Annotated in this window: 36 protein-coding genes and 1 tRNA gene; 5 read left to right on the top strand and 32 right to left on the bottom strand. The window is 28.1% G+C overall.

What is annotated here, in order from left to right; genetic code table 4:
• Positions 1–32: 32 nt before the first annotated feature.
• The 8 genes from VBM91_RS01810 to VBM91_RS01775 all read right to left on the bottom strand — a co-directional run bounded on the left by VBM91_RS01810 (position 33) and on the right by VBM91_RS01775 (position 17,032).
• Positions 33–2,141, bottom strand: coding sequence for a C1 family peptidase (locus VBM91_RS01810; RefSeq protein WP_323189091.1), 2,109 nt, complete (start codon positions 2,139–2,141; stop codon positions 33–35).
• A 447-nt stretch (positions 2,142–2,588) separates the two neighbouring features.
• Positions 2,589–3,692 carry a variable surface lipoprotein gene (locus VBM91_RS01805; protein WP_323189090.1) on the bottom strand — a complete coding sequence of 368 codons (1,104 nt, stop codon included), beginning with the start codon at positions 3,690–3,692 and terminating at the stop codon, positions 2,589–2,591.
• 45 nt (positions 3,693–3,737) lie between these two features.
• Positions 3,738–5,063, bottom strand: a complete 1,326-nt coding sequence (locus tag VBM91_RS01800) for an ABC transporter ATP-binding protein (protein WP_323189089.1) — start codon at positions 5,061–5,063, stop codon at positions 3,738–3,740.
• A gap of 3 nt (positions 5,064–5,066) precedes the next feature.
• Entirely contained in the window at positions 5,067–6,317 is a 1,251-nt protein-coding gene (locus VBM91_RS01795) for an ABC transporter ATP-binding protein (protein WP_323189088.1), read from the bottom strand.
• Positions 6,318–6,326: 9 nt separating this feature from the next.
• A complete protein-coding gene (locus tag VBM91_RS01790) occupies positions 6,327–7,385 on the bottom strand; it encodes an ABC transporter permease (RefSeq protein WP_323189087.1) in 1,059 nt (352 codons plus the stop codon).
• A complete protein-coding gene (locus VBM91_RS01785; RefSeq protein WP_323177572.1) occupies positions 7,385–8,434 on the bottom strand; it encodes an ABC transporter permease in 1,050 nt (349 codons plus the stop codon). Before VBM91_RS01785 ends, VBM91_RS01790 begins: the two co-directional genes overlap by 1 nt.
• Positions 8,434–11,490, bottom strand: coding sequence for a hypothetical protein (locus VBM91_RS01780; protein ID WP_323189086.1), 3,057 nt, complete (start codon positions 11,488–11,490; stop codon positions 8,434–8,436). Before VBM91_RS01780 ends, VBM91_RS01785 begins: the two co-directional genes overlap by 1 nt.
• Before the next feature lie 13 nt (positions 11,491–11,503).
• Positions 11,504–17,032 carry a PDxFFG protein gene (locus VBM91_RS01775; RefSeq protein ID WP_323189085.1) on the bottom strand — a complete coding sequence of 1,843 codons (5,529 nt, stop codon included), beginning with the start codon at positions 17,030–17,032 and terminating at the stop codon, positions 11,504–11,506.
• A 163-nt stretch (positions 17,033–17,195) separates the two neighbouring features.
• Between VBM91_RS01775 and VBM91_RS01770 the strand changes: the two genes are divergently transcribed.
• Positions 17,196–19,454, top strand: a complete 2,259-nt coding sequence (locus tag VBM91_RS01770; protein WP_323189084.1) for a hypothetical protein — start codon at positions 17,196–17,198, stop codon at positions 19,452–19,454.
• 45 nt (positions 19,455–19,499) lie between these two features.
• On the opposite strand, the gene VBM91_RS01765 is transcribed toward VBM91_RS01770, so the two are convergent.
• From VBM91_RS01765 to dcm_N, 12 genes are all read right to left on the bottom strand, one after another.
• Positions 19,500–22,772, bottom strand: a complete 3,273-nt coding sequence (locus VBM91_RS01765; RefSeq protein WP_323189083.1) for a hypothetical protein — start codon at positions 22,770–22,772, stop codon at positions 19,500–19,502.
• Positions 22,773–22,917: 145 nt separating this feature from the next.
• Positions 22,918–23,799 carry a translation elongation factor Ts gene (tsf, locus tag VBM91_RS01760; protein ID WP_323177577.1) on the bottom strand — a complete coding sequence of 294 codons (882 nt, stop codon included), beginning with the start codon at positions 23,797–23,799 and terminating at the stop codon, positions 22,918–22,920.
• Between the two features lie 33 nt (positions 23,800–23,832).
• Positions 23,833–24,654, bottom strand: coding sequence for a 30S ribosomal protein S2 (gene rpsB / locus VBM91_RS01755; protein ID WP_323176468.1), 822 nt, complete (start codon positions 24,652–24,654; stop codon positions 23,833–23,835).
• Positions 24,655–24,895: 241 nt separating this feature from the next.
• A complete protein-coding gene (locus VBM91_RS01750; protein ID WP_323189082.1) occupies positions 24,896–35,341 on the bottom strand; it encodes an SGNH/GDSL hydrolase family protein in 10,446 nt (3,481 codons plus the stop codon).
• Positions 35,342–35,511: 170 nt separating this feature from the next.
• Positions 35,512–36,768, bottom strand: coding sequence for a hypothetical protein (locus VBM91_RS01745; protein ID WP_323188592.1), 1,257 nt, complete (start codon positions 36,766–36,768; stop codon positions 35,512–35,514).
• A 4-nt stretch (positions 36,769–36,772) separates the two neighbouring features.
• The gene (locus tag VBM91_RS01740) at positions 36,773–37,240 is read right to left on the bottom strand and encodes a hypothetical protein (protein WP_323188593.1); all 468 of its coding nucleotides are present in this window, start codon (positions 37,238–37,240) and stop codon (positions 36,773–36,775) included.
• A gap of 112 nt (positions 37,241–37,352) precedes the next feature.
• The gene (thiI, locus tag VBM91_RS01735) at positions 37,353–38,489 is read right to left on the bottom strand and encodes a tRNA uracil 4-sulfurtransferase ThiI (protein ID WP_323188594.1); all 1,137 of its coding nucleotides are present in this window, start codon (positions 38,487–38,489) and stop codon (positions 37,353–37,355) included.
• On the bottom strand, positions 38,479–40,068 hold the full coding sequence (locus tag VBM91_RS01730; RefSeq protein ID WP_323188595.1) for a hypothetical protein: 1,590 nt from the start codon (positions 40,066–40,068) through the stop codon (positions 38,479–38,481). Before VBM91_RS01730 ends, thiI begins: the two co-directional genes overlap by 11 nt.
• Before the next feature lie 148 nt (positions 40,069–40,216).
• Complete coding sequence (locus VBM91_RS01725; RefSeq protein ID WP_323188596.1) at positions 40,217–41,305, bottom strand: M42 family peptidase; 1,089 nt, start codon at positions 41,303–41,305, stop codon at positions 40,217–40,219.
• A gap of 66 nt (positions 41,306–41,371) precedes the next feature.
• Positions 41,372–42,622: an MAG4270 family putative restriction endonuclease gene (locus tag VBM91_RS01720; RefSeq protein ID WP_323189081.1), complete on the bottom strand. Its 1,251-nt coding sequence runs from the start codon at positions 42,620–42,622 to the stop codon at positions 41,372–41,374.
• Positions 42,623–42,627: 5 nt separating this feature from the next.
• A complete protein-coding gene (dcm, locus tag VBM91_RS01715; RefSeq protein ID WP_323189080.1) occupies positions 42,628–43,467 on the bottom strand; it encodes a DNA (cytosine-5-)-methyltransferase in 840 nt (279 codons plus the stop codon).
• Positions 43,418–43,816 (bottom strand): DNA (cytosine-5-)-methyltransferase N-terminal subunit, encoded by a 399-nt coding sequence (gene dcm_N / locus VBM91_RS01710; protein WP_323189079.1) that lies wholly within the window; start codon positions 43,814–43,816, stop codon positions 43,418–43,420. Before dcm_N ends, dcm begins: the two co-directional genes overlap by 50 nt.
• Positions 43,817–43,923: 107 nt before the next feature.
• On the opposite strand from dcm_N, the gene VBM91_RS01705 reads away from it, so the two are divergent.
• The 4 genes from VBM91_RS01705 to recU all read left to right on the top strand — a co-directional run bounded on the left by VBM91_RS01705 (position 43,924) and on the right by recU (position 46,473).
• Positions 43,924–44,014, top strand: a tRNA-Ser gene (locus tag VBM91_RS01705).
• A gap of 86 nt (positions 44,015–44,100) precedes the next feature.
• Positions 44,101–44,610 carry an MAG0490 family ComEA-like DNA-binding protein gene (locus tag VBM91_RS01700; protein WP_323188599.1) on the top strand — a complete coding sequence of 170 codons (510 nt, stop codon included), beginning with the start codon at positions 44,101–44,103 and terminating at the stop codon, positions 44,608–44,610.
• A gap of 278 nt (positions 44,611–44,888) precedes the next feature.
• The gene (locus VBM91_RS01695) at positions 44,889–45,998 is read left to right on the top strand and encodes a ComEC/Rec2 family competence protein (RefSeq protein WP_323189078.1); all 1,110 of its coding nucleotides are present in this window, start codon (positions 44,889–44,891) and stop codon (positions 45,996–45,998) included.
• Entirely contained in the window at positions 45,979–46,473 is a 495-nt protein-coding gene (gene recU / locus VBM91_RS01690; protein WP_323189077.1) for a Holliday junction resolvase RecU, read from the top strand. Before VBM91_RS01695 ends, recU begins: the two co-directional genes overlap by 20 nt.
• Here the strand turns inward: recU and VBM91_RS01685 are convergent.
• The 12 genes from VBM91_RS01685 to VBM91_RS01630 all read right to left on the bottom strand — a co-directional run bounded on the left by VBM91_RS01685 (position 46,470) and on the right by VBM91_RS01630 (position 57,588).
• Positions 46,470–46,766, bottom strand: coding sequence for an HU family DNA-binding protein (locus VBM91_RS01685; RefSeq protein ID WP_257089537.1), 297 nt, complete (start codon positions 46,764–46,766; stop codon positions 46,470–46,472). The two genes, recU and VBM91_RS01685, sit on opposite strands and share 4 nt — an antisense overlap.
• An 84-nt stretch (positions 46,767–46,850) precedes the next feature.
• Positions 46,851–47,684 carry a GNAT family N-acetyltransferase gene (locus tag VBM91_RS01680; RefSeq protein ID WP_323188602.1) on the bottom strand — a complete coding sequence of 278 codons (834 nt, stop codon included), beginning with the start codon at positions 47,682–47,684 and terminating at the stop codon, positions 46,851–46,853.
• Between the two features lie 46 nt (positions 47,685–47,730).
• Entirely contained in the window at positions 47,731–48,660 is a 930-nt protein-coding gene (locus tag VBM91_RS01675; protein WP_323189076.1) for a YhjD/YihY/BrkB family envelope integrity protein, read from the bottom strand.
• Positions 48,661–48,799: 139 nt separating this feature from the next.
• Entirely contained in the window at positions 48,800–50,230 is a 1,431-nt protein-coding gene (gatB, locus tag VBM91_RS01670) for an Asp-tRNA(Asn)/Glu-tRNA(Gln) amidotransferase subunit GatB (protein WP_323189075.1), read from the bottom strand.
• Positions 50,223–51,551 (bottom strand): amidase family protein, encoded by a 1,329-nt coding sequence (locus VBM91_RS01665; protein ID WP_323189074.1) that lies wholly within the window; start codon positions 51,549–51,551, stop codon positions 50,223–50,225. The genes gatB and VBM91_RS01665 overlap by 8 nt, the downstream gene beginning before the upstream one ends.
• A complete protein-coding gene (locus VBM91_RS01660; RefSeq protein ID WP_323176483.1) occupies positions 51,551–51,853 on the bottom strand; it encodes a glutamyl-tRNA amidotransferase in 303 nt (100 codons plus the stop codon). Before VBM91_RS01660 ends, VBM91_RS01665 begins: the two co-directional genes overlap by 1 nt.
• A gap of 2 nt (positions 51,854–51,855) precedes the next feature.
• Complete coding sequence (locus tag VBM91_RS01655; protein WP_323188606.1) at positions 51,856–52,734, bottom strand: RluA family pseudouridine synthase; 879 nt, start codon at positions 52,732–52,734, stop codon at positions 51,856–51,858.
• A 593-nt stretch (positions 52,735–53,327) separates the two neighbouring features.
• On the bottom strand, positions 53,328–53,900 hold the full coding sequence (gene scpB, locus VBM91_RS01650) for an SMC-Scp complex subunit ScpB (protein WP_257089513.1): 573 nt from the start codon (positions 53,898–53,900) through the stop codon (positions 53,328–53,330).
• Positions 53,890–54,660 (bottom strand): segregation/condensation protein A, encoded by a 771-nt coding sequence (locus VBM91_RS01645; RefSeq protein ID WP_323188607.1) that lies wholly within the window; start codon positions 54,658–54,660, stop codon positions 53,890–53,892. Before VBM91_RS01645 ends, scpB begins: the two co-directional genes overlap by 11 nt.
• Positions 54,650–55,423 (bottom strand): lysophospholipid acyltransferase family protein, encoded by a 774-nt coding sequence (locus VBM91_RS01640; protein WP_323188608.1) that lies wholly within the window; start codon positions 55,421–55,423, stop codon positions 54,650–54,652. The genes VBM91_RS01645 and VBM91_RS01640 overlap by 11 nt, the downstream gene beginning before the upstream one ends.
• Positions 55,410–55,736, bottom strand: coding sequence for a 4'-phosphopantetheinyl transferase superfamily protein (locus VBM91_RS01635; RefSeq protein WP_257089508.1), 327 nt, complete (start codon positions 55,734–55,736; stop codon positions 55,410–55,412). The genes VBM91_RS01640 and VBM91_RS01635 overlap by 14 nt, the downstream gene beginning before the upstream one ends.
• 55 nt (positions 55,737–55,791) lie before the next feature.
• A complete protein-coding gene (locus VBM91_RS01630; protein WP_323188609.1) occupies positions 55,792–57,588 on the bottom strand; it encodes a hypothetical protein in 1,797 nt (598 codons plus the stop codon).
• Between the last annotated feature and the right edge of the window lie 83 nt (positions 57,589–57,671).

Raw genomic sequence — 57,671 nt, 5'->3', positions numbered from 1 at the left:
AAACTTTTAAAAGCAGAAAAAAAAGAGTTAAATTATTTTTTAACTCTTTTTTTCATTAATTTAACAATAAAGAAAGTTGCTATACCAAAAGTTATAATTCCAGTTGTAACACCTAAAATACTTCATAAAACAACATGTGTTTTATTGGTTTTAGATTTTTCAGATTCTATCGAAACATCTTCTGATTCTTTTTCATTATCAGAATTATTCTTTTCTATAGTTGAATTTTCATTAGTAGTTGGATTTTCATTTATTGCATCTTTATTTTCTGTTTCAGAATCTTCCGTTGTAGGTTTGTTATTATCTTGAGATGCTGAATCCGTTCCTGTTTCAGAGCTTGAATTAGTTTCATCTTCTGATGAACTTTCATCAGTTATATTTTCATTTTTAGTAGTATCTTCAGCTACTGGCGAACTATTGTCTTCAACATTAGATGCATCAGATTCTTTTGAAATCGGATTATTTTCTTCTGAACTTGAACCTGTTTCAGATTCATCAGTTTTTGGAGAACTTGTTTCTTCTTCTCTTGAAATATCGCTATCTGATGACTCTTCTATATTAGTGCCTGTATCTGTTTCTACTTCACCTTCAGAGCTTTCTGATTCACTTTCACTGTCATCGCTTCTAGGTGGATTATTTTCCGTATCTGATTCACTAGGATTATTATTTGCATTATTTTCAGAACTGTCATCTAATTCTTTATTTTCTTCATCAAGTACTGTGCTTTTATTTAATTCGCTAATTGGCACTTCAAGAGTATGAGCCTTAATTCCAAATACAACAAAACTTTTTTTGCTATTTACTCATTGATTATTATATTTATAAAAACTCAAAATATCTCTAGTTTCATAGCTTGCCACCAAATCTACGTTTTTTTCATCTTTATTAGTTACATCAACAATGATTGAAAAATATTGATCTTTCTTTAAAATAATTTCTTCATTTAAATCAATTGTATAAAATCCTTTATCACCAGAATTTGGAATTTGTACTTCTTGAGTTAATCTTAGTTCACCGTCTTCAGGATTAGACATTGAAGAATTTTTAACATAAATTTTGATTTCAGCAGTAATGTTTGAACCTTTAAGCGCAAAATTAATTGACTTTAATTTTTCTACAATTTCATCATTTGCTTTTTTAACTGGAAAAATATTCGCCATTGTTCTTTCATTAGAGGTCAAAGTTGCAAATAAAGAAAATGAATTTTTTGTATCATAATAGTAAGTATTTTGATATGCATTATTATTTTCTACTTCAACTGCCATTACTTCGTGAATTAAATCTAATGAATCGTATGAAAGCATAAAGTAGCCCTGAGCATGCATGTTTTTAGTTCCTCAACTATTTTTAATAATAAAACCACCTTTTTGTTTCGGTGTTTCAGGTCCGAAATTAGATGCATAATAATCATCGTCTCAGCCTACAATAACTGAAGCATGATTTCTGATATGTCTTTCTTCAGGTGATTTAGTTATAATAATTGAATTTGGTTCGTTGTATCAAACGGTGTCAGGATGAAAATTCATTTCATTAAAAGCATAAGCAACTCCCACAGAACCGTATTTGGCAATCGCTAATTTAATATCATCAACAGTATGATTAATTTTTACAGCTTTTTTAATTTTGGCAATTGTAGGGTTATCAAAATTAGGAAACTCAGTTTGATTAGTTTGAGCAATTGGGGATGTATTTCTCATCAAACCATTAAATGCGTGAGATAAATAATTTCCTGTACCTAAAATTCCTTTTCATTCTTTAGCATCGGGATTTAAATTTAACTTATCTGCATTATGATTTCAACTATTACTTATGTAATCGATTGCATGTTCATCAATATCTAAAGAATTTTTAGTGTAATTCCCTATATTATTTTTTAAAATATTGGTTTCTAAAATTGAAGCAATTGTATATGCTCAACAAAGGCCTTCATGACCTTGATTCTTAACATCAGTAACTAAATTGTGTTTTCTTGCATCAAAAAAAGGCATTCTTGCAATTTCTTCTGCACTTTTAGTTTGAAAAAGTTCTAATTTTGGTGCGTCAGAATCAGCTGATGTGGCTATGCTTATCACACTAAAAGGTATCAATAAACTTGGACTAACTAATAAACTAGTTAATATTTTTTTATTTTTTAATCTCATATATTAATTTTAAATAAAAAATTAATATTTTTGTAAAGTATTTTAATGAAAGTCAAATTGTTGAAACAAATATCGCTTATTTTATAAGCTTTTAATTGTTAATTTAAGATATTCAAAAAAATATTTTGCTGATTTTTTAGTTATATATATAAGTCACTAAAAATGCTAATTTTTATAAAAAACTCTTTAAAAATCAACTTTTTCAGAATTTAATAAACTAAAGAATATAAAAACCAGAGATTATTATTTTTAATTATCTCTGGTTATCCAATGTTTCCTACTTTATAGCATAAATTGGAAAAAGGGTACAAAGCTTTCTTATTTGTTCAATTTCTAATTTTCAAGTATATTTAATCACACATAACTTAAGTGCATTGAATAAACTTTGATGTGCTTTTTTGTAATAAAAAAGTAGCATAAGCTACTTAATTTTGACTTTTAAACTTACTACACAGCATTTTTCATTTGCTCTGCTTTAGGTAAGATAGCATAATATGAATATTTGTGTGCTGGATCTTGGAACAATTTAACTGTTGAATCCTCCTTTGTACCCTCTAACTCAATTAAGTACTCTTCATAAATGTTACCTGTGATAATTAATTTATCAATGATTAACATTAATTTACTAATTGAATATCTAGTAGGTGCATAAGCTGCATCGTGGTTGAAGAATTCGTAAACTTTCTTACCATCTGATTTAACAATTAATCTAAAGAAAGTGTCTAGAACCTTTTGTCTAAGTTTAATCATTTTTTGATATGTTTGGAAATCACTTACAGAAAATTCAATATTATTAGGTAATTCCGGTGCATCCGCTTTGTAGTTTTTAATTGGATATGTTCTTTTTCCATCAACTAGTGGTCCTAATGTATGAACTTCATATGTGTTTTCTTCAAATTGTTTAGCTGTATCAACTATTGTGTAAGCAACTTCTTGACTTTCAGGAAGTGTGAATCATTTACCGAATCTTGTAGCTGCATCTGTATACATAGCTGGTTTAGGATCTTTTTGAACTTCTTGACCAGCTAATGCATTTTTAGCATCATTGTAGGCCGCTTTAAGTGCCTCAACATCAAAGTTTAATGCAGTTCCATTATTTGAAAAATCTAAGTAATTTACAAGATTATTAACATTATTGTAAGCAGTATCGAATGCATCTTTTCTAGCTTGCTGATCGTCATTTGCATATTTGTAGCTAGCTTTAACATCTGAATAATCTGCAACAGCTTCTTTTAAACTTGGAACTAATTCATTTAAGTAATTAGCATTTGTTTGAATGTTTTTAAGTTGTTCTTGGTTTTCTGATGCTTGGATTAATTCTTTAATCTTAGTTCTTTGCTCCTCTGTTAAGTTTGAATATGATGATTCAACTTGAGAAATAGCAATTGCTTTGCTTTGCTCGAATGTAATTTCAGGATTTGGATTTGTTTTATTATTCCCCGGATTCGGTTGTGGGTTGTTTGTATTATTGCAAGAAAGAGCAACGATTGGTAATGACATTGAAACTAATGAAAAACTACCAAATAAAATTCTTTTATTAATTTTTTTCATATAGCCTCCTTTCTATTTTGTTTTATTAGGTTATTTGAATTTAAATTAATATTTATTATTTTTTCAATCTTGAACTTCTTTAGGTGTAGCTAACACAAAGTGATTATCATTGATTTTAATTCATTCAGGTTGATAATCTTCTGTGTAATTATGCATTGCAGGATTATATTCATATCCTAGCAAGCTACCTTTATCAGAATCGATTGATGGAACCGACTCAAGTAATGATTTTGTATATGGATGAAGTGAGTGTTTCATAATTTCTTCAGTTGTACCAACTTCAAGTAATCTACCTTTATTCATAACAGCAATTCTATCTGAAATATATTCAACCATACGTAAGTCATGGGCAATGAAGACAATTGTAAGATTATATTTTTCTTTAAGTTCATTAAAGATGTTTACAACTTGCGCTTGGATAGAAACGTCAAGTGCTGAAATTGGTTCGTCGGCAATAAGTAATGTAGGTCTAAGCACAACAGCTCTAGAAATCCCGATACGTTGTTGTTGTCCTCCTGAGAATTCAAGTGGATAACGTTTTAAAACTGATTCATCAAGCCCTACACTCTTAAGAATGTCTTTAACTAAAATTGTTTTACATTCATTTTCAGTTAATTTATTTAATTCATCACGTTTTGCTTTGTATTCAGCTAATTTATCAGCAACTTCTGATAAACCTCAAGTTTCATTGATTGTTTTTTCAAAGTCTACATATAAAGCATCATATGCAACGTTCTCATTGATTGAAATTTTGTGATCTAATTCTTCTTTGAACTTCCCAAATAAAGAACGATATTCTTTTTTATCAATCATTGAGTATAAATGTTTAACAACCTCTTGGTCGTAGTTAAATAAGTAAATTTCTTTAGAGTTCTTTGTATTTGTTAAACCTTCAGAAACAACTGTTTCAATATTAACGTGTGGATTAAGTGAGTTAGCTGGATCTTGGAAAATCATTTGCACTTTATTAACCATAAAGTTCACGATTTCTTTATATTCTTTAAGTGATTTACCAAACTTAAATCCTCTAACCATTTTCTTAGGTAATAATTTATCAAGGATTTTGATTTGTCCGAAACTGTGTGGTGTAAGTCCAATAATTGCACGTCCAATTGTACTTTTACCTGAACCAGATTCACCAACAATACCTAAAACTTCACCTTTGTAAATGTTTAAGTTAAAGTCTACTACAGCTCTAAATGCTTTTGAACGAGAACCATATGTAACATCCACATTTCTTAATGATGCTAAAACTTCCTTACCTTGAGGAACTTTTAACATTTCATCTACACCTTTAATGTTATATCTTATGAATTCTTTTTTTCAGAAAAGGAATTTTTTTTGTGTTTCTATGTAATAGTCTTTTTTCATAACTTATTTTTTAGAACTTGCTAAAAACTCCTTTCATAATTTTGCAATGTGTGCAGGTGGTGTATATTTAGGTGCTCTTTTATCTAAAAGCGCTGATTTAACTCTATGTGTTTCTGAAACATAGTAAAAGTCAGGTTCAACTTCGAAATCTCTACCAAGTGCATAATCATTTCTAACTGCAAAAGCATCTCCGACAATATTATTTAAGTTAGATGGAACTGAACCTCTAATTGTCGAAAGTCTTTTACCATTATTAACGTCAGGCATACTCAAGATTAAACCTCAAGTATATGGGTGTTGAGGATATTTTAAGATTTCTCTTGTAGTTCCTTCTTCAATAATTTGACCTGCATACATAATTGAAATGTAGTCAGCTATCGAAGCAACAACTCCAAGGTCGTGAGTAATAAACACGATTGATAATTTAAGTTTTTCTTGTAATTCTTTAACAACTTCAAGAACTAAAGCTTGAACTGTTGGATCAAGCGCTGTTGTAGGCTCGTCCATTACTAAAATTTTTGGTTCAAGCGCAACAATAGCAGCTATAACAACACGTTGAATCATACCTCCTGACATTTCGTGTGGGTATAATTTCATAACAGCTTCAGGGTCATTAATTTTTGTTAATTTAAGGAATTCTACAGCACGTTCGTATGCTTCTTTTTTGTTTTTAACAACTCTGTTAACAAGCATACCTTCCATAATTTGTGCTCCAACTTTCATAGTTGGGTTTAATGTAGACATAGGGTTTTGGAAGACAGCTGAAACAACTCTTCCTCTATAGTGTGAACGTTCTCAATCACGCATTGAGAACTTCTCAACGTGATTATTGTAAAGTTTAATTTCACCACTATCAATTACAGCATTATCTCCTGTAAGTCCATAAAGAAGAGATGTAATAACTGATTTACCTGAACCAGATTCACCGATAATTGCGTGAACTTTTCCTTCATAAATTTGAATAGATGGTCCACGGAGAACTTTGTTCTTTTGACCTGGTACAGATGGGTTTAAGAATGATAAGTGAATGTCTTTAATTTCTGCAACAATTTTAAGTTTTGTTCCATCTGAAAATTCTTTGTACTCAACATTTTCCATAAATGTTTCTCAATCAAACATATTTTTTCTGTTTCCTAATCCAAGACCAGAAAAAGCATTTGTGATTGCAACATTTATTTTTCTTTTAAAGTGTTCTCATTTAGACTTGAATGATTGTTTTTCTGATTGATTAGATAAGTTATTATCTTTTTTCATAAAACTCTCCTATCTTTGTCTTCTTAATGCATCTTGAACTGATGCACCGATTAATTGAACACTTGTTGTAATTAAGATTAAGAATGTTGAAGGAACAAATACATATCTTAAGTAGTCAGGGAATAATTTTTGACCTTCAGAAATTAAGTTTCCTAATGTAGGAACATCATCGATAGCAAGACCGATGAATGCAAGTGATGTTTCTGATAAAACAACACCAGGAATTGTGAATACTAATTGAGTAATTAAAATAGGTAATATAACAGGTACATAGTTTTTAAGAATTTTTCAAGTTGGTGTACCTAAGATTTTTGATGCTGATACTCATTCAAAGTATTTAGCACGCTTAACTTGAGCTCTAATTTGGTTAGCCATACCTGTTCAAGATGTAAGTGAAAGTGAGAATACAACAACTCAGAAACTAGGTTTGATAATAATAGTCATTAAGATAAGGATAATAATTGTAGGAACAATTGAAATAACTTTGATGATGAAAGTCATGATTTTGTCAAAGAATTCAAATTGACCCATCATAATTCCGATTGTAAGTCCAATAGCAACCTCAATTGCTGTTACAACAAATGCAAGTGCAATTGAATACCTAAGTCCTCATCATAATCTAGCTCAAAAATCTCTTCCTAAGTGATCTGTTCCAAGAATGTGGAATACACCCTTACTATCTATTGTATTGAAAATAAGTTTTGAATCATCAACACTTGTAACGTTTGGATCTTGTGTTGTAAATGGAATAATAATTGCTAATAAGATTAATGAAACTAATGTAACAAAACCAAAAACTCCAGCAAAACTTCTTGAGAATCTGTTAATAAATTCTTTGAAAACTCTTGGTTGAGCTTGCATATGCATATCAGTTTGGAAGTCTACAATTTTTCCAACAATTTTTCAAGACTGATAAACAAATGGTTGTGTAATTGGGTTTGGTGCTGTTGCTAATTCTTCTTTAGACATTGAAGCAGTTGCTTCACGTCCTTTAATTTTGCTTGCTGTCTTTTCGAAGAATTTCTTAACTGATGAATTAAATTTGTGTAAATGTTCTTTAAATTTCATTAAGCACCTCTCCTTCTAATTCTTGGGTCAATTGCTTCATAAAGAATATCTCTGAATGCATATGATAGAACTGTAAGAAGTGAGAACATAACAATTAAAAATAAGATAACATTGTAGTCTTTTGAAGTAATAGCATTAAGCAACATACCTCCTGAACCAGGAATTAAGAAAATTTGTTCAATGAAGATACTTCCAATGAATGATCCAAAAATAACAGCAGGGAAGAATGTAGCAATTGGGAATAGTGCAGGTTTAAGTGCGTGTCTTCAAACGAATCTGTTTCTTGACACACCTTTTAAGTAAGCAAACTTAGCGTGAACTGAGTTAAGTTCTCTGTTAAGCTCTGTTCTAATGTATTTAATATAAACAATGATGCTTCCTAATGAAAGCGCTAGACCAGGCAGTATATAGGTTGCAAAATTATACTGATCAAATACATAAGGTATTCCGACAACACGTCCGATAAATACAAGAAGTAAAGCGAAAATAATAGAAGGAACAGATGAGAAAATTGAAACAATAACAGTTGAAACGTTATCCACAAGTCCTCCCGGATTTTTACCAACTCAAATACCAAGCGAAATACCGATTGTAACTGTTAAGAATACTGAGAAAATTCCAACTAAGAATGATTTGTAAAATCTATCTCAAATAAATTCAGTAATAGGACGTTCAGGGAAAAGTGAATAAGAAATACCAAAGTCGCCGTGGAATAGACCATTTAAGTACTTAAAGTATCTTGTAAGTAAAGGTTGATCCAATCCATATTTTGCTTCAATAATTTTTCTTGCAGTTTCATCCTTGCCTTGTGTAAGTGGGTTTTCACCTGGAACTGAGTTAATTAAGAAGAATGTAATTGATATAACAATAAATCCGATAACAATAAATTCAGCAATAATTTTTAAGAATTTTCAAGATGTTTTTAAGAATGGTGAATCAATTGAAAGAAGTTTATCTTTAAGTTTTAATTCAACATTTCTTTTACTTCTGAAGATAACTTTGTTATCGTTCAGTTCATAAGTTTTATTATCTACTTGTACTTTTTTCATTAGTTCCCTTCTTTAGTTCTTGGTAATTTTGCCATTGGTGGCCTTGTCATATCGTATGCATATTGAAGTGAGAATCTGAATAAACTATCAACCCCTCCAACTTTTGTAATTTCTCAGTTTGTATCAACTTCCATAAGTGGAATTACAACCGCTGTATCTCTGATAACTTTTTCAAGTCCTGCAATAAATAAGTAAACTCTTGTTTGAGATCAGTTTTCTAAAAGTTCCTCATCTGTGAAGTTTCCTGAGAAGAATGAGTTAATTCTTGAAGTGTATTGTGAAATCGATTCATCTGGATGTTGAAGTGACAACTCAATGAATTTATTTCAGAATACTGGAATTGCATCATCTGGTTTTGCGCTTTCGCTTCTTAATAATTCTTCTTGGTTGAATTGTAATCTTTGTTGTGTTTCGTTTGTTAAGTTAGCTATTTGTTTTGTTGTAAATTCAGTAGCTAAATATGTAATAAATGCATTGTTGATTCTGTTTGTTTTAATGTTTTTGTTATTAATAATAATATATCCAAGCAAGTTTTCAACATATTGCTCTGAATATCTTGCTTTTTTAGCTTCATTTAAACTCGCAAGTGCAAGTGAAACCGGTTTTGCATATTTTTTAACAAATGCTGCTATTTCGCTGCTACTTTGTGAAGCTTTTGCTGAATTATAATCTGATGCAATGTTTGCATAGTCCCCTGATAATGAGTTTGAATTAATAAGTGTATTAATTCAATTAATGTCAGATTGCATTAATGAAAGTTTTGAAACACTAGCATCTTGTTTTTGAAGTTGTTCAATAACTAATTCACCTATGTAGTCCCCATAAATGTATGAACCAACAGGGTTATCTTTGAAAGCAATTGTTTTTTGGTTGATTGTATCAACTTCATCACGTTTGAAGAATACCGATACATAGTCCTGTGCTCCATTACCACCTAATCTATCGTAGTTTTGATAAATAATTTGGTATGCACCTTTTTCAATAAAGCTTGCATAGATATTTTCTGGTAATGTTTTTGTTTCAATTGAAATGTAACCATTTGACATAGTTTCAAGAGCACCTTTTAAGAATAAACCAGCGTTCTTTTGTTCTTCTGAACCATTGTTTAAGAATTCAAATTTAACTGATTGTAATTCTGGATGTTTTGCTTTGAATCTATCTAAATAGTATTTTGCTGTTTGAATATCGTAAGTTAAATCTTTACGTTCAGTTTTTTCAAATGTGAATGACTTAGCTAAGTGAACAACGAATTCGTAGTTTTGTAAGTCAAATTCTTTACCATTTTTAGTTGCAGATTTTTGACCTTCAAAGAACATTTCAATGTTTTTACCATCGAATGTTTTGTATTGTCCATAAGATGTTCAAGTGTTAACAGGGAATGAGAAATCTCATCCAACGAATTTAAGAGCTTTTTCCCTGTTAACTGCAAAATACATTGCATTTCTTAAATCTTGATCTTGTAAATATGAATTTCCATTTGTTTCACTATCTAAGTTGAAAGCAAACGCAATTGTTCCATACCCTGTGTTTTTGTTAAGGTATTTTTTCATTTTAGGATCAGATCAATAAAGGTTCATTTTTGAAGCAGGAATATATGTTTGTGAAATTAAACCATCTTCAAAGAATAATGAGTTTGTGTTCTTGTTAGTTGAGAACATAATTTTGATTTTGTTTGAAATTGTGTTTTCAGCATCAAAGTAATCTTTATCTTTTTCAAGAATAATGTAACCATTATCTCCTAAAAGAATACCTTCACCATTTTGTGCAATTTTAAATGGGCCTGATGTTAAGAATGTTTTAGGTTCTGAACCATATTTATCAATCCCACCAGCAACAGTTTCAACGTGTTTTCTATTGATTGGGAATAAGTTGTAAAGGATTGTGAATAATAAATATGATAAATCAGGTGTTTTAGTGTCATCAAAAATCATTGTGAATGAGTTTTCACTACTTGAAAGTGCCTTGATTGTACCTTGTAAGTCTTTGTTTGTTTTATTAAACTCTTGGTATGGGTTTACATACATATTTTTAACAATCTTAATTTGCTTTTTCTCACCATTAACTAAAACTGTAAAGTCTTGAACTTCTTTATCTAAAGCAAAAGAAGAGTTTTCAGGTAATGATAAGTGTTCTGCAATGTAATCGTTATCGTAATCTAAGAATAATTGACCTGTATAGAAACCAAATTCTAATGCAGCTTGCTTAATTGCTTCAACTTCCACAGTATCAAGTGGATTTCCATTTTCATCTTTGATTTGTGAAGCAAACACTTCTTGGTTTGGATTTTGAATGTATCTGTTCAATACTTCTGATCAAACATAATCTCTACGTCCAAATGGGTTTTTATATGATTGTTTGAATTTTTGTTGGTACTCTTTTTGAGCGTCAATAAATTTATCAACTGCTCTAATTCCGTATTTTCTAACTGTGTCTAATTTTTGAGACCCTGTGTTAAGGTCTAAAATGTATTCTAAGTAGTCTCTAATGTCATTTGAAGTTACAAAGTCACCGTTAGATCACATATTTTGTTTTTTTCTAGTGTACCCTGTAACAGCCATATAGTTATTAGGGTTTCTAGGGTTTCTGTAAGCATAAATAGTACTTTTTTCTTGGATATTTCCATCTGATAAGTCAGCTAATCCACCCACTGTTTGGAAGTTATCAATTCCATAGAATGCATTTGAAATTTTACCTTTACCATCATTATCTAAAAGTTCACTTCTAGATGCATTTAAGTAGTCAGTAAATTTAGCCGAATCTTTTACTGTACTATTTTCCATAACAACAAAGTTGTATGAAGCTTTGTTGAGTAATGATTTAAGTTGAGCTGTAGGACCTGTTTTTAAATATGAGTCCACTAATGATGGAACAATTTTGTCCATTGATTTATATCTAACATAGTTTAAGTTGTTAATCGGTTCAGTTGCTAATCCTAAATCATAATCAATTGATTTAGTGAATAATCCACCTGATTGACAAGATAGTAATGCAATTGACGAGACAACAGGAGCAGAAGCTGCTGTTAATGTCAATAATAATTTATTTTTTAATTTCATCTTCTTCTCCTTATTATCCTGAAATGTTAAATTGGTAATCTACGTAAATAATTGTTTTTCCTGTGTCATTGTTGTTTTCATCTTTTTCAGGCATTATCTTGATTGGTGATTGTTCATCAGCTTTACCGTTTTCAATCATTGCATCAAGGTCACCGATTGTAAATCCACCTACTGTATCTTTGTTTTCATTAGCAAAATCAATATAGAATCTGTGTTTTGGTTTTAATAATGAGTTTCTATATTTAGACATAAGTGCATAATCAGAAATTCAAGATTGGTAACCTAATTGTTCAAGTGTAACTTTAGAATCTGCATCACCTTGTTTTTCATAATAGAAAATGTTGTTTGTTTTATCAATGTTGACAGGTAAGTAGTGCACTTCGTTTGTATCAATGTCAGTGAACTTAATGTATTTAACTTGCTCTGCTAATTTGTTTGGAATGTATCCATACATAGCAACTGCATCAAGTTTTTTATTTCTGAACATACCTGAAATTGTTCTTTCTGAAACTCCATAGTTAAGAAGTTGTGAAACAAAGAATGCTTTAGGTCTTGAAGTAATTTTGTTTCCTTCAAAGTCTTTTAATCTAATGTTGTTGTCTTGGATGGCATTTCTGTTTTCATCATAAAGTTCCATACCAATTTTTTCTTTTTCAAATCTATCTTTAAAGAATCCGTTGTTATTTGAGATGAAGCTTCCAAAGTAGTTTGAATTTCTTCTTCCATCTTCATTTCTTTGAAGCATTGATGTGTCATTTCAGATTCCAAAAATAGGTTCCTTGAATTCAGTTACAAGTTTTTTATTCTTTTCAATTGATTCGTTAGCTAAATCGATATTAGTTCTTGAAAGTTCTGCTTGTAAGTTATTGAATTCTTGCTCTTTAGCAGCTAATTGTACTTTAAGGTCAGCGATTTTTTGTTCTGTTTGATTGTATTCGTCGCTACCTTGTTGCATTGAAGCTAATTTTTGTTCTTCAGATTTAATTTGTTCTTTATGATCGGCAATTGCGGCTTCAACAGCTGGAATTAAATTTAATTTTAAGTTATCAACTTTAGATTTGAATTCAGCAATCTTAATGTTTGTTTGAATTTGGAAATCTAAAGTTCTTGCAATATATTCTTTATATTTATGTGATTGAATAGCTGCATAAATACCTTGCGCCATATCTGATTGACTATTTTTAATATCGTTTAAGTAAGCTAATTTAGTTCCATCAACAATGTAATCAAGTCCAGTAACTGATTCATTTACTCCACCTAAGAATTTTGGTAAGTTACCAAAGTTTTCAAAACTTGGTAAGTAAGTTGTTTGAACATAATCTCTTGTTAAAGTTTCAGCAATTGAGTAAATATAATCTGTGAATTTGTCATTTAATAATGGTTCAACTCTTGTTTCATTGTAGTTGAATACATCACTTGATGGTTTACCTGAAGAGAATCCACCGTAGTAAATATCACCGATAAGAAGATTTTCTCCAATAACACCAAAGTTTCTAATGAATGTAATGTTTCCTAATAAAAGGATTAAGTCTTGAGTATCAAAATATTGTTTGTAATCACTTGCACCATATTTTGAAAGAAGTTCATTAAGGAATTCTTGTAATTTAGCTGCATCAAATTGTAATTTTGATTCTGGATTAATTAATGAAGCGTCTTCAACATAGTTTTCTCTAAATTCAGGACTTTCAATTCTAATTCCATATTCTTTTGAGAAGAATGCTTGGTTAGCAACTAAATCAGTACCAACATTAAAGTCTTTAACTGCAAGAAGTAAGTTTGAGTTTTTAAACGCTTTCATTGCATAGTTAGCTAAAAGTTGTTGTGATGCACCGATTTCAACTTTTTTATCTGTTGAAACTGTGAAATCACCTGCTAATACAACTGATTTAATTTTGTTTAAATCAAATTTTGATTTTACATAATCTAAATCTCAATTGAATGATTTAGAAGCAACATCAAATGAAGCTTTTGAGTAGTCGATTGATAATAATTCCATCATTTTATCAAGCGAAGCAAAAGCAAGTGATTTTGCAGTTTTGTTTGTATCTAATCTTGTTGCATTAACTTTGTAGTTAGCAACAAAAGCTTCAATTAAGTTTGAATCAGCTTTTTTGTAAGCTGATGAGAATGGATTAAGTCCAACATATTTCACAGTTTTATCAAAAGCATCTGGACCACTTGTAAGTAACTCACGTAAGTTTTCTAAAGTTAACATATTTTGGTCTTTGTCTAAGTAAGTAAACAAGTCTGATGAGTTGTTACCTAATCTAGCAATTCCAAGAGCATATGAAAATGCAATAGAAAAGTTATTTTGTCATCTTCCATCAATTGATTCAAGACCTAATTCAGTAGCGTACTCATTCATTGTTTGACTAAGTCTGTCTTTTGAGTATGTGTATGTACTTAAGAATGCTGAGCTTGAAACATATGGGAATGTATATTTAGTTGAGTTTTGTAAATCTCTGTAGTTTGCAAATGTTAAAACAGAGTTAATGTTTGCTCTATTTTGCATTCTGTATTGTGTATCTATATAACCATAGAATGTGTTAACAATATCTCTAAGTGAACCTTGTAAACTTGAACGAAGTGATAAGTATTGTAATGCTTCTCTGTGTTGTTCAGGTGCATCTTTACCTGGTTGAGCAAAGTTTGCTAAAACAGAGTTGTATTGTGGATCGTATTCAATTTGGTTTCCTCTGTTTTTAAATAATTTAAAGTAGTCATTTAAATCAACTGCATTAAATAAGTCTTTAAGGTAAATTGCAAGTGAACCACCTAATCTTGTCGCATTAGTGTTTCATCCTGAATCAAATAAGTCAGCTTTGATAACTTCTTGAAGTGATTGAACAATTAATCTTTCTTGTGAACGAATGTAGTGTCAGCTTTCTGTATCAAGTTCAACATTTAAAGGAACATTAATAACTGGTGAGCCATCTGGTTTTTTGAAGTTAACTTTTGTAATAACTGTTTTGTCATTTACAGTTTTTGTTTCATAAACTCTAACTTTGAATTCATCATCATTGATAAAGTCTACAAATTGCGCAATAGGTTGTCCAGAACCATCTGTTAATTGTTCAATAACGTTTTTAGCAGTTACTTGTGCAAATTTAATTTCACCATTTTCGAATTTTTTGAATACTTTAGATTTTCCAGAAATTGCTGGGTTAAGTGTTCCTGATTGTTCATCAAATGAGTTTGCAATAAATAAGTCCCCAGGAGCAACTTTTCTAAGTTTAGCTGCTTCAATCATTCCTTCATAATCTTGTAAGAAACGTCTTTGTGGGTTAGCTAACACTGTGTAGATGTCTTGTCCAGCTACACCTACAGCACCTCACATTTGATTTTTAGTTTCAACTTCTTGAGAAACAACTTTTCCGTTTTCGTCAAGAATACCAAACTGGAATTTGATGAATTTACCATTTTCAGTTGGAGCACCTAAACTGTTTGTTCTAATAACTGTAAGGTTTGTTCTAGCTTCTAAATAGTTTTTAAGAGATTTGTATGAGTAGAATGAAGAGTCGCTAGCTCCACCACGAGTTGAAAGACCACCAACTAAAATAGGGTTTTTAGAATCGATTCAAGATTGACCTTGATCAAGTGTGTAGTGATGTCCATATTCGTGAGTTGCAACATATTTTAAGAAGTCTGTTGAAATACCTTCAAAATCTTCAATAAGAGTTCCTAAAACAAGTGGAAGTCCAATTCTATCTGATTCTGAAACACCTTTGTATTCACCTTGAACAATTTTGTATTCATATACCCCTTTATCATTTACAGATTTTTGTAAGTGTGGTCCGTTTAATGATTTAAGTAAGTGTGGGTATTTTGCTAGAACTTTTTCAGCAAGTCCATTATAAACTTCTGTATAAACTTGGTATTTTCTTGAATCAAGTCCTCTTAATGTTTGTCCATTAGCGTCTTTTTCTTCACTTGTGTAACCTAAAATAAGAGGAGTAATTGAACCTAAATATCCAGCAGCTTCCTTAAATTGAGCAAATCCAGCTGGTGAATAATTATTTGAAGCACTTGCAACAAATTGTTCACGTAAGATAAATCTGTTTGAGTCTTCAAGTTTAACCGAAAGCATATGTGTTGAACCAGAGTTTTGAATTGTAAACTCTTTAATTTCACATTCTTTAACTAATGCTTTTTGTTCCTCATAAGTTTTATCTTTTAAAGCAGGAACTTCGTTGATTGCTTTAACAAATGAATCAAAGTAGAAAGTTTTATCTCCCTCTTTATAAACAAAAAGTTTTGTTCCAACATATGAATTAATGTCGTAAAAATCTAAGAAGTGAATAATATCTTCATTTATAGCTTTTACAAAGTTTCTGTATGTAATTGCTGAAGCTTCAGAAATTCTTGTAAAGTCTAAACTTGTTCTAACATTAAAGTCACCTCTAGCAGCAACAACTTGATCAAGTTTTGCTTTATCAGTTTCTGAAAGTGAATCTCTATCAAAGTTTTTAACCGCGTCTGAGTCAGCTTTATTTTTGTAATCAAAGAAGACTTCAAAAGTTGTTTTCTTTTTCTCTGTATTGTAGTTACTGTTGACATCTTTAATAATAACTGGTTTGAAGTCACTTAATGAAACTGTACCAAAGTTAGGTTTGAGTTCCTCTGCAACTTTTGCAAATTCTTCAGAACTAATGTTACTTGGCAAGTAAACTGTTTGAATTTTTTCAACATCAAGTTGTGGTGCTGAACCTGGGATGTAAACTAAGAATTCTTTGTTAATTAATTTTCTTGGAATAGTAATTTCTCTAAATGCTGTATTGTTAGGTAGCATTGAAGAGTTTTTAATTGCAGTTGCTAAAGGAATGTTGTTCAAGAACATATCAACATCAGCTTTTGGAACTTCATAATTAAATGTTGAATAAGTTAACGCATCTTGTGCATTTCCTCTACCACCAACTGTTGAGTAGTAAGGTAATGAACCAAAGAATGCATCAGGGAAGAATTTAATTTCACTGTATTCTTTGTGCAATGTTGAGTGAGACCCTAAAGTAATAGCATTACCATTTTGCTCAACTCCTGGAACAATTCTAAATGAGTCTAAAGTTAAGAGGTCAGGACCTCAAGATACGTTTGACATAAATCAATTTGAAAATTCAATAAATTGTTTTGGTCTAACAGCTAAAACGTACTCATTGTAAAAACTGAATGAGCCGTATTTAACTTCTAATATGAATGATTCATTGTATCTTTTGTAATATTCTTTGAAAAATTCGTCAAATGAATATTTTTCTGTTTCACCAACAAAGTTGTATTCATTGTAAGTTTCATTGTTTGAAACTACATTAGCAACAATTTTTGATTTAAGTGGATCTAAAACAGAAACTTCAGGTTTAATTTGATCATTTTCATCATAGAATTTTTTAAAGTTGTTTACAAACAATTTTTGATCAACTGGATTTGTTGGTCCATTCTTTTCGTCAGAATTATTTGCATATCCGTAAATTGAACCAACAGCAATACCGGACGCTCCTGCTAATATACCTAATGCTAATAAAACTTTGTATTTTAAAGCTAAATTTTTCATATAGTACTCCTTTATTGAATTTCAAATTTTGATTAAAAATCCTTATTTATATATAAATATATAAATAAATTCAATTTTACATTAAATGTAGATTTTTCAAAAGCTTATTATGTTCTTTTTTAGTTCTTTTTTGATCATTTTTACTAATAAAGTGAGGAGAAAAATGAAGAAAATAAAAATATTTAAAAATAAATGACTAACAATTTTGGGTTCACTAATGGTCGCAGGTTCAATCGGTATAGGAACTTGATTAATTGTAAGAAATATTCAGTCTGCACCAGTATCTAGTGAACTAATTGAAAAGAAAGAAAATAAAAGCAAAATCAATGTACCTGTTGTGCAACCTGCACCTATTTTTAATACTCCAGTAGGTGTAAATGAATCGAGAGTATTGTCAAACACTGTAAATTATGAAGATGCAATTTTTAGCAAATTTAATGCACTAACAGAACTAAATCAATCAAACCTTAGTTCATTTATTAATGCTAATTCAAATACTTGAATAAATTATGTAGCAAGCATTTTAAGTGCTCAAGCAAAAATGCATTTATTAGATTTCCCTGACCTTAAATGACATAATTCAACCTTATTGCATGGTAGAAATGTTTACAAAGACTTTTTTATTCATGAACCTCAAAATATGAATAAATTTTTAGAAAACATAAAACAATATAGAGAATTTGTTGTAGGAAATATGAAATCATCAATTAAGTGGCTTAAAGAATTTAAAAATTTATGAACTAATTTTGAATTTCACAATTTAAACACAACAGAACAAGAAGTGTTGAATAAAATAAATAACATTGTTGAAAGTCATATTTTAGAATGTGAAAAAATCATAAACTTCCTTGAAAATCACATATTAACAAAAGCAAATGTAGAAGAGTTTGTTCCATTAATTGAGGATTTATGTTTTAAAAATGACCAGTTATGAAATAACTATCACGCTGAATTAGAAGGTATTAAAAGTAATTATCAATATTTAGATAAGTTGGATAATGAATTAATTAGTTTGAATTTATCAAGTATAAAATTGATGAGTCTGAATTGACAAATTCAATCAAATTTAATTCAAACTAACAACTATTTAAGTGCTCATTTCAAAACAGATACAGAATTACTTTCAAAACTAAAACACCTAGCAGATAGTGAAATTAGGAATAAATTTATTGAATATTTAACTCAGAAATACAACAAATTTATAACACTTTTCAACTATATGAAGGGTTATATTAATGAAACAAATTCAGATGAGCTCAAAGATATATTAGATGAAACTGTCACAAAATATAATCAAATTATTGACGAAGATCCTATTGAACTAATTTATAAGACAATAAGATTTGCAACCAATAGTTTACAAGTTATCTACAATAAAGTTCTTGAAATGCAAACTGCAAATATAACCGTGCTCAATAGAGCAACAGGTTTATATCAATCTTACAAAGACTTTTATAACAATAATTTTGACAGATTAGAACCATTATTAATTGAAAAAGCAAAATTGGAACTTCAGGATTTCTTTTTAGGCGAACAACTTTGAATGATCACTAAAAAAACCAAAGAAGCAAATATCGCTCATAATGAATTCATTAATTCAAGTTACTTTAATACTAATAAAGAAGAGAAAATTAAATTTTGATTTACTCAATTGCAAACAGCTAAAGAAACTTTGGAAAGTCTAAAGCAAAATTCAGATTTTAGATTGAACACTGTTAAAAATGAAATATTAACTATAAACAGTTCTGAACCAAATTATGATTTTGCAAAAATTCAAAGCAATAATAGTCAAATTACATCAGACCAAGAAATGTTACTTAAAGCATTTTCAAGCATTAATAATTTTGTAATTAACACTTTCTGAGAAAACAATTTAACCCTTGCTGACTATAATGAAAGTTGAATCACTGACGAAATCAGACAGCAAGTTAATGATTTTAAAGAAGAATATAAAGCTAATTTAAAATCAAACTTACAATCCAATTTTCAAATTAATGTTTCAAAATTCACTAAAGTAAATGAATTTCTAACAAATATACTTACAAATCTGAAAAATGATTCAAATAGAAAACAAAATATCAAAACATTCTTAACAGCCAAGATAAGAGAAGTCAATAAATTAGTTGATGATAATTTTAAATGTGTAGAGAAAGCTAAGATAGACATTAAAGAAGCTGAAAAAGATCCTGAGAAACTCAGACAATACAAAGAAGAAGGTAGATATGAATTAGATTTAATGACAATTGATTACCATGGTGCTGAGTATAAAAGATATCTAAGTTACAAGAACGCCTTAGACATAGCTATAAAAAGATATGTGACTGATCCTGAGAACATTGAAAAGTTATTAGAAAAACAAATTTCTGATAACCAAAAATTAACTGAGGATTTAAACCTTATTAAGTTCAAATTTAGTAATTAAAAAAATTAAAAACTGGTTTTTGATACCAGTTTTTAACTAAATAAATTATTGATTGTTTTTAATGTATGTGTTCTCAACTAATCTTAATAATTCAATTGAACCATCGTATTGAGCAAATAATAATGCTAAATCAAATGGTGTAAATTCACTATCATCATCATATGTTCGGTAAACATTTAAATTGAATTTTAAGTATGAACTTCTTGAAATTGAGAAGTTATCTGAATTTAAGAAGTTGTAGTAAGCTACTCTAGCTTGTTGTAATTGTTGTTTTTTCTCATCTTTTGAACTAGCGTCAGCTTTTAAGTACGCTAAGTTAGCTTGATAGTAAGCTGATTCTAAATTCATCATTTCTGTGTATAACTCTGATTTAGGTTTTCCTGATGCTTCTTGTTCATCTGTTAAGTATTCAAAACCATCAGCGTTAGCAAAAATTATATTTCTAAATGTTAAATCTTTTTTAACTAAATTATCAATAGCTTTGTGTGTTGCATCATAAACAACTTTATCTTGGTGGTCTTCGCTAATTGAAGTTTCTGATAATTCAGCTGAAACTGATTTATACATTTGTCTAATGAATGAATAAATTTCTTGACCTGGAACAATGTATAAACTTTGTTTTGCTTTCTTATCTTGTCTTCTAAAGTTTTCAATGTTTGAATTTTCTCTTTCGATATCATCTGCAATAAGTTTCATAAATGTTTCGCCAGCAGCTGGTAATTTACCAAAGTTAGCTGAATATTCAACGGCTTTTTCATTAAGTGAAGCAACTTTAGAATTTAAGTCATCAAGAGACATTGAATCATAAGCGTGATCTCTGAATGTAGTTGCAAATTCACCTCATTCATAGTCTAATTCGCTTGTGAATCCTTGGTAATCATCTAATGCATAAAATACTCCACCTTCTTCTCTAGCAGCCGTCATTTTTACATTTAATTGCTCAAATTGTGAGTATTTGTTGTTTAAGTATGCTCTAGCATCTGTTTCATTTGCGAATTCATTGTGTTTTAAAGAGTTAGCAAATGTTGTATATTCATCTAATAAAGCTAACCCGTTTGTGTATTTATCACCTGATCTGTTGTCTTGGTAAATGTCAGCAAATTTTACGTAAAGCATATCCATGTTACCATCGTTTTCATCACCAACTTTTTGTTCTAATACTGATTTGAAGTCAGCTAAAACTTTGTAAGTTTCCGCAAAACCTTCTGCATTAGAATCAGCAACAAATTGATCTCATTTATTAATAATTGTTCTGAAATTGTCTACAGCACTATTGAAAAAGTCTATAATTTGGCTAAATGTAAATTCAAACATTCCATCAGTACCTATTAATGCTGAATATGTATCAATAACTGCTTGAACTTTAGCTTTATCTTCATTTAGAGTAGATGAGTATTGTTCAATTGTTGTGTAATCTGGATGGTTAATTGTATCTAAATTGTATGAACTTACTAATTCTTTTAATTTTGCTTTGATAACTTCTGAATCAGCGATTGAATCTTCTGCAGATTTAATTCTTGCTTGATATTTTGAAGCTGATTTTGAAAGTTGTAAAACAGCTTCCATTTCTTCAGATTTTGGATCAATGCCTTGAAGTTTTCAGTATTCAAATAAGTTAACTAATGTGTTTAATTTAAAGTCAAAAGCTTTAATTAACATGTATCTATCAACTGCTGAAACAAATTGTTCTTGTGAAAGAGCTTTAATTTCGTTCATTTGCTTAATGGCTCATGTATTGAATTTTTTATATGATTTGTAAATTGCTGAATTTTCATCTCCATCATACATTTGTTCATTTCATTTTGCCTTGACTTTTCTATTGTATAGAGCGTATGTGCTACCGCTGTAGGCTCCATCATACATTTCGTTAGCTTTTGCGTTAATATCAGCAAGAATTTGTGTTGTATCAATATTGTATTTTGATAAATCATTTTCCGATTTTGAAAGAACGTATAATAACCCCTCTAATGTGGTTTGTTTAGGGATAAATTGGTATCTAATAACATTGAAAAGATCATCACGGAATTGGTTATAAAGATTTGTGTAGTAAACTGAAGGTAAGTATTTAATTCCTGTGTTTTTGTAGAATTCTGAGAACTTGTCTGCGATTTCTTTAGAAATTGGCTTTAATTGCTCTAAAACTTCTGCATCAATGATTTCATTTGATAATGGGAACTTAGAAATTCTTAATGAAGGAACCATTAATGAAGGTCTATATTCATTGAATGAATTTGTGTTGTAAATGTATTTGCTTCAGAATTGAATTTCTAATGCTTGGAAGTTAATAAATTGTTCGTCTAAGTTTGTAGATGTATTTAATGCTTCTTCATAGTTTGTTTTAACACCATTAACTAATTGAATGTTTTCATCAACTTTTGCACTTTCTTCAGCTGATAAAGTTGAACGATCCATACTTGATAAGTTAACTGCAACATTTTCTAAATCTTTAATTCTTCATTGGAATAATGAATTCATGAATTCTTCTTTAGGAAACGGCATTTCAACTTTAGCTTCAGGGAAGTAATTTTTAATAATTGTGTATCAGTTTAAAGCATACATTGTTTGAGCATAGAAATAGTTAATGTTATTGTAGTCATCTTCTTGAGCTTCATATTCTTTACTACTTTTTTCTCATGTTGAAACAGCACCATCAATGATCGATTGGTTTGATTTATAAAGTTCAGGGTATTTTGATTTAAATGAGCTTAAGTAGAAAAGAATTGCTTTTGTGATTTTAAGTAATGATTGCTTACCTGAAGGAGCTCTCTTTACCATTTTTGACTTAACATCTTCTAATTCGTTTTTAGCAATTTCTAATTGATCGTTAAGAGCCTGAATTTCTCTTTCTTTTTCTGCTAATGTTTCCTTGTTTGCACCTTCAGTGTCAGCTTTAAGATCTTCTAATTCCTTTTTAGCTGCTTCAAGTTGTTTTTCAATTGCAACAACTTCTAAGTTTTTATCAACAAATCCACGTAATAATACGTCTGCAGCTTGATCTTTTAATGTTTGTAAAAACTCAGCTAATTTCTTAACATCTGAATCTGATAAAACTTCTTTTTTATCTAATTCAGCAATTAAAGCAAATAATTCATTTTGTTTTTTTGATACTAATTGATCTAAGCTATCTCCAGATTTAGCAACTGAACTGTATTTGTTAAATTCAGCTTGAATATCTGTATTTAATTTTGATTTTTCTGCTTTAAGTTCTGCTTGACTTTTTTGTGAACTTGATGAGTTATTACATGATACTAATAACATTGGTGAAAGTAATGCTGCACCACTTAAACCTAAAACTAATGATTTTAATCTTGCTTTCATATGATTTATCCTTTGTTTTATTGATTTTTTTAGTTAATTTGATTTTATAAGTTTTATTATAAATTAATTTATTAATTTATAAAGAAAAACGCACATTCCAAGTGATTAGAATATGCGTTATATCAAAATAGAAGTTAAGTAAGAACTACTTAACAACCATTCCAGCTACTTCGTCAGCAAAGTTTGATTGAACTTTTTCAATACCTTCACCAACTTCAAATCTAACAGCTGAAACTAACTCATCATTGTGATTTGATAAGTATTTTTCAACTGATACTGAATCGTCAACAACAACAGGTTGTTTAGCTAAAACGATTTCTGATAATTGTTTGTTTAATCAACCTTCTGTAATTTGTTGTTGTATTTTTTCTGGTTTAGAGTCAAAACCATTTGGTTTCTCAAATCCTGCTTTGATTTCTTCTAATTTTTCTGCAGGGATATCTGAAACTAATGTGAATTCAGGATTCATAGCTGAAACATGCATTGCCACGTTTTTAGCAGCTTCTACATTGTTACCTTTAACTGTAACTACTGCTGCAACTTGACGGTTAACATGAACGTATATACCTAAAACTTGGTCTTCTTCAGCAACTACTCTTTGAATCCGACGAAGAGAAATTTTTTCTCCAATAACTGATGTAGCTTGAATTAAAGCTTGTTCAACAGTTTCGTTGTCATTCATTTTTGTAGCTAAGGCTTCTTCTAAGGTGTTAGCCTTTGATTTAAAAACTGATTTTGTAACTTCGTTTAATAAGTTAAGGAACTTGTCGTTCTTAGCAACGAAATCGGTTTCTGAGTTAATTTCAACCATAACAGCTTCTTTATCTGTTCCATGAGCTGAAACTGCACCTTCAGCAGTAATACGACCTGCTTTTTTAGCAGCTTTAACAATTCCATTTTCTTTTAATCATTGAATAGCTTTTTCAATGTCGTATTCTGTAGCTTCTAATGCTTTTTTAACATCGATTAAGGCTGAATTTGTTCTAGCTCTTAATTCTTTAATTTTTTCCATTTTCATGTCTGCCATGATTACTCCTTAATTAAATTATTTTGTGATTAATTAGTTGTTTGAGTTTTCTTCTTGTTTTTGGAATGAAGGTAAAACAACTTTATCGTCTTCTTGGTATGCAAATTTAACTTGTCCACCACGTGCTTTAACAATAGCGTCAGCTAAAATTGTCATAATTAAAGCGATTGATTTTGAAGAGTCATCGTTTGCAGGAATTCCGAAGTCTAATAAATCTGGGTTAGCATTTGTATCTAAAATACCAATAACTTTGATTTTCTTTCTTTTAGCTTCTTTAACTGCGATTGCATCTTCATTTGGATCAGCAACAATCATTACTTGTGGTAATCTGTTCATGTTTCTGATTCCATCTAAGTTTTTGTGTAATTTATCTAATTTCTTTTGTAAGTCTAAAGCTTCTTTCTTTGTGTATCCAGCAAATCCGTTAGCTGCTTTAGCTTCTAATTCTTTCATTTTGTTTACACGTGACATGATTGTTTGGTTGTTTGTTAATGTACCACCTAATCATCTTTCTGTTACGTATAATGAGTTTGTTCTTTCAGCGGCTTCTTTAACTGCTTCTCTAGCTTGTTTTTTTGTACCAACAAAAATAAATTGTGCATTTTTAGATGCTAATGTGTTTACTAATGAGTAAGCGTATTCTAAGTATTTTTGTGTTTTGATAATGTCAATAATGTGTGATCCTTTGTTCTTTTTGTTTGGAACAATGTAATCTTTCATTTTTGGGTTTCAAGCGTGAGTTTTGTGTCCGAAGTATGCTCCGGCTTCTAATAATTTTGTTTTTGAAACAATTGGTGTTCTTTGTTGTTTTTCAACAACTTTAACATTTTCTTTTTTGTTTTCTGCGTTGTTCATAATTTTAATTTCCTTTTAGTTTGTTTTGCTACGTAAATATTTCGAGCACCTAGCACTATGATTAGCACACCCAAGTGAATCCATACTTACTGATATATTTGTTAATTTTTGTAAGAGTAGTTTTAAAACTCTTGTAATCTATTGTATTACATTTTTCATTATTTCAAAGTTAAAAGTTTTAGGGTCAAATCTATATTAAAAAGCGCTACACAACTGATGTGTAGCACTTTGAAACTAGAGATTAATTTTTATTAATGTAACCATCTCTAAGCATTTCGTAAAGAATTTCTGTTTTAGTTTTTCTTGTGAATTTATCAATAGGTTTTGTTTTTCTATAGTAGATGTAAACTAAAACTTGATCTTTTCAATAGTTCGAGTTATTTGTACTGTTAGATCTGTTTCCAACTATAAATTCATAGTTGTAACCATTTCCTCTTTCTGCTTTACCAAATGCACGTTTTTGCTCTTCTGTTCATCTATTGAATTCTTGAGCGTGTCTATTTTTAACTGTTGTTCAAGCCATTTCAGTTCCATCAAGGAAGATGTTTTCGAGTTCAAGAGTTGTTCCGTTTCAGAATAAGAAATCTGAAATATTTCCTTTTTCTTTAGCGGCTCATAAAGCAAATGTCGTAAATCTGAAAACTGCTTTATATGCATCATTTTGTTTGTAAGCATTATTTCTAAGACTTGTGTTATATCTACCTGATTGAATTTCTTCAAACATATATTCTCAGATAGGAATGTAAAGTTCTTTAATAAATTCTTTAACTCTACCCACAATTTCAAAAATACTTACGTCAAACTCAAATTTGTATTTTGGTGATGATGAGCTTCCTTGATTATTGTTAGATGAAGATGATGAGGATGATGAAGATTGATTTGGATTCATCAGACCATCAATAATCTTGTAAATACCAGTTTTTTCAGGTTGTAATGTTGAGCTTTCAAACAATCTGTTGATAAATTTGACAAAAGTACCATTACCCATATTCTTGATAATTTTTCCAACGAATGGTCCTTTTTCGAGAATTTTATTCATTGAAATGTTTCCATTTTTATTCAAGATGATTGACATAATACCATGAATAACAATATCTTTAAGAGCTTTAATTCTGTCTTCGATTTGTTCAAAGTCAGTTTTTTGAATTAATTCATAAATATTGTCAACAATAGTTCTAAGTTCATCTGAACCTCTAAGAGTTTTGAATAATCCTGAAACCATGTTGTCAAAGATTTGTGAATCTGAATCATTAAATGCAAATCCCATTCCTTTGAACATATTTGAAATAATAAGTCCTATACCATGAGAAATTTCAGCATCTTCATTATCTAAAATGTGGTTAACTCATTGAACAATATATTGCTTAATTTGAGGTGATTTAGGTGAAACAAAGATTTCATTAAGCACAGATGAGAATGAATTACGTTTAGCATAATCTTCTGATCTATCAAGTACATCAGTGAATACTGTAACTAATAAGTTAATTAAGTTTTCGTTTCCTAATGCATTAACAGCCATATTGTTAATTGCTGTGTCGTAATCGTTTGTACCTAATAACGCTTTTCCTAAACCAAATTGAGAAATAACTCTTGTTAATTTTTGTTTATTATTAAGCATTTGTGTAATGATGCTTCTGAATAAGTCGATAATTTTTTGTTTATTATCTTGAATAAACGGATCAAGAAGAATCTTCTTAACTGTATTGAATGTTGTAAAGTCAATTCCTTTAACAACTGCTCCTACAACACTTGAACCAAATTCACTGAATGAAGCTGATTTTTTGTATGTCGAAACAATGCTATCTACAACTGATCTGAATATTCCGGCACGTTGTAAGATAACTGGTAAGTTATCGATTAATGTAGGAATAAATTCTTCAAGTTCACTTGTTCTTGGAATTTCAAGGAAGTTGATAAATCTATTAAGTAATTTTTTAACAACACCTTTACTAATGTCATTGTTAAGTGTTTTAACAATTATTCCCTCAACTAAATCACCAAATCTTTTAACATTTTCATTTACATTTAAGTAAATCTTAAGAATATCGTAGAAAGTAGTTGTGTTTTCTAGGAATTGGTTATTTTCAACAATGTAACTTGAAACTTCTGTGATTAATGCTTTTAATTCATCAGAAGTCACAACTGAGTTAACTAACTGTACAAATGAATCTTGAGAAATAACTTTTTCTTCTAGGTAACTATGTGTTTCGTCGTCAAAGATATTTCAAATAATTTCACCTAAGTTAATTCTGTTCTCAAATAAGTGAAGTGCATTTGTAATAAGTGAGTATAAATCTTGTTGATGATTTGCTTGTTTAAGTGAGTTGATTACTAAGTTAAGCAATCTGATTGCTTTTTGTTCGAATCCTTCTTGTTTAGTAATTGCACCAAGTGCACTTGTAATGGCTGAAGTAATATCTAAAGTCGTGATATTAGTTTGTCTTTGTAATAATAATTTAACTATAGAATTTGCAACTTGCTCAATAATGTTTAATTCATTATCAATTCCTTCAATGTTAGCTAAAAGTGATTTAACTAAATGCGTAGGATCGCTGATGTCATTGAAAATTGAAGCGTAAGGTGATGATTGAAGATATCTTACAGCAGCAGTTGCAACCATATCTTGAACATTTTGATCTCTTGTGATTGTGTAAATAATTCTAGAAACTAAGTTTGTAATTGATTCTTTAAGATCAGGTGTTTCTAAAATTATCACAATTAATTCATCAAATGAGTTCGCATTAGCTCAACTTGATCAGTTTTTGAATAAGAATCTTAAGACTGTGTTGATTAAATCCTTAACTTCAGGCATTTTTACAACTAAATCATAAGCTTGTTTGATTTGGTCTTTTGTAATACCGAAGCTTTCAAGTAATTTATCTAATGGTAACTTAGAAATGATTGTTTCTTTAAGTTCATCATTAACTTTAATAGTTTCAATTATTGCATTAACTAATTTAATAACTTCATCTTGGTTAACTGCTAATGTTGATAAATGTTTGAATAATGATTTAACAATGTTGTATGCATCTGATTTTAGTAATCCTTTGATGTATTCAACTACAGCACTTATAGTTTGGTTTGTATCTTTAGTTGAAATAAATGTGTCAACAAAGATATTTGCAACATTAGGTAATAATTTAGCAGAGATTGCAAATGAGTTTAAGTTTTGTAATAAGTCACCTACAACTTTATCTAAATTAATTCCGGCTAATTGAATATTGTATTTTCTAGCGAATGTATTGATTAAATCTAAAACAATAACTTTAGTTGAGTCAAACTTGAGTGTTTTTTCAATGATTAATTGAATTTTTGATTTAAGTGATTCGGTTTTTTCTGAGTTAGTCTTGAATTTTTCAATTACATCAAGTGGTAAATTGATGTAATTTGTTCAAGATTTATCCTCAAGTAATCATGGAACAAACTCAATAAGTAAATCATCTATCTCACTAATTGAAATAAGTTCATTTACAAAGTTTCCTAAATGTTCTTTAGTTGTGTATTTGAATAATGTATTTGAATCAGAAAGCTTTTTGATTTGTGAATTTACAAGTTTTGTAATTGTTCCATTATTTCTTAACGCAATTATTACTTTAGGAATTAAGTTAATAATTGTTTCATAGTTATCAGTAACAACGTCGAGATTAATGATTCTGTCAACAAATCCTTTAATATCCGAAAGAACTTGTTTGTTAATTAAATCTGATAATGCTTGTGGAATTTGACCTAATATAGCTAAGATTTGTTTATTTTCAGCTTGTGAGGCTTCTGTTAACTTATCGAAGAAGATATCCAAGGCAGGATTTACAAGTTCGAGTGAATCAACAACTGATTTTAAGTTATTTGATAAATCTCTGAACAATTTATCAACTTGAGGAGTAACTTCAATGTTTAAGGTTCCAAATAATTTCACAAGTGATTTATAAACAAAATCTTTTGTAACTTGGTTAGTTAATAATCCATTTAATAATCCGGTTGTATCTTCTTTAACTGATTGAGGATTAATTAAAACAAACGCTTTCTTGATAATATCAACGTAAGAAGTTACATCAACAAATTCATTTGCTCTTTGAATTGCATTAGATGCAATCTTTTCAAATAAGTTTTTAAAGTGTTCATTACTTAAGACAAATTCAAGAAGTGCAATTAATTCATCTCTAGAGAAGTAGTTTTCAATTGAATTTCCTGCTTTTGACATTATTTGGTTAACAATACTTGTAGCTAATTCGTTAGCAGGAATTACATTGAATATGTTGTCAATAATTTTTAGTAAATCATCCTTGCTCTTTGTGAATAAGTCAGAAGTAATGACTTCTTTGAATGTTGAAACAACTTTTGTTTCAAATGCAGATGGATCTTCTGAAATTCTTTCCTTAATTGTTTTAGTAAATGAAGAAATAACTGATGAAATTGAGAAGTTTGTAATTCCTGATTTTTTAATGTAGTTAATTAAAGCATCAAAAGCGATTTCTGAAACACCAAAGTTTCTATCGATAATTGAGTAAATGTTAATAATGTTTTTAGCTAATTGCTCAGGTTCTTGAACACCTGCAAAATATTTTGCATAATCCGGGTTCTTAATAAATGCTGCTAAAGCTTGTGAAAGTTTTTCAAGTGCATTTGTTCCTGTCATTATCTGTTCAATTATGTTTAGAACTTTTGGTTTGATTGAAGCAACAAAGTTTTCATCTGAAGCTATAGCAATAGCTAATTGGTCAAATGAGTTTGCTTCTCTTAGTGTTGAATTATTATCAATAATAAAGTTTTTTACTAAATTAATAATGTCTTTAGTATTTTGTGACTTAAGAATATCAATAAATAAGTCTGATAAAACTTGAGCATCAATTTTTAATTTATCAGCAATTGATGCAACAGGTATCATTGCTGCAACTTTTTGGATATTTTCATCAACATAGTATTTAGAAATTACATTAGAAACTAATTCTTTGATTTGATCTGAGTGATTTCAAATGTTTGAATTTAATAATGTTTTAATGTATCCGAATTCTTTAATGTTTAATAATGATTTTACATTTGAAGTAATGTACTTGATTAATTCATCTAAACTATTTGACTCTTGTAGACCTGCATTAACGATTTCAATTAATTGATCAACCATTGTGTTTGTAGGGTTGTAGTTAATTAATTGATTTAATGTTTGTTTAAGTGCTGTATAGAATTCAAGCGGTAATTCTGAAGACAATAAACCTTGGTCAGCAAGCATTTTATTTAATGCTTTATGCATTAGTTTATCTAAACCGTTTGAACTTAAAATTGTATGAATAACACTTGCAAGTTCATATTTGTGCTCTGTTGTAACATTTGAATTTTTAAGAGCTTTGAAAATAACATCTTTAGGATTTGTGAAGATCGAGTCTAATAAATCATTATCAACAATTGCATCAACTAATGAGTTAAGTAATGTTGGTAAATTACTATTTCTTAAAACATCGTTAGCTACTTGTGATGCGCCTTCTGATGAAACTAATTCACCTAAATTTGCATCATTAATCATTGAAGTTAATTTTGTGATTGTTGAATCTTTAACTAAGATTGTTGAAACTAAGTAGTGTAATAAGTTTTTGATGAATTGCTTGTTTTCTGAATAAATAGGAGAAGCTAAGATTTTGTTTACAAATGCTTGCTTATCTTTGTTAAATTCAGCAACAATTAATGAAACAATTTCATTTGGTAATGTTTTAATTACACTTAATGGTTCATCTGCATTTTTAGCATTTGAAAGAACTTCAAATACCTTGTCAAATACAGGTTGATAAATATTTAATGAATTTAATAATGGGATTAAATTATCCACTAAATCACTTACAAAGTCTTTGCTTAATTGTGAATATAAGTCAGGAAGAGTTGATTTAACAACATTATTGATTAACTCTTTTAATATAACTTTGTTATTTTCGTTTTCAAATAATTCAGAAATGAAATTACTTAAGTTAGATTTCATTTGCTCATAATCAAGCCCTTTAAGAATTGTGATTATTAAATCATTGTAAGTTGTAAATTGCTCTGCAGTTGCAATTGAATTAAGAACATTTGTAAGTTGATTTAAGAATACAACTTTGAATGAGTCATTGTTTAAAACGAATTTAACTAATTCTTTTAAGTTATCAAATGAAACATAATTTTCAATCTTTTCTTTTAAGTTTGCAGGAACTTTCGCGAAAATTGATTCAAACATTTGTGAATCAGTAGCAATCTTGTTGTAAACATTTCTGATAATTTGATTAATATCTTGATTGTGTTTTGAAAGTAAGCTATCACATAAAATCTTGATTGCTTTGATAATGTTTGTTTCTTGATTTTCTCCACCAAATTCTTCTGCAAATGATTTTAAAATTAATGTACCTAAATCGGATAATTTTGTGTAGTTTCCATTTTGATTAAACTCTTCTAGACCACTGTAGATATGTGCAAAAATGTTGAATGTATCACTGTAGTTTGGTAATAAGTCAAATAAATCAGAAAGTAATCCATCAATGTTTTGAACATCTTGAAGTAATCAACTAATTGATTCATTTGTTTTCACAAGGTTACTTATAAATCCAGTAACCATTTTCTTAATTGTTGGATTTGATTTTAATGCATCGAATGCAGTTTTAAGTGAACCCTTAACATCGTGAATAAAGTTAACATCCTTAAGAACTAAAACCACTAAATCAGTTAAAGAAGATAAGTTAGCAATTTGTTCTTGGTTATTTAAGATAAAGTCAGTTAAACTTGTTCCGATATTTACAAGAGGTTCTGAAACAACAATGTCGTTAAGTAATTGTTTAAGTTCGTCTGCTGAAACATTAAGTTTTGTAGCAACAGAATCAAGATTTAAATTATTAATAAATTCTGAAACTTTATCATTTGTTTTAAGTTGTGATAATAATGATTGAATAAATTCTTTTAATGAAGCTTTTTCAATGTCACTAAGTGGTGCACTTAAAAGATTTTTAATAAACTCAAATTCTGTCACCTTCAAGTTTTTAAGAATTACATTTGGTAATTGTGAAGTTAAACTGCTTAATGTAATGTTTTCATTATCGAATAACGCAATAACTTCAGCAATTAAATTGTTAAGTTTATTATCTGCACTTAAGTTATTCATTAAGTTTGCAAATACAGTATTTAACATTGAATTGAATTTAGCATCGTAAGTAAATCCTGCTTTTTCAAGTAAAACTACAAACACTTTTGTAAGAGTTTTGTTAATTGTTAAATCAGTAACCACATTATCTAAAATTGGTTTGATGTTTGAAGTTAATATAGTTTTGAATTCAGGTTTGTTGATTACTAAATTAATTAAGTCAGTAATGTTTTCAACTGTTTTTAATTCTGTAATGTTGTTAAAAATTAAATTAAAAACATTTGGAATTAGTGAATTAATTTGTTCTGTATCAAAAATCTTGTTAACAATTGTTTTGACTTCATCAATATCTGCATATTTAGCTAAAGTTTCATTTGAAGAAACTGTAGAAATTAAAATATCTCTGATTTTTAAAACAACCGCATTGTTTTCATTTAATTCAGTAAATACATTTTTAATAATTTCTTTTCAGATAGGTGCATAAGAACTAAATGTTTCTAAGTTAGCAACTTTTTTAACTAAAGCAATAGGGTCAGAAGCTAATTTTGATTTTAAGAAATCAGTAATTTTTGAAGGTAATACCCTTATATCAGCATAAGGTGTGCTGCTTGTTTTAATTGTTTCAAGTTGACTAAACACAAAATCAATAAGTGGATTAATAATGTCTAATGATTTTACAAAGTTTAATAATTCAACTTTTGAGTCGTTAACAAATGCTGTGATTTGTTCATCGCTAGCTGCTTGGTTGTATTTTTTAGCAACCGATTTAAGTACATTACCAAGTAAGTTAGAAGCAAGTTGATCATCAGTTAAGTCAGCAACTAATCTCTCAAGGTGTTCTTTAACAGTTTCTAAGTTAGGAATTACTAATAATTTTTGAATTAATGCGTTTAAATCTTCAACATCAGCAAATTCTGCAAAATTATCTACATAAGATTCAACTAAGTAATTTACAAGGTTATGTAAGTTTTGATTTTTAAGCAATGAATTAACAAGCGAATCGATATTTTCTTCACCTACAAATGAAGTAATTTTTGTTGATGATAATGCTTTTGCAACCATTGAAGGGATGTTTAAACGATCAAGATTGTTTAAAACATTCTTAATAAGTTGTTTAATAAATGTTTGATTATTTGTTACTAATTTTGAATCATTAATGAATTTAAGAATTTTGAAAACATTAAATTCGTTTGTTTCTTCTTCAGAATCTGAGTTGTTCATTTTAGCAACAAAATTATCAATAGCAATTTTTCCTGCTTGAGTTGTAATTTGTTTAATGTTGTCAAGTGAAGCTGATTCATTTTGATTTAATAAGTCAGCAAATTGAGAAATAAAATCTGAAATAAACTCTTTAATTGAGTCTGGTTTTAAACTTGTTATGTTGTTTAATAAACTATCAACAAAATTATCTGATTGAGCTTTGATAAGTTGGCTTGATAATCCATTGTTTTCAAGTAAGTTTCATAAAATGTCTTTAAGGATATTTTTGGTAACATCATTTGAAACAATGTCTCACGCAAAATCAGAAATTGAGTTTGCAATTTTCTTAATATTTTCTTTATCTGATAAGAAAACTTTGATTAATTGTTGTAAGTTTTCTACTTGTGCAAATTGCTCAGAGTTACTAATGAAACTTTCAAGTGCAAGTCCGATAACTTTCGAAATATTTGGATTAGTTACAATTTGAGTGATTAATGATTTAAGATCATCTTTTTCAATTTTGAAAGGTTCAACATATTTGTAAGCAAGACCTGTGATTGCATCTGAAATCATTTCACTTTTTAGCGCAAATAAGTTTGTAATTACACCTTGAAGAGCTGAGATTAATTCAGGTTTTTTATATGTAATGAATTTTGAAGACGCAATTGCTCTAATAAGTTTGAATAAGTTTTCTTCTTTAAGAACTGATTTAATGAAAATTTGAGGAATTTCCATTAATTCAAGTTTGTCTTCTCTGTTTAATCTTGATAATTCATTTTGGAAATCTAAGTAAATTTGTTGAATTAATCCTGAATTGACAATAGATTCAATGATTGTAACAAAACCATTTTCACCATTGTTTTCTGTATCTAGAATTAATTCCTTTAATTTACCTTCTGGATCAAGTTGTTTATAAATTTCATTATTTGTAAGACCATTAATTGCTGAAGCAGTTACATTTCTAAATGTAGCTGACATTCTTAAAAGTCTATTAGGGTAATTGTATGGAGTTCTAAGTTTGTTAATTTCATCAATGAATGGAATTGAAGAATCTAAATATGAATTTGTATCAGACCCAAATAATTGTAAGTTAGATACAAAAGGTTCGATTTGGTATTTTAGTGTTGTAGAGTCGGTGAGTAAATAATCTTGGTTAAAGTTATAAGTTGGATCAAAATTTGCGAGGTCAAAAGATGGAGATGTAAGTTTAATATACATATCCATAGCCATTTTTTTGTATCCCCTTGTGTTAGGGTGAATATCAATATAAACATCAGAAATTTCATCTGAATGAGCAGATCAATAATCAACATTGTATGCATTTAGCACATTAACATCTGTAATTTTCGCAACATCATACAATGAGCTGTTAATTTGTTGTAATAAAACTTGAGTTGGATCTACTGGAATGTTTCCTAATTTAGATTGGAAGAATTTGTCAATCGCTCTTTTGAAACCAGAAAGTGGTAATGGGTAAGCTACTAAGTTAATGTTTGCTTTTGGAGCAAGTTTTTTAAGTTCATTAACTAAAAGTAAAGCTCTTTTTCTAACTTCTGGAAGTGTGTTTGTAAGAACTTTGTTGAAAAACTCAATAATCTTTCCATAGTTAGGTTTTTCTTTTCTGAATTCATTAACAATTTCCATTGGTCTATTTTTTGAAACTGTATCAATTAGCAAGAAGAAAAAGTCATTAGCACTAATTGACATAGTTACTAAGTTTGCTTCTTTTAATTGTTCCTTGATGATTGGACCCATTTCTTGCATATTTTTATTTTTGAAAGTTTTGTTAACAGCAGGTCAATCAGGTGTGTCGTTGTAAGGGTTGTCATAGTCGATTCCGAAAATTTTAAATCAGTCAACTATACGAGCACCAGAAGCTGCGAAGTTTTCAAAATATTCAAGTCTATTATTTGAATTTTGATTTAGTAATCTTGCTAAAAACGCAGCATAAGAAGCTCCGGTGATTTCTCCGTTAGCTTCTAATTTACCTGGATAATCCTTTGGAAGCGCTCCATCATATCCTGCAGTGATTGAATCTCCTAATGCAACATATCTAATTTTTTGATCTTTTGATATGAAGTTATTTGAAACAAGACGTTTAGATAATTTTTCTTTGGCACGTTCAACATCAGTTTTTCCATCAGGGTTTTGGTTTGAATCATTACCTCCGTTTTGAGAACCATTGCCATTATTTGCTCCTGGTTCAGTAATTTTAATTCCACGAGTTGGATCAACCGGTTCAGGTTTATTGATGATTGGTGCATCACCATCGTTTAAATCAGTTCATCTACCGATTGGTTTTGATGAACCTGGCGCTTGACAAGACGCAGAAACAACACTAGCTGAAGTTAAGATTGCAGCTAATGAAATTAACGTTAACTTTTTTTGTTTTTTCATAATCACCTCTCTTATATACACTATAAGTGTATATAAAACTAATTTCATAAAATTTTACCAAATTAAAGAGTAAACAAGCAAATTGCAAAAATTGTTAAACTATTTTTAACAAAGCTAAAATAAAAGAGCAAGCTTTTAACTTTTATAGCTTGCTCATAGTATTAAAAGTTTTAATTTGCAAATGGATTGAGTGAATTTAAAACACAATAAAATATTCTACTTCAGTACAATAATGAGATTAATTGTCCTAAAGTTTCTTCAAAATTGTTTGCAATTTCAATTGTAATTGAGTTAACTTCGTTATTAAAACTTGATAAATAATTAACAAAAGTTTGATAAGTTTCATCTTTAATTTGATTAATTGATAAGTTTTGAAACTTGTCAATTAGGTCATCATTTTCAAGGTTTGAAGATAACTGATAATCAAAGAATCTTTGTTTAATTAAACCAAAAGTAACAAATTTATTTCCCTTTCCTGAAAGCAATGGCTGAGTATAAGTCGCAATTTGTTGTGGAAAGTTTATTGATGTGCTGATTGTTTTAATTTGCTTAGTTGTATTATTGAATTGATTTGCAAATCAAGCAAAATAATTATTTAAAAATGAATCATATGAAACAAAAATATTAGCAAATCCATCTTCTTTGTTTTTAAGAACACTTTCATTGATTAATAAAGCCAATTCAAGTGCTCTGTTGAAATAAACATCAGGATTAAGAATATTTTTTGAAGCTTCAACATAACCATGAATAACTTTTTGAATATTAATCCCCTGAAGTGACATAATCAATAATCCAATTTCACTTAATACACTATATTCTGGATGGACATCATTTGAAACAAATAAAATATTGTTGCTTGCAAATTTAAATTTGCTTAAGTTTGAAAAATTAGTTTTGCTGCCTACATAAAACATATGATTTTTGATCATAAATTCATTTGAATGTTGCTCGAAAATATTTGTAATGTATGAAATTCATTCATTTTCATAATCATTATTTCCGGTTTCGTTTAAAAACATAAAACCAACATTATCGCCAATTCCATTTTTGAAAGTTTGAATTAACTGTTCAATTTTATTAATTGGAATTGATGGATTAATAAAGATTAATTCAATTTTCTTATCCTTATTAATATCGATTTGTCCAAAAATAAATTGCATTGCAGCTTTAATTGAAAGTTCAATTGTTTTAGAAGTTCAAATAATTAACTTAGAAATATTTGTTGAATATATATTGTTGCAAAATTGAATTATTTTATCTACACCATTGAGCCCAAAGTTTAATGCAATATCATCGAAACCTAAATATGATGAACCATCAAAATTTAAAGATTTAATTTTATCAATTACTTCTGAAGCTTGCTTTTGTTGAATTTGTAACTCGTGTTGAGATTGAAAATAATTTTTCTTAATTGAAATTACTTGCATTTAACTACTTATTCTTGTGATTATTGTTTTTATTGTCGAATTTCTTATTTTCAACAAAATAACTATTTGTGTAATTAATTAAATTTCTAAATCCATTTTTTGTCGCTTTTAGTTCATTGTAATATTTTTCTCTTTTGTAAAAGTCTTTCCCTTGATGGTTTGGATGATTTTTCTTAAATGAACCTAAACCTTGTTTTTTATTGTTATCAAAACTTAAAACAATAAAGTTGATAATGTCACCAATTGAAAATAAATCTGACATTTGGTGATGTGTAAAATCTGTGATGTCTTTTCTGTAAATCAAAAATGAATTACCATATTTGTCGTGAAGTTTTATAAACTTTGAACCTGATGTAATTATTTTTGCTGAAGCAACGTCACCAGTTTTGTAGCCCAAAAATGATTGTGAATTTTCTTTTCTTGAAACTTTTAAATTTTGCTTATTAATATTTTTGTTAAGTGGTGTATTCATAATTATTTATTATTATAAATAATTTATTTTTTTATGTATGAAACTAAAAAGACTATGGCATAGAAATAAAAAGTTTTAAGTTGCATAAAAAAATAAGCTATACAGCTTAAATTTATTTTTTGACTTTGACTAATTCAATTTTTGAATTTAGCAATTCTTGCTCTAGTTCTTCAATATTTTCAAGTTCATTTTCAAGTCTTAAAGCTTCCTGGATTGTAGGTTTTGTAACTGGTTCTTTAGGCGCAAATAGTTCACAAGTTTCATTAGCTTTAATAATTGAAATATTTTCTGTACCTATTTTTCTAGCAATATCAATAATATCGTTTTTATCGTATGTTAATAATGGACGTAAAATTTGCATTCTTGTTGCTTCTCCAATTGTTGATAATGATTCAATTGTTTGAGATGCAACTTGACCTAAATTATCACCATTTGAAATTGCTTGTTGATTATATTTTTGTGCTATTTGCTCAGCTATACGGTAAAAACTTCTTCTCATTAAAGTGATTTTGTATGATTCTTTTGAAACGAATGAAATGTAGTTCATTAAGTGTGAGTAATCTGCGATCAATAAGTTTGATGTTACTTGATATTTATTTAAAACTTTAACTAAATTTGTAATTTTTTCTACAGTTCTAATATCTGTTTGAGGAGGTGTGATAAAGGTTAAAAAGTCAACTTTGAGTCCTCTTTTCATCATTTGTCAAGCAGCGACCGGAGAATCAAAACCACCAGAAATAAGGTGAAGAACTTTACCTGACACTCCTACAGGTAAACCTCCTAAACCTTTAGTGTAATCAGAGAAAATGTAAGTTTTTCCGTTTCTAACTTCGACATAAAAAGTTTGGTCAGGATTATGTACATCAACTTTAAGATTTGTGTTTTTTAAGACTACACCACCTAGGTAATTGTTAATTTGGTCTGATGAGAATTCAAACTTTTTGTAATTTCTTCTAGCAGCAATTTTAAAAGTTTTTGAATCAGGTCTAATTGATGATAAAACTGCATTTGCAAAAACTTCCATATCATTTTCAACAACCATAACCGGTGAGTATGAACTGATTCCGAATACATAATTTAAGTTATTCATATTTTCTTCTGAATAAGGTAAATACATTCTGTCAAATTCAACTTCTGGAGTTACGCCAACAATGTGTTTAATATTAATTGCAAGTTGATTAATAAACTGTTTTCTGTTTTTCTTTTTCAGCACTAACTCGCCGTAACGAATCAAAATTTTACTGTACATATTTCTCCTTTATTAAAAACTTTTTAAGTGCTAAATAAGCATTTTTATAATTATTTTCTTCTTTAATTACATTCTCAATACTTTTGCTAATATCAATGTAATTAGCAAAAGTTTCTTGATTATTTATAAATGAGTCATTTCTTTGAAGTTCTAATCTTATATTGTTATAGATTTCTTTGTATTTTGCATTGAGCGAAATCACTTTAATTAAAGTAGCTAATTTACTAATGAATTCATCTCAAATTGTCTTAATTTTATTTCAGGACTTTTGTTTTTTGAAATTTCTTTCATATAAATAAATTAATTCAGTTCTTAATTTATTTATTTTTGGATCATTTGGAATTTCAGGATGGTAAATGCAAGATAAATAGGTATCAATAGCTTCATCAATTTGAATTTGGAAATTATCATTTAGTTCTTTTAATTCTTTAGATTTTGATTCAATAACTACATTAGTTTTTTCATAATTTTCATATTTAACAACTAAATCTTGAACTAGTGTTCGTATGTTTTTTAATGATTTATTTTCAAAAGATTGTTTGATTTTGTCAAATGCGTTCTTTACTGATTCATAATTTTTTTGTTGAATACTATTTGGTGCAAGTATGTTTTTGTGAGTTTTATTCAATTTAGAATATAAATCACGAATAATTGGAATTGTTTGATCAATGAAATCTTTAATAGAAAACATTGAATTAACAAGGTTGACTAATTTGTAAAAATTTCTATAAACTGACTTGATATTTGCATCTAAAGTTTCAGCAGTATTTTTGCCTTTAATAGCTGATTGAAGTGCTGTGGTTTTATCCTTTAACTCTATTAATTTACCTTTAATTTGCTCGTTATTTTTATTTTTTATCGCTTGCTCAAGCACTTTTGGTAGAGATTCAAAAAGTGAATACTCAATATTTTTTGATGCAAAAATTATTTTTGTATAGTTCTTCAATTCTTCTTTTCTCTTTGTTATGTTTTCAAGAGCTCTTAAAAAATCAGCTTTAACTTTAAGATCGTCAATTAATGTGATTTGAATTGATAATTCAGCTAATTTGTTTTGAAGATTTTCATATTGATTAGGTATTGCTTTCTCATAACTTTTAAGCTTGCCATTTAAAAAGTCCCTAATCTCGAGGATTGTTGAAGTGATTTCGTCAATGTTGTTTCAGTTCTTTGAATAGTCATCTGAAATTTTGTTAAATTCTATTTGTTTTTTAGAAACTTCTTTTTGTTGTTGTTTAATTGCTTTATATTTTTTGTAAGATTTAACTTTTTGTTTTTCAGCTAGCAATTCATCAAGTTCAGAAAGTTTAACTGAAATTTCTTGATTTATAGTTTCAATACTTTGTTTCACTTCAATTAATGAATTAAGCATATTCTCAAGCTCGTGATTAAAATGAGTCGTTGTTTTAACTTTTGAATATAAAGATTGATTTTGATGATTTTGTTTAGTTATCGCATCTTTTGAGCGTATACTAAATTTTTGTAATGATTGTTTAAATAAGTTCACAGAAAGCAAGTAGACTAAAAGTAAAAGAACAATAATTGAAACAATTATTATAAGTATGAACAATACTTTTGCCATAATCTCGTACCTCCTGAGCCTATTATTAAATTTTCTATATTATATTACTTTTAGCTCTAAATGATAGCCTTATCAAGCTGTGTAAAAACTAATTTAAAGCAAAAAAGCAGATAGATTTTCTATCTACTTTTAATTTGAAAATTCAATACTATTTGTAAGCTAATTTTTCTTCATAGATTTCTTTATCAAATGCTTTGATAAATTCAGTCATTAAATCAATTGTAGCTTGAATATCAACAAGTGAAGCTAATCCGATTGGGCTGTGTAAGTATCTTTGTGGAATTGAAATTGTCATAACTGCAGCACCACCAGGAGCAAATTGTAATTCAGCTGCATCAGTTCCTCCACCCTCAGCAACATATTTGTAAGCTGGAATTTCTTTTGTAGCAGCAATATTTGTTAATACATTAATTAATTTTGGATCTGGCAATGTTCCACCATCTTTAACTAAAAGACTTACTCCTTTACCTAAAACTGGTGTTCCAGGTTTTGCACCTGTTGTATCGTGTGCAGCACCTGTATCAACAGCAAAAGCAACATCTGGATTAATGATTGAAACTGATGTTTTAGCACCTCTTGTTCCAACTTCTTCTTGAACTGTTCCTACTAAGTAAACATCACATCCTAATTCTAAATCAGCAATATTATTTGCAATAAATTCTAAAGCAGTCACACCTGCTCTATTGTCCATTGCTTTTCCACCGATAATGTTATTTGTAAAATGAATTGTTTCTCCAGATAAGAAAATTTTGTCCCCAATTTGAATGTGTGCTTCTTCAACTTCTTTTTTAGATTTGAAACCTAAATCAACAAATAAGTCTGATTCTTTAAGTGCAACTGTGATTTTGTCTCTATCCATAATATGGATACTTGTGTGTCCGAATACACCATAAAATCTTTCATTTGTTTTTGATGAAACTACAACTGCTTTTGTCCCAATAACTACAGATGGTCAAACTCCACCAATTGTTGTAACTAATATGTTTCCGTTTTCAGCAATTGATTTAACCATATAACCAACTTCATCCATGTGAGCGGCTAACATAACTTTAGGCGCATTAGCAACTTTAGATTTTTTGAAGAAAATAATTGAACCAAATGCATCACGTGAAATTTCAAAACCTGGTTTAATGTTTTTTCTCAATTCATCTGCAACTGGTTCTTCAAATCTAGAAATAGCTTCAATTGACATATATTTTTCTAATCTAGAAGCTAATTTTTCATATTTTTTTTCCATACAAACTCCTTATATTTATAGATGTTATAAATTTTATACATTTTTAGCTTTTATAACACACATAAGCTAATCTTTTTTATGAATATAAGTAATTGCTATTTCATCAAAATACATTTGTAAATATTTCTTCATTTGAGGTGTTAAATTTCTAATTTGATTAAATGATTCACTTAACTTTTCTTGGTTATCATTTGAAATTTTATCCTTGCGAATAAAGCACAACTTTCCACTTGTGTCTCAATAAATAAGATTCTGTTTATCATAAATTTTGTGAATATCAGGCGATAAATTTAATAAATTATTTTCATCAGAAATCATCGTTAATGCATTTGTTTTAAATTTATCTGTTGAGTCAACAATGTTTTTGGTTTTAGAAAATCATTTTTCTATTTCATTTCTTATTCTTTCCCTTATTTTGTAAACAGGATAAATATGAGCTCTTTCAATTATTGTATTTTCTTCTAAATTAAATGATTGAATTGATTCAGTAGGAATTTTTTGAACTTTTGATCTAGTTCTTGAAATTTGATTTTCTATTTCATTTTGAATTTCAAACAATGTTTCTAGTGATTTTTTCACACTTTTGATTTTATTTCTAAATTCTTCTCTAGTTTTATCATGATTAAGACCTTTTGTTTTATTTTCGTATTCAATTGTATGAATTAAATCTTGAATAAGTAAAAATGAATTATTACCACTATTTTTGAAGTAATTAATAAAATCATTTTCATTTTTTAAAGAGCTAAGTAGACTCTTAAAATCATCTTCATTTGTTACAAATCTTTTAAAACTATTGTAATATCAATTGTCTTTAATAATATCCAAATACATAAGTGGATTATTTTTTAGATTTTCATAACTAGACTTTACTTCGGAACTGTTGGGTTTTAAATAACTACCTGCTGGATTATTACCTTTTAATATACCAATTAAGTTGTTAAAAGTTCCTTTATAATCAAAATTAACATAATAATTCAGAGCAGTCAATTCCTGATTATTTAAAAATAAGATATTTTTATCATTTTTGTTTTCTCTAGGTTCTTGTTTTAAACTGTTGCCGATAAGCGAAAATAATTTTTCCCTACATTTAAATGTGGTGGTTTTATCCTTAAATCATCTTGTAGTAGTTTTTAAATCTAAGGATGTACCTGCAAGAAATTTTATGTATCAATAAATTAATAGTCCATTTGAATCAAAAAAGCAATAGATTTTTGCATTAAAATGATTTTTGCTGTTTTCTTTAGAAAATACGTTTAAAATGCTATAAATTTTAATTTGTTTTTTTAAATTTACAAATTCACTAGATTCAAAATTCATAATAATTAAAAATATTTTTTAATAACTTCAGTAAATATATTTTCTAAAACTTCAACAGATATGCTGTTTCCGGCTGTAAAAATCATTTTATTTTCGTGAACTAAACCGGTTTGACGAACCTTTAATGCATCATCTTTGTCGAATCCCATATATAGATACGCTTCTTCTGAGTTCATTAAAACTAATTTATCTTCTTCTAATAAAAATTTCAGTCTTGCGTTTGCACCAGAAGCTGTTAATGTAGGGCCTTTGTGATCTATTTTATAAATGTAAGATTCGCTATTGAAATTAGTGTACCCTAATAATCTAGACTTATTGATTTTGTTTTTTGTTAATGTAAATGGTGTCTTTTTGTATAAAGCTAATAATTTTGTCAGATCAATATGAACAGCATTTTCATCAATGATTTGATTAAGCATTAAGTTTTTTTCATTCTTTTGAATGAATTCAAAATCTTCACCATCTAAAATAGAAACCATAAAAACTCTTTCTCTATTTTGAGCCGAACCTGAATCAACTGCATTTAAAACTTTTCAATAACTTTTATAACCCAATGTTTCCAATGCATCTATTCATTTGAGAAAATCATTTTTGAATTTAGATGAAACCAATGCTTTAACGTTTTCTAATAATAATACCTTAGGTAATCTATCTAAATTATTTTTAAGAATTCTTTCAATTTCATACAATAACCCTGATCTTGTATTTTCGTTAATTCCTCTTTGTTTACCTTGTTGTGATAAATCTTGACAAGGGAATGAATAAGTAAAAATATCTATGCCTTTAGGTAAAGTGTTATAAGCAGTAATGTCTGTACCGCTCTCTCTCTCTCTCTCTGAAGCCATATCTTTCACTCATATAGTCATTATTAACATATGAATAAAGATAAGAGAATAAATTTCTTAATTTGTTTTCTGACATTCTCGTAAAGTATTTTTTATTAACTGGTTTTTTGGAGTCGGCAGAAAAAAGATACTTGTTTAATTTATCAAGCATTTCTTCTTTAGTCAACTTATTTTCTGGTTCTAATATACCGTAGTGAATACTTAAATACGATACAATCGCATCAATATAAAAATCACATGTTCCTAGTGATTTAACTGTAAAATTCAATTTCTTAGATATATTTTTTAATGCTTTGTATTGCGAACCTATTCCTGCGAACATTTCGAATAATGTAATTTCTTTTTTCATGATTTTTTTATTTTAACGGAATTAGAGAAGCATAATTAATAAGTTGAAATATTTTTTTAATTGAATTAAGAAAATCTATTTTTTATATTATAATATTTTTAATTATTGGGGTAGTACTCAAGAGGCTGAAGAGGCGGTCCTGCTAAGACTGTAGTGGTGGCAACACCAGCGGAGGTTCGAATCCTCTCTGCCCCGCCAATTGTTAACAAATCACTCTTTGAGTGTTTTTTTATGCACTTTTTTACTACTTTGTACATTTTTGAAGAAATATACTAAATATATGTATGAAAAAGATTGGTTGATTCAATATATTATTAGTAATTATTTGTTTAAGCTCAGGTGTTTTCATAAGTGTTGTTAAATTTACGGAAATAAAACAAACAAAGAAAATAGATGACGAACTAAATAAGCAAAAGAAAATTTATAAATATACAGTAGCTGGTAATGTATTATTTCCTGCTACATTTGAATCAGATAAGCCTTTATCATATAGAGATGTTTTTAATAAAGTAAAGCTTAAAACAAGTTCAGATATAAGCAGATACAACTTAGATGATTTAGCAACTACATCTAGTGTCATTAATGTTGGTTTAAGAAAATACAAAATAAAATGGGAAGAAATCAAAGATGTTGAGACTTTAAAATGATTAGGTTTAAACTCAAGAGTTGCAAAGTTAATTTATAAACATCGCGAAAAGAATGAAAGTTTACACTCATGACGAGAATTGCTAGATATAAAAGGAATTTCTACTCGTACTATAGAATACTTACAAACGGTTATAGAATTAACTTAAGATGGTTTAATTTCTTTTTAATTTTATCTGTATTTTGTTTATTGCTAGTCACTTCTGATTTAATTTTATTAGTATATTTAATTCCACTCTTTATTTTTTCCATTATTTTAAAAAGAAATGACTTCGTAATTTTGTTAGCAATATTATTGACATTTTTGATATTTTTTAATCTTAAACATATTATTATAAATGCCTGATTTTATAGTAATAAAGGTGTCTCCGAAACTTACACAGTGATTGATATGTCGGATAAAGCTCTTTATGTTGAGGATAAATTTATGAACAAATTTATACTAAACAGGTCTGAATTAAAATCTGTTAAAGACCAAATAACTATCTATTCAAAAATATTTATTTGAGGAACATTGAAGGAAGTTAAAGAAAAATCAAATTACTTGCTAGCTAATGAAATTGATTTTTTAATTAAACCTAACAAAGTTGTTGTTGTTAATAATTGATCCAGTTTAAGACATATGTTTTATAACCATTTTCTAAACAAAAATAAAGCATATTCTGATTTTATTTTCCCATTAATTTTTGGTATAAACACATCTACAAATAACGAAACATTAACTACCTTAAAAGAAATGGGAGTAGTTCATTTAATGATTGTTAGCGGTCTACATTTGGGTACTATTTACGTATTTGTTAGAATGATATTTTCAAAATTTGATAAATATGGAATCTTACAAATTCTTGTACTTACTATTTATTTTCTATTTTGCAAGAAATCAGTGTCAATCATAAGAACTTATTTATTTATACTTGTGATTCATTTTTGAAAAATATTTAAAAAAGATCAAGAATTGAATGTCGGTCGCCCATTATTTGTAATAGCATTTTTATTCTTATCTTTTAGACCTTATAGTGTCATGAATTTAGGTTATTGACTATCATATATTTTGACTATCGTTATGTTAAATGTAGATTTGGATAAATTTTTAAAACCTAAAAAATGAAAGCAAAAAGCAGCAAACTTTTTTGTAGGTTATTTCATACCCTGATTCATTTCTATATCCATAATTAGTGCATATATAAGAGAAATTAGTTTAATATCTTATGTTTACTCAATTATTTTGACACCGATATTTCAGTTTTTAATTATTTTCTTTACCTTAACTTTACCAATAACTTTTATAGCAGTTCCATTTGCTGAGTTAGCACAATCTTTCATCCAGCTATTATCAAAAGTAAATGTTACATATAAGTTTTATTATCAATTTTGATACTACATAATTTATCCTTTTATATACATTTATATTTCCAGATTAATGTTCTTAAAAATGAAAAGATTAGAGAAAGTTAGATCATCTGACTTTATAAAACATAGGATAGCTGAACTTGAATTAAGAATGGAGAAATTAGAATATGCAAATGAGTTCAAATAATAAAAATAGAGGGATGTTTTTAGAAAAAATAATCAACAACACTATAGCTTATTTATGACAAGAGAACATTGCGTTCATCGAGAAAAAGAGCACTCCTCTTGATATAAAAAATATTCAATCAAAGACTAAAAATAATGTCTTGGGTTCATTTAGAATTAAGAAATCAACAGTGGATTACATAGGTATGTATAATGGTCAATTTATTTGTTTTGAAGCCAAGAGTACAAATAATAATTCACTCACTAAAAACTTATTTAAGAAACATCAAATCGAATATTTAAACCTTATACATAGCAATAAAGGTATTTCTTTTGCTATTGTGTACTTTTCATTATATGATGAGTTCTACAAAATAACTGTTCCAGAATTATTACAATATTTTAAAAATAAAAGTAGTGTCAAATATGAAGAAATAAAAAGAAATTCTAAAAAGTTATTTTTAGAATTTCCTGGATATTTAACATTTTTAAATTAAGCTTTAAAATCTATTAATTCACGTAAGTATTTTGAAGGTGTATATTTAACAACACGTCTTTGTGGAACCACAATAAAATCAGCATCATTTTCTGATTTTTTGAATTTGTTTACCATTTTTCTTTGTGGTTTAACTGTTGTTGAAAAAATTCCTAAATGTGATAATCTAACTTTATCTTCCATGATTAATTGTTCTTTAAGAACGAAAACCATAGCATCGAAAACTCTTTCAACATCTCTTGGTGTCATTTCAGCACGATCTGCAACTTCTAAAATGTATTCTTTTTTAGTCATTTCAATGTCTCCTTTTAAAAGCTTGTAATAACAATATTATAATACAAAAAAACTTTTTTCCACAATTTTTAGGGATAAAAGTAATTATTTTTGTTTGATTGTAGGTTTAATTTTTGTTAAAGCGATCTTATCATAATCTTTGAAGCCAAGTCCATAATACATAGCACCTGCAATTTTGTTACTGAAAAACAAAACAGGTGTTTTTTCTATGTATAGTATCCTTTCGCAAATGTTCATTACACAATCCTTTGCATAGCCTTTCTTTCTTGCTTCAGGAATTGTGAAAACACCTCCGATCATTACTGCATCTTTTGATTGACAGTTAATTGACGCATGTGATAAAATTTTCTCATTTTCATCTTTTAGCACATATCCTCAATATGCACCTTTTTCAAATGATCTTTTTAAGTGTTTAATATCAAGCGCATGTGATGATAGTCCTGCAAATTCAGGAATTAATCTTCTACTTTCAACTATATTTTCCAGATCTGAAATTTTAATCATTGTTGATTTTAAATTGGTTGGTTTCTTAAAATCTTTTTTATTCAAAGTTAAAACATATTGATAAGTAGGGACAATATTATTCCCAATAATTACTGATAATGCATTATTTAATTCGTTATAAAGTTCTTTTTGATAGACAAAGTTCTTGATATTATATTTTTTAACAATATTCTCTAAATCTTCGTATTTACCTCTTAATTTTCTTCCGAAAATTAACAATGTATCATGGAATCTATAAAAAATTAAAACAGGTCTTTCATTTACATAATCAATGTAACTATCAATATTTTCTCCTTCTAGACCAAATGTTTCAATATCTGCAATTAACATCATATTAAGGTATTTATCTTGTGTATAAAGGAATTCTAAAACTCTATCTTTATAGTCATTAGTTAGCTTTAACATTTTTCTCATATTTTAATTATACTCTTTTGTAATAAAAATAACCAGTATATACTGGTTAAATAAATCAATTTCTCTTTGTGATGGTTCTCTCACTAATATAGTTTTTATAGTATGCATTATTGAAAGCAATACCTAAGAACATAAAGTAAACAACTCAGTTTATAAAGAATGCAATTGTAAGGAAGAACCCTACAGGACCACCATATTTGTCATAGTTAATGTGTTGATTAATTGTTTTAAACAATAATACTAATAAAACAATTGGAGTGGTTGATAAAATAGCTCCTTTATAAATGGATTTAATGGTTAACTTAAATGATGGAATAAGTTTGAATAAACCAACTAACATTACAAACACAAAAACAAATGAAATTAATATATAAACAAACGTATTTAATCAAATCGTTCCATTATATTTTTCTGTTATTTTTGTTTCAATGATGATATCGATCGTTGAGAAAAATCAGAATAATATTGATACAAATAAAACTAAGAATAATCCTTTTATTTTATTACCTCAATATGAACCAATTTTATTATGTTTGTAAATGTAGTTATTTGCTGAAATTAACTTTCCATATCCTGTGCTTGATATATATAGTGATGATAAAAATAGGAAAATGTTAGGTAGCAATGCTTGTAAATTGAAAGCAGATGTACCTTGATCTTTCATTTGAATGCTTTGTAAGTAGTTTTGCGACCCAGGGATAAATCTTGACATAATAATTGTTATGAAGTTATCTTGGAAATTACTTCCAACTAGATTGTTATAGCCTGGAATAAAACCGAAAAATATGTTTAACAAGAAAACCACATATATTACAGGGACAAATGATATTAATAAGTAAAATGCAGTAGACAATCAAATAAAGTTATATTCACTACTTGTGAATTTACTATATACATTATCCACGACTTTTAAACGTTTTCTATGATCTGATTCATTTCTAACTCAAATCAATATGCTTGCGAAAAATCTAATCAAGCATTTCTTGATTATAAACTCATAAATCTTTGAGAAAAATGTAAATCTTTCAGGAAAAATTAAGTTTTGATGAAAGGTTTTTTTAGTTTTTTTAGTTACATTTTTAAGTTTTATTAACTTATTATAATCAGTGCTTGTATTAGTTTTTTTGTTTAATAAACTCATTGATTTTTTCTAAAACAATATCATTTGACAACTGTGGATTAACTTGTCCATTAGTTTCTTTCATTAATGCACCAAGTATAAATTTAATAACTCTTTCAGGTCTAGCTTCATATTCATCTAACATTGAAATATTATTTTTAATAATTGCATCTATATAACTTGCAATAATATTTTTATCTGTTATTTGTTTTAATTTGTGCGCATCTAATAAGTCATTTATGTCACCTTTATAACTTGGTAATAGTGTTATAAGTTTTTTAAGCGACTTACTTGAAATAATTTCTTGATTTAATAATTGTAAACTCTGAACTAAATATTCAGGTTTAATATCAAGATCAATAACGTGTTTATTTTGTGCATTTGCTAATGAAACTACTTCTGAGAAGAAAATTTTTGATAAAGCTTCCTTATTATCATAATCAATAGAGTCAAAGTAATTAGCTAATGGTATATCATCAATTAAACTGTTAATGTAAATATCTGCAATATTTGCATCTTTATATCTTTTTACTTTTTGGTTTGGAAGCTCATTTAATTTAACATTATCAATAAATGCTTGAGATAACTTAATGATTGGAATGTTTGGATCTGCAAAATATTTGTAATCAACAGAACCTGTTTTAGTTCTCATAACCACGTTTTTGTTAGTTTGATCATCAAAACGTTTTGTTTGTTGTAATATCTCTTCACCTTTAAGAAGTTTTTCTTTTTGAATTTTAATTTCATTATCAATTGCTTTTTTAATGTTAGAAATCGAGTTCATATTTTTAATTTCAACTTTTGTACCGAATTTATCTACACCATAAGGCTTAAGCGAAATATTGATATCAGCTCTTAAAGTCCCTTGTTCTAGCTTACCTTCGGAAATATCTAAAAATTGCACAATTTTTCTAATCATATCAACATATAATGCAGCTTCTTCACCGCTTCTAATCACTGGATAAGTAACAATTTCAATTAAAGGGATTCCAGCTCTATTGTAATCTAATTTTGTAACTAAATCATCGTGGTGTTGTCTTGCAGTATCCTCTTCAAGGTGAATTCTTTCGATACCGATTTGTTTTAATCCATCTGAAGTTTGAATTTCTACATAACCATTGCTTCCGATTGGTCTAAAAAACTGTGTAATTTGATAACCTTTTGGTAAATCTGGATAAAAGTAGTTTTTTCTATCAAAATGTAATTCATCATCAATTTGCATATTAAGAGCTTTTGCAAGTTTTATTCCATATTCAACTGCTCTTTTATTAACTTGAGGCAATGTTCCTGGGTAAGCTAAGTCAATTTGGTGCGCTTTTGTATTAGGTTCTGCATTAAAGTCAATTCCGGCTGGTGAAAACATTTTTGTTTTAGTTTTTAATTCAACGTGAATTTCAATTCCTATAATAGTTTCAAAATTATTCATTTAAATCTCCTATAAGTTCTTCAAAGTATTCTGCATAACCTAATAATTTTTCATCTGAATATAATTTTGTTTCAAGAGCTAAGTTATATGGCATATTTTCATATTCACCTAATGGAATTGTTATTGATGGGTGACCTGATAAATTTGCACCAGTTAAAATAAAGTCCATAACACCATTTTTTGATTTATCTTCAAATAATGGAGCAATACCTACGTAAGCCGGAAAGATTAAAACATCGCCTTGTGCTTTTAAGTCCTCAAAGTATTTAGTAATAACTCTTCTAGCTTTTTGAGCTTTAATAAAAATTTCTTCTTGATTTTCCGAATATAAAAAGTAACTTCCTAAACTTAATCTCTCTTGAACCATTTTTCCAAATTTTTGACTTCTTGTATTAAACATAACTTCTTCTCAAGAGTTTCCATTAACTCTTGAACCAAAAGCTATTCCATTTAAGTTAGCTAAATTTGAACTAGCTTCAGAGAAAGAAATGATTTTATAAACAATAGAAATTGTGTTTAAAATATCAAAATTTGGTTGAACTAATTTGACTTCTATACCTTGTTCTCTTAATTTTTCGAGTAACTGGTTAAATCTCGCATTCACATAATCTTTTGTCAATGAACTAAAATCAAGAGCAACTACTGATTTTGGTTTTGTTTTAATTGCATTGTTTATTTGAACATGAACTGAAGTCATATCTTTGACATCTTTACCAAAAATAGCTTGTGCAGTAATGATTGCATCATTTACATTATGGGTAAAGTAAGCAACTGTATCTAATGATGAAGCATAAGCAAACATTCCATATCTGCTAATTGCACCATATGATGGTTTAAATCCTACTAAACCATTGAATGAAGCAGGTAATCTAACACTATCTCCAGTATCTGAACCTAAGGCAATGCCTATATTTTTTGTCATTGTTGCAGCTGAACCTGATGAAGAACCACCAACATAACGTTTAGTATCTTTAGGGTTGACTATTAAACCATAAGCACTATGAGTTCCTGTACCTCCTAAAGCTAATTCATCATTATTAACCTTAGCAACCGGAATTGCACCATTTTGTAAAAGTCTTTCAACTACAGTAGCATTGTAATAAGGTTTGAAGTTTTCTAAAATCTTACTTGAGGCTCTAGTCATTTTATCTTCTGTGGCAAAAACATCTTTGATAGTTAAAACAACACCATTGAGTAGATTGTTTGAATTTGAAACTTGCTCTGATTTTTCATATAAGCAGCTAACTGCATTATTATTATCATTTTGAAGTTCATTGTATGCAGCTTCAAAATTACCTTTATTTAAAAATTCTCTACTCATTATTTAACCACCTTTGTAAGTAAAATAAAGTCACTATCTTTTTCTTTTGCATTATCTAAAATGTTTTCTTTCGAAACTGAATAACTCATATCTTCAATGTCCTCACGTAGGAGTTCTAAAATAGGCTGTTCATTAATTCTTTCCATTGGTTTTACATTTAATAAATCAAGTTTGTCAAGAAGTTTAATTCCATCTTGAATATCTTTTCAAATTAACAAAATTTGTTCTTGAACTTCTTTAGTAGGTTCAAACATTAATGATTTAACTATTTGGTTTAATTTTTCAATATCTAATTTTTCCATAATTAACCTTTCTTTCAATTAGGTAAGCAATATAACTCTAAATCATTTAAATATCTTAAATTATTCTTCATATTTTTATATTTAACATAATATGAATGTAACATTAATCTAGTTTCTTTTTTACCACCATACTTTTTGTCACCGTAAATAGGAAAACCTAAATTTGATAAAGTCACACGAATTTGGTGCTTTCTACCTGTTTTAATTTGTGCAATTTTTCGATTTTTTTCTGAATAAAATAAAGTTCTCGCTTGCTTAGCATCTCTTATATTACTTTTTGCAACTTTCATTTTTTTATTTGATTCATCTTTGTAAATTCAATTGTTAACTACAAAAGGTTTATGTTCAGAAAAGTTATCTAACTTAATATCACTGATGAAAATATATTTTTTAATGATGAATTCACTATTATCATTCAATTGTCTAGCGGCCTCATAAGTTTTAGCATAAGTGATGATCCCACTTGTTTCTTTATCCAAACGACCAACGTGGGTTGGTTTAAAACTATCAGTAGGCACATAGTTTAAATATGATAAAACTTGTTCATCTAATGAATCATCTTCATCGTGGACTGAAATTCCAGTCACTTTATTTAAAACTAAAATGTTTTCATCTTCATATAAAACTTTCAAATTAACTGAAGTTGATTTTTTAACTTCATATTCTTGTTGCAAATCAGATTCACTTAAACCATAAATAGTGATAGCATCATTCTCATTTACAATTTGATTTTTTTGAATTTTTCTTAATCCATTTATTTTAATTTCATTTTTCCTAAATAATTTTTCAACAAATCCTTTACTTAAATTAGGGAAATATTTTTGAATAAGTTTTAAGATTGTTCTTCCTGAATCATTTAATGTTGCTTTTATTTCTATCATTTCTACCTGCTTTATTAATGTAATTATATTTTTTTATTTTATTAAATAAAATAAAAAATGTAATATCAATACTTTTAGTTAAAACATATTTTATACCCTCTAATAAAGTATTGAACAACATACAAAATGGATATCAAAATTGCTGAAAATATAGTCTGCAAGACTTAATTTAGCACCTACTGTGACTATCACAGGATTTGCCGTATCATGTTCTTCGATAGAACCAGAAGATAAAATCACAGATGAAGAAAGAACACAATTTACTGCAGTATTCCAAACATCTTATTCTCAATTACCTAAGAATAGTGTTATAGACACATTACTTTCACAAATGGTAAGCAAAATTAGGAAAATCAAATCGATATGTCAGACTTGATTGAATAAGTTAAAATCTTCTCAAGCATTTCTAGAAAAGAAATTGTGGAGTCTTCTAAGAAAATCTATGAAATAAGTTTATCAGCTACTTCAGCTTTAATTCCTTCGTAAAAATATTTTGATATGAAACACTCTTTGTTCGTTTTAGTCGCTTTTATTAGAAAAATAAAAATTACTATCACAAATTTAGTGATAGTAATTTTGTATCTTGAAAATAATTATTCTTCTCTTTGACTTCCGAATAAGTCAAAGTCTTCATTTTCGTCTTCTACGCCTTCTACATAGTTAAATTCAGTCATTTTAGGCAAGTCTCTCATACTTGTTAATTTGAAGTGATCATAGAATTTGTTTGTCACTCCATATAGAACAGGATTACCTGGTGTAGGAGAAATCCCGACTTCTTCAATAACACCTTTCATTAAAAGTGTATTAACAACTTGATCGGATGCAACACCTCTAATTGATGCAATTTGACCTTTTGTAACTGGCTGTTTGTAAGCAATGATACCAGCAACTTCGATAGCAGCATTTGATAATCTTTGTTTTTTAACAACTGAAACCATTTTTGTAACATAATCTTTGAATGTTTCTCTAGTTGCTAATTTGTAAACATCATTAAAGTTGACTACTTTAAGCGCTCTTTCTAAGTCGTTAAACTCTCTTAAGAAATCTTGCATTACTTTTTTAGCTTCAGCTAAAGTAGCTAGTGAGAAAATGTCTTTAACTTGTTCTAAGTTAAGACCGTCATCTCCTTGAATGTATAATAGTGCTTCTAAAATTTTATTTTTCATCGTAAAGTTCTCCTCTAATAATTGAGATTTCTTCAAATTCTTTTTCTTGAATTATTTTTAAATATTGTTCTTTAGCTAAAACTAATACAGCAAGCAATGTAACAACAAAGTGTCCCATACTTGGTTGTGAAAAGACCATTTCGAAAGTTAATTTTTCATGTTTTCTAAGTAACTCTTTAATCATTCCATATTGATCAGATGGTGATAGTTTAAATGTTTCTAATTTTGCTGTTCTAAGTTTTTGAGCATAAACTCTTTCAAACATTTTTCTTAAAACAGCAATTAATTTAACCGGGTTAGAATGACCGTCTAACCTAGTGTCATTGGTATCAACGATAAATTCATCAACATTTGATGGATCTTTGATGAAAATATCTTCTCTATCTAATTCATATGTTTTAAGAGCTTCTTTAATTGATTTAAATTGTTCATATTCAGCTAACTGTCTCAAAATTTGTCTTTTATCTTCTTCAATTTCTGCAGGAATTTCTTGTCCTGGTTCTTGTATTGCCATAGCTGCTTTGATTTTAAGTAATGTAGCAGCCATAACTAAATAATCAGCAGCTAAATCAATATCTTGCTCTTTTAATTGAGAAATAATTTCTAAATATCTGTCTGCTATTTCTACTAAGTTAATTTCATTAATACTGATCTTTTTATCTTTAACTAATGAAAGTAATAAATCTAATGGTCCATCAAAATTAAACTTTTCAACTTTAAAGCTATATTCTGAATCGTAATTTGTGTAATTAGTTTTCATCTTTTTCCTTCAATAATTCTGACTCAATTAAGCCCTTAACTCTTTCTGCTAATTTTGATGTTTCTTGATTCATAAATGTAGATGGTTTTAATGCTGGTAAAAATTTAACAGTAACTTGCTGTCTTTGCTTTTTGTGCACACTATCAGAACCTAAAGAGTTGATTATTACAGTAGGAATAATTGACATATAATCTTTCTGTGCAACTCTAAATGCACCAGCTTTAAACTCACCTAAACCTTCACTTTTCACTCTTGTTCCCTCAGGAAAAATTACACCATATGTTTTTTGAACTTTAACAAATGCACCGAAATCACCCAATGCATTTAAACTGTTTTTAATACTCTTTCTATCGATAAAAACAGTATCTAAAAGTGATAAAGTATCCTTAACTATTTTTTTATTTTGTAGCTCGCTCTTAGCTAAAAAAGTAGGTATCATAGCTTTAGCACCTTGTTCATATGATTGTTGTTCTGTAGCTTTCATTAAGATTAAAGAGTCAAAGTTTGACTTATGGTTAGCTACTAATAACACAGAACCATTTTGTGGCAGGTTTTCATATCCCTCAATTTTTACATCCACATTGTAAAGGTTTAACATTTTTTTAGAAAGTTTGAGTAAGAAAGCATATCTTTCGATTGATTTACTTGTTTCAGGTGATTTTCTATATTTTCTAGCTTTTCATTTAATTAAAAAGTATCTGAATAATCAAACTGGTGAAAATAAAATCATCTTAAAAATTACATTTACATTATATTTTTTCATTTTTCTCCTTAGAAATAGCAACGGAAATAACTAAATTATCAACATATGTGATAGAAATACAGAAGTTTTTAAATTCTCAAATATTGTTTTTTTTAACTAAATCAATATTGCGAAAATCGATGTAGCTATTATCAATTTTGTAAATAGATTCTTTAATAGCTCATGCTCTGGCAAGAAATTTAGCTTTCAAATTTTGATCAGTTATTTGGTTATATTCTGCTAATTCATGCGTTGATAAAACTCTATTTATAAAAGATGTTTTTTTATTAATAAATCTATTGATATTAGTTGCATCCACACCTATTTTGAACATGTTTTATATTATATAAAATTATTTGATAAAAGCAGTATAAAATAGACTTTTTTACCTATGTAATAGGTGTATTAGTATCATCACTTTCTTCTTTAATTAATGCTGATTTCAAGATTTTTGCAAACTGATCATATTTGTTTAAAAAATTAAAGAATACATCATCTTCTTTCGAGTTCTGAAGGTTATATTTAATTTCACTACTAAATTTGTTAGTTTCATTAAATATAATTAATTGTAAAATTTCCGATGTACTAAATTCATCACAAATACAATATGGATTTGAACGAATAAATAAGTTTATTATATATTTTAATATTTTAATTATTGAGATAGCTATTAAATTAGTAAATAGAAATCCATTCATATCTTCAAATGATTTCAGAAACTTTTTATAACTACTTATCAATATATTCATCATTTGACTATTTTCATAGTTATCTACATCATTTTTTAATATATCAATTAAATCTTTCTTTTTAGGTATTTTGAAATTTGTAAAAGCAAAATGTAATCCTAAATTTTTATTATCTCTGCGAATTTTCTCTCATAATTTTGGAGCTTCATAACCATCTTTTACATTGATGATGTTCTTAATTTTTGAATATTTCATTTCTTTTTCATAATATTCATCTGGTTCAATATTATTTAGACTACTTACATCAAAATTGTCATCCCTATTTTCTACGAAATTTATCAATTTGTTGAAATAAATTAAATCCTGTTTATCTATATTGACTTTATCTTTAGAACTTTCTATGTATAAGTAATTTAGACGATTTAATGGTTTCTTAGAAATAATATTTACTTTATTACTATCTTTTCTACTAAAAACTCTAGATCAAACTGTATTTATTCTCTTTTTGTAATGGTCATTTAAATTTTCAGTAAATATATTTTTAGAATACATAATATATTTAGCCACCGACTTATTAAGCTCTTTACTTTTACTTGACAAGTTCTCAATATCAAGAGGTCAATCATAAGGAATAACTGAAATACTTTTATCATCTCTTTTATATAACTGAATAGTATCTAAAATTAGTTTATCCTTATCTGCATAAGGAAGATGTTTGAATAAGAAAACATTAATAGGTATACCTACTCAATTTGTATGTGTTATTATAGTGTAATGTTCATCTGATGTTTTTATCATTTGATTTAAATTATTGAAAATAAATTTCTTATTTTTAAAATGCTTTTCTGTAATATTTGTAATATGTAAGTAAATATATTTATTGAATTTGTGAATTCTGTCTCTTTTTGTGAAGTTATGAACAAATCTGTTTAAATTTTGCAAAATAATTTCTTTATTTTGATTTACTTTCTCAAATAAAATATCATTAATGAACTCATCATTAGTATTTGTAGGATTATATTTTGAAATTTTTTCATTCAGTAAATCAATATTTGATATTTTATTAGAAATGATATCTGTTATGACTTTGTAAAATAATTTATGATCTATATCTTTTGTTTTGAATAGTAATCTCATTTCTTTAAAAAAGAAATCAAATAATTCAAAACCTATAAATTTATATGATAACTTATCATTATCTTTATTTATTAATCCTAATCTTTGCTTCACAAAATATAAAATAAATTTTACATCTTGAAAATAAATGAATTTCTTCAATTCTTTATTTACTTTTTCAATTTTATTCTCAAATTCAGATGATAATTCTTCATTTGTAAACTTCAATACAAGGGTATTTGATGCATTAATCACATTACCTATTTGCCTTCTGCATAAATAAAGCTTGCTTAATTCTTTATCTTTCTTTAACCGAAGATGTCATTGTTGGCGTCTTTTTATGTTTCTTTTAGAAATATTTGTTCTTTTTGTTTTTGTCATATATTAAAATTATAATATTTTTTAATAAAATAAAAAAACACCATTAAAGGTGTCAAATATTCTTTGAAAACTGAATAGTTATT

Origin of the sequence: Mycoplasma sp. 2248 (assembly GCF_034863245.1) — a bacterium.
Classification (GTDB): domain Bacteria; phylum Bacillota_I; class Bacilli_A; order Mycoplasmatales; family Metamycoplasmataceae; genus Mycoplasmopsis.
This window is presented reverse-complemented; position numbering and strand designations above follow the sequence as displayed.